Annotated in this window: 46 protein-coding genes, 3 rRNA genes and 4 riboswitches (2 of these 53 cut by a window edge); of the genes, 43 read left to right on the top strand and 6 right to left on the bottom strand. The window is 39.9% G+C overall.

Features of this window, described 5'->3' with window-relative positions:
* The 9 genes from I5435_RS20425 to I5435_RS20385 form a co-directional block, all read left to right on the top strand.
* On the top strand, window positions 1–997 hold the 3' portion of the coding sequence (locus tag I5435_RS20425; RefSeq protein ID WP_024363964.1) for a globin-coupled sensor protein. 293 nt of this gene lie to the left of the window's left edge; 997 of the gene's 1,290 nt are visible here — the last part of the coding sequence; the start codon falls outside the window, past its left edge; its stop codon occupies window positions 995–997.
* Window positions 998–1,152: 155 nt separating this feature from the next.
* A complete protein-coding gene (gene hemG, locus I5435_RS20420; protein ID WP_337982883.1) occupies window positions 1,153–2,547 on the top strand; it encodes a protoporphyrinogen oxidase in 1,395 nt (464 codons plus the stop codon).
* 119 nt (window positions 2,548–2,666) lie between these two features.
* A riboswitch (SAM riboswitch) is annotated at window positions 2,667–2,766 on the top strand.
* 89 nt (window positions 2,767–2,855) lie between these two features.
* Window positions 2,856–4,703 (top strand): bifunctional homocysteine S-methyltransferase/methylenetetrahydrofolate reductase, encoded by a 1,848-nt coding sequence (locus I5435_RS20415; RefSeq protein ID WP_024363966.1) that lies wholly within the window; start codon window positions 2,856–2,858, stop codon window positions 4,701–4,703.
* Window positions 4,696–8,127, top strand: a complete 3,432-nt coding sequence (metH, locus tag I5435_RS20410; protein ID WP_025220675.1) for a methionine synthase — start codon at window positions 4,696–4,698, stop codon at window positions 8,125–8,127. The genes I5435_RS20415 and metH overlap by 8 nt, the downstream gene beginning before the upstream one ends.
* Before the next feature lie 216 nt (window positions 8,128–8,343).
* Entirely contained in the window at window positions 8,344–8,844 is a 501-nt protein-coding gene (locus I5435_RS20405) for a GNAT family N-acetyltransferase (protein WP_025220674.1), read from the top strand.
* A gap of 170 nt (window positions 8,845–9,014) precedes the next feature.
* A complete protein-coding gene (locus tag I5435_RS20400; protein WP_024363969.1) occupies window positions 9,015–10,046 on the top strand; it encodes a Delta(5) desaturase DesA in 1,032 nt (343 codons plus the stop codon).
* Between the two features lie 147 nt (window positions 10,047–10,193).
* The gene (locus I5435_RS20395) at window positions 10,194–11,339 is read left to right on the top strand and encodes a sensor histidine kinase (protein WP_024363970.1); all 1,146 of its coding nucleotides are present in this window, start codon (window positions 10,194–10,196) and stop codon (window positions 11,337–11,339) included.
* Between the two features lie 16 nt (window positions 11,340–11,355).
* On the top strand, window positions 11,356–11,961 hold the full coding sequence (locus I5435_RS20390) for a response regulator transcription factor (protein ID WP_103978022.1): 606 nt from the start codon (window positions 11,356–11,358) through the stop codon (window positions 11,959–11,961).
* Between the two features lie 85 nt (window positions 11,962–12,046).
* Window positions 12,047–12,763 carry a 3-ketoacyl-ACP reductase gene (locus I5435_RS20385; RefSeq protein ID WP_024363972.1) on the top strand — a complete coding sequence of 239 codons (717 nt, stop codon included), beginning with the start codon at window positions 12,047–12,049 and terminating at the stop codon, window positions 12,761–12,763.
* Window positions 12,764–13,074: 311 nt separating this feature from the next.
* Here I5435_RS20385 and I5435_RS20380 read toward each other — a convergent pair whose 3' ends face one another.
* The 3 genes from I5435_RS20380 to I5435_RS20370 all read right to left on the bottom strand — a co-directional run bounded on the left by I5435_RS20380 (window position 13,075) and on the right by I5435_RS20370 (window position 15,605).
* Window positions 13,075–14,049 (bottom strand): proline dehydrogenase family protein, encoded by a 975-nt coding sequence (locus I5435_RS20380; RefSeq protein ID WP_024363973.1) that lies wholly within the window; start codon window positions 14,047–14,049, stop codon window positions 13,075–13,077.
* A gap of 75 nt (window positions 14,050–14,124) precedes the next feature.
* Window positions 14,125–14,877 (bottom strand): ABC transporter permease, encoded by a 753-nt coding sequence (locus I5435_RS20375; RefSeq protein WP_337982882.1) that lies wholly within the window; start codon window positions 14,875–14,877, stop codon window positions 14,125–14,127.
* The gene (locus I5435_RS20370) at window positions 14,874–15,605 is read right to left on the bottom strand and encodes an ABC transporter ATP-binding protein (protein ID WP_024363975.1); all 732 of its coding nucleotides are present in this window, start codon (window positions 15,603–15,605) and stop codon (window positions 14,874–14,876) included. The genes I5435_RS20375 and I5435_RS20370 overlap by 4 nt, the downstream gene beginning before the upstream one ends.
* 119 nt (window positions 15,606–15,724) lie before the next feature.
* Here I5435_RS20370 and I5435_RS20365 point away from each other — a divergent pair, with 119 nt between their 5' ends.
* Window positions 15,725–16,225, top strand: coding sequence for a methylated-DNA--[protein]-cysteine S-methyltransferase (locus I5435_RS20365; RefSeq protein WP_337982881.1), 501 nt, complete (start codon window positions 15,725–15,727; stop codon window positions 16,223–16,225).
* Between the two features lie 93 nt (window positions 16,226–16,318).
* Here I5435_RS20365 and I5435_RS20360 read toward each other — a convergent pair whose 3' ends face one another.
* On the bottom strand, window positions 16,319–17,614 hold the full coding sequence (locus tag I5435_RS20360; RefSeq protein WP_024363977.1) for an ammonium transporter: 1,296 nt from the start codon (window positions 17,612–17,614) through the stop codon (window positions 16,319–16,321).
* A 13-nt stretch (window positions 17,615–17,627) separates the two neighbouring features.
* Window positions 17,628–17,969 carry a P-II family nitrogen regulator gene (locus I5435_RS20355; RefSeq protein ID WP_024363978.1) on the bottom strand — a complete coding sequence of 114 codons (342 nt, stop codon included), beginning with the start codon at window positions 17,967–17,969 and terminating at the stop codon, window positions 17,628–17,630.
* A gap of 311 nt (window positions 17,970–18,280) precedes the next feature.
* On the opposite strand from I5435_RS20355, the gene I5435_RS20350 reads away from it, so the two are divergent.
* The 31 genes from I5435_RS20350 (at window position 18,281) to purD (ending at window position 54,827) form a co-directional block, all read left to right on the top strand.
* Complete coding sequence (locus I5435_RS20350; RefSeq protein WP_024363979.1) at window positions 18,281–19,750, top strand: nicotinate phosphoribosyltransferase; 1,470 nt, start codon at window positions 18,281–18,283, stop codon at window positions 19,748–19,750.
* A gap of 15 nt (window positions 19,751–19,765) precedes the next feature.
* Entirely contained in the window at window positions 19,766–20,590 is an 825-nt protein-coding gene (nadE, locus tag I5435_RS20345) for an NAD(+) synthase (RefSeq protein WP_337982880.1), read from the top strand.
* Between the two features lie 155 nt (window positions 20,591–20,745).
* Window positions 20,746–21,066, top strand: coding sequence for a hypothetical protein (locus I5435_RS20340; RefSeq protein ID WP_024363981.1), 321 nt, complete (start codon window positions 20,746–20,748; stop codon window positions 21,064–21,066).
* A gap of 327 nt (window positions 21,067–21,393) precedes the next feature.
* Complete coding sequence (locus tag I5435_RS20335) at window positions 21,394–22,038, top strand: nitrous oxide reductase accessory protein NosL (protein WP_024363982.1); 645 nt, start codon at window positions 21,394–21,396, stop codon at window positions 22,036–22,038.
* Window positions 22,039–22,098: 60 nt separating this feature from the next.
* Window positions 22,099–23,367 (top strand): right-handed parallel beta-helix repeat-containing protein, encoded by a 1,269-nt coding sequence (locus tag I5435_RS20330; protein ID WP_337982879.1) that lies wholly within the window; start codon window positions 22,099–22,101, stop codon window positions 23,365–23,367.
* Window positions 23,364–23,816, top strand: a complete 453-nt coding sequence (locus I5435_RS20325) for a nitrous oxide reductase accessory protein NosL (protein ID WP_337982878.1) — start codon at window positions 23,364–23,366, stop codon at window positions 23,814–23,816. The genes I5435_RS20330 and I5435_RS20325 overlap by 4 nt, the downstream gene beginning before the upstream one ends.
* On the top strand, window positions 23,816–24,625 hold the full coding sequence (locus I5435_RS20320; protein ID WP_337983883.1) for an ABC transporter permease: 810 nt from the start codon (window positions 23,816–23,818) through the stop codon (window positions 24,623–24,625). The genes I5435_RS20325 and I5435_RS20320 overlap by 1 nt, the downstream gene beginning before the upstream one ends.
* On the top strand, window positions 24,625–25,302 hold the full coding sequence (locus tag I5435_RS20315; RefSeq protein ID WP_025220668.1) for an ABC transporter ATP-binding protein: 678 nt from the start codon (window positions 24,625–24,627) through the stop codon (window positions 25,300–25,302). The genes I5435_RS20320 and I5435_RS20315 overlap by 1 nt, the downstream gene beginning before the upstream one ends.
* A gap of 218 nt (window positions 25,303–25,520) precedes the next feature.
* Window positions 25,521–26,465: an AAA family ATPase gene (locus I5435_RS20310; protein WP_108031237.1), complete on the top strand. Its 945-nt coding sequence runs from the start codon at window positions 25,521–25,523 to the stop codon at window positions 26,463–26,465.
* Complete coding sequence (locus tag I5435_RS20305) at window positions 26,462–27,643, top strand: DUF58 domain-containing protein (RefSeq protein WP_337982877.1); 1,182 nt, start codon at window positions 26,462–26,464, stop codon at window positions 27,641–27,643. The genes I5435_RS20310 and I5435_RS20305 overlap by 4 nt, the downstream gene beginning before the upstream one ends.
* The gene (locus I5435_RS20300) at window positions 27,640–29,847 is read left to right on the top strand and encodes a transglutaminase TgpA family protein (protein WP_337982876.1); all 2,208 of its coding nucleotides are present in this window, start codon (window positions 27,640–27,642) and stop codon (window positions 29,845–29,847) included. Before I5435_RS20305 ends, I5435_RS20300 begins: the two co-directional genes overlap by 4 nt.
* Before the next feature lie 35 nt (window positions 29,848–29,882).
* Window positions 29,883–29,984, top strand: a riboswitch (purine riboswitch).
* A 155-nt stretch (window positions 29,985–30,139) separates the two neighbouring features.
* Entirely contained in the window at window positions 30,140–31,693 is a 1,554-nt protein-coding gene (gene guaA / locus I5435_RS20295) for a glutamine-hydrolyzing GMP synthase (RefSeq protein ID WP_024363990.1), read from the top strand.
* A gap of 191 nt (window positions 31,694–31,884) precedes the next feature.
* Entirely contained in the window at window positions 31,885–32,553 is a 669-nt protein-coding gene (locus I5435_RS20290) for an MOSC domain-containing protein (protein ID WP_337982875.1), read from the top strand.
* A gap of 183 nt (window positions 32,554–32,736) precedes the next feature.
* The gene (locus tag I5435_RS23205) at window positions 32,737–33,402 is read left to right on the top strand and encodes a CPBP family intramembrane glutamic endopeptidase (RefSeq protein WP_370510661.1); all 666 of its coding nucleotides are present in this window, start codon (window positions 32,737–32,739) and stop codon (window positions 33,400–33,402) included.
* 157 nt (window positions 33,403–33,559) lie between these two features.
* A riboswitch (purine riboswitch) is annotated at window positions 33,560–33,661 on the top strand.
* Between the two features lie 130 nt (window positions 33,662–33,791).
* Window positions 33,792–35,096 (top strand): NCS2 family permease, encoded by a 1,305-nt coding sequence (locus I5435_RS20285; protein ID WP_337982874.1) that lies wholly within the window; start codon window positions 33,792–33,794, stop codon window positions 35,094–35,096.
* Window positions 35,097–35,506: 410 nt separating this feature from the next.
* Window positions 35,507–37,058, top strand: a 16S ribosomal RNA gene (locus tag I5435_RS20280).
* A 306-nt stretch (window positions 37,059–37,364) separates the two neighbouring features.
* A 23S ribosomal RNA gene (locus I5435_RS20275) occupies window positions 37,365–40,292 on the top strand.
* A gap of 306 nt (window positions 40,293–40,598) precedes the next feature.
* A 5S ribosomal RNA gene (gene rrf / locus I5435_RS20270) occupies window positions 40,599–40,714 on the top strand.
* Together the 16S, 23S and 5S rRNA genes form the textbook arrangement of a ribosomal RNA operon.
* 223 nt (window positions 40,715–40,937) lie before the next feature.
* Complete coding sequence (locus tag I5435_RS20265) at window positions 40,938–41,132, top strand: NETI motif-containing protein (RefSeq protein WP_024364453.1); 195 nt, start codon at window positions 40,938–40,940, stop codon at window positions 41,130–41,132.
* Between the two features lie 92 nt (window positions 41,133–41,224).
* Window positions 41,225–41,323: riboswitch (purine riboswitch) on the top strand.
* Window positions 41,324–41,535: 212 nt separating this feature from the next.
* A complete protein-coding gene (gene purE, locus I5435_RS20260; RefSeq protein WP_024364454.1) occupies window positions 41,536–42,024 on the top strand; it encodes a 5-(carboxyamino)imidazole ribonucleotide mutase in 489 nt (162 codons plus the stop codon).
* Entirely contained in the window at window positions 42,021–43,145 is a 1,125-nt protein-coding gene (gene purK / locus I5435_RS20255) for a 5-(carboxyamino)imidazole ribonucleotide synthase (protein WP_024364455.1), read from the top strand. Before purE ends, purK begins: the two co-directional genes overlap by 4 nt.
* A 13-nt stretch (window positions 43,146–43,158) precedes the next feature.
* Entirely contained in the window at window positions 43,159–44,454 is a 1,296-nt protein-coding gene (gene purB, locus I5435_RS20250; RefSeq protein WP_024364456.1) for an adenylosuccinate lyase, read from the top strand.
* A 128-nt stretch (window positions 44,455–44,582) separates the two neighbouring features.
* Window positions 44,583–45,293, top strand: coding sequence for a phosphoribosylaminoimidazolesuccinocarboxamide synthase (purC, locus tag I5435_RS20245; protein WP_024364457.1), 711 nt, complete (start codon window positions 44,583–44,585; stop codon window positions 45,291–45,293).
* A 2-nt stretch (window positions 45,294–45,295) separates the two neighbouring features.
* On the top strand, window positions 45,296–45,544 hold the full coding sequence (gene purS, locus I5435_RS20240; RefSeq protein WP_024364458.1) for a phosphoribosylformylglycinamidine synthase subunit PurS: 249 nt from the start codon (window positions 45,296–45,298) through the stop codon (window positions 45,542–45,544).
* Between the two features lie 2 nt (window positions 45,545–45,546).
* Window positions 45,547–46,230: a phosphoribosylformylglycinamidine synthase subunit PurQ gene (purQ, locus tag I5435_RS20235; RefSeq protein ID WP_025220660.1), complete on the top strand. Its 684-nt coding sequence runs from the start codon at window positions 45,547–45,549 to the stop codon at window positions 46,228–46,230.
* Window positions 46,217–48,451, top strand: a complete 2,235-nt coding sequence (purL, locus tag I5435_RS20230; protein WP_337982873.1) for a phosphoribosylformylglycinamidine synthase subunit PurL — start codon at window positions 46,217–46,219, stop codon at window positions 48,449–48,451. The genes purQ and purL overlap by 14 nt, the downstream gene beginning before the upstream one ends.
* On the top strand, window positions 48,427–49,851 hold the full coding sequence (gene purF, locus I5435_RS20225; RefSeq protein WP_024364461.1) for an amidophosphoribosyltransferase: 1,425 nt from the start codon (window positions 48,427–48,429) through the stop codon (window positions 49,849–49,851). Before purL ends, purF begins: the two co-directional genes overlap by 25 nt.
* Before the next feature lie 188 nt (window positions 49,852–50,039).
* A complete protein-coding gene (gene purM / locus I5435_RS20220) occupies window positions 50,040–51,095 on the top strand; it encodes a phosphoribosylformylglycinamidine cyclo-ligase (RefSeq protein ID WP_337982872.1) in 1,056 nt (351 codons plus the stop codon).
* Window positions 51,095–51,664 (top strand): phosphoribosylglycinamide formyltransferase, encoded by a 570-nt coding sequence (gene purN, locus I5435_RS20215; RefSeq protein WP_025220658.1) that lies wholly within the window; start codon window positions 51,095–51,097, stop codon window positions 51,662–51,664. The genes purM and purN overlap by 1 nt, the downstream gene beginning before the upstream one ends.
* 187 nt (window positions 51,665–51,851) lie before the next feature.
* Window positions 51,852–53,378, top strand: a complete 1,527-nt coding sequence (gene purH, locus I5435_RS20210) for a bifunctional phosphoribosylaminoimidazolecarboxamide formyltransferase/IMP cyclohydrolase (protein WP_337982871.1) — start codon at window positions 51,852–51,854, stop codon at window positions 53,376–53,378.
* Between the two features lie 192 nt (window positions 53,379–53,570).
* On the top strand, window positions 53,571–54,827 hold the full coding sequence (gene purD, locus I5435_RS20205) for a phosphoribosylamine--glycine ligase (RefSeq protein ID WP_025220656.1): 1,257 nt from the start codon (window positions 53,571–53,573) through the stop codon (window positions 54,825–54,827).
* Window positions 54,828–54,911: 84 nt separating this feature from the next.
* Here purD and I5435_RS20200 read toward each other — a convergent pair whose 3' ends face one another.
* Window positions 54,912–55,370 carry a YgaP-like transmembrane domain gene (locus I5435_RS20200; protein WP_337982870.1) on the bottom strand — a complete coding sequence of 153 codons (459 nt, stop codon included), beginning with the start codon at window positions 55,368–55,370 and terminating at the stop codon, window positions 54,912–54,914.
* Between the two features lie 311 nt (window positions 55,371–55,681).
* Between I5435_RS20200 and I5435_RS20195 the strand changes: the two genes are divergently transcribed.
* Together I5435_RS20195 and I5435_RS20190 are read left to right on the top strand one after the other, a co-directional pair.
* Window positions 55,682–57,403, top strand: a complete 1,722-nt coding sequence (locus I5435_RS20195) for an adenine deaminase C-terminal domain-containing protein (RefSeq protein WP_024364467.1) — start codon at window positions 55,682–55,684, stop codon at window positions 57,401–57,403.
* Between the two features lie 86 nt (window positions 57,404–57,489).
* A protein-coding gene (locus tag I5435_RS20190; RefSeq protein ID WP_024364468.1) for a DUF3048 domain-containing protein crosses the window boundary here: on the top strand, window positions 57,490–57,671 show its 5' portion. The gene runs 871 nt beyond the window's last position; 182 of the gene's 1,053 nt are visible here — the first part of the coding sequence; the start codon lies at window positions 57,490–57,492; its stop codon lies off the right edge, out of view.

The following is a 57,671-nucleotide window of genomic DNA, read 5'->3' as shown; positions in this document are numbered from 1 at the left end:
GTTTAACGGTACAATTGATGAGGAATTTTATAAAAGACGAGTAAATATCGCAAAAGTGCATGTACATATCGGACTGAGAACACAATGGTATATTTGTGCTTTCCAAGATTTAACCATGTCATTTATTGATTTAGTTGAAGAACATGTAGTGCATCCGAAAGACCAATTGAATACAATACGAGCAATTTCTAAAATTTCTAATTTCGAGCAGCAACTTGTATTAGAAGCGTTCGAAAGTACAATTGAGCAACTGAAGGAAAACGTTGAACGTGAGAAAGAAGCAGTTGAGAAAAAAATTGTGGAATCGTCAGAAGGATTAGCGACCATTTCACAAGAAACAAATGCCTCCTTCCATCTATTAAATAATCAATCACATGAAATTAAGCAATTGGCAAAAAAATCGCTTCAGGTGAGTACGTTAGCAGAAAGTCAAGCAATAGAAGGTCGCGAATGCTTACAACATCAATCTCAAAATATGTGTAATATTATTCAGTCAGTGGATGATATTACGGATAATATTAAACAATTAACGGATATGTCGAAAGAAATGGAAGCGATTATGAATGTTGTAACGAACATTGCCAACCAAACAAATCTGCTTGCTTTAAATGCAGCTATTGAAGCAGCCCGCGCTGGAGAGGCGGGGAAAGGCTTTAGTGTTGTGGCAGAGGAAGTACGTAAATTGTCTAGTCAGACGAAAGAATCTGTTACATCCGTTGCAAAATTATTAGAAAAAACGACAGAGCGAACGTCTAAACTGGCATATTCGCTTAGTAATATTCAGGCAGAGGTTGCTTCAGGTGAGGAGAACATGGCTCAAACTGAAGGACAGTTTAATAAAATTTTAGATGCAATGACAGAAGCTAAGTGTCAAAATGACCTTATGGAAAAAGAGGTTCAGGCCGTAGCTCAGGTCCTTCATGAGCTTGGGCTAGCATTTAATGAAGTAACAAATTCAGCTGACAAATTAGCAAATGTCGCACAAAACTTAAACTAGGTGAACTTTCGGTGTCAGGCACTCAAACAATTTCGAATTGTTTGAGTGCCTGACACTTTATAGTGTTGCTAAATTTGTAATGGGTTGAACGTTATTGTTTGTGAAAAAAGTTTATACTAATAAGGAGAGAAATAACGAATTAGGGGCGATACTTTATGAAAACAATAGTTGTATTAGGTGGCGGCATTACTGGTTTATGTACGATGCATTATTTACAACGCCAAGTATTGCAAAAAAACATAGATGTCAAACTAGTGCTTGTTGAGAAAAATCCCTACTTAGGTGGTAAGTTACATTCCGCTTATGAGCAAGGATTCATTATGGAAACGGGTGCTGACTCGATTGTGGCTCGTCATAAAGGGGTCATGGAGCTGGTGCAGGAGCTTAATTTCGAACGGGAGCTAGTGTACAACGAAACAGGGGTATCTTATATCTATACAAATGACGAATTACATGCGATCCCTGCTGATTCAACATTCGGTATTCCAATGAGTTTAGCGTCTCTTGAAGCGAGTACACTAGTATCAGAAGCAGGTAAACAACAGGCATTACAAGATTTAACAATGCCGAATAAAGGCTTTACTAAGGACAGCTCAATCGGTGAGTTTTTAACATATTACTTAGGGGAAGAACTTGTACAAAATCAAATTGCACCAGTATTAGCTGGGGTATATTCGGGTGACCTCCATCAACTGTCGATAGCATCTACCTTACCGTACATAATCGACTATAAAAATGAGTACGGTAGTATTATTAAAGGTTTTGAGGCAAATCGCGAACAATTTGTAAAAGCTTCCAACAAAAAGTTTATTTCGTTTAAACAGGGCTTATCATCACTTATCCATCGTCTTGAAGAAACGTTAACAAATGTAGAAATTATTAAAGGCGTAGCGACAACCAATGTAAAAAAACAGGAAGAACATTATACAATTACATTAGCAGATGGAAGCATGTTTGAGGCTGAGCACATAGTATTAGCACTGCCAAATGAAGCCGTACAAAGCTTATTACAGGACCCATCTTTGGATCGCTATTTTAAAGAATTTACTACAGCCTCTGCCATCACCATTTACTTGGGCTTTGATGTACCGGACGCAGTGTTACCGGCAGATGGGACAGGCTTTATTGTGTCACATAACTCGAATGTACAATGCAATGCCGCAACATGGACAAGCCGAAAATGGAAACATACATCTGCTAATAGCAAATTGCTCGTGCGCCTCTTTTATAAGAGCATTAACCCTGCGTATGAAACATTACGTATGATGACAGATGAAGAATTGACAGCTGTAGCATTAGAAGATGTAAAGAAAAGTTTAGGCATTGATGAAAAACCAATGGTTGTAAATGTAGCCAAGTGGATCGATCAAATGCCAAAATACGATTTGGCACATCATGAGGCGTTGAAAGGCTTAACAGCGGAGCTTGCAGAACGGTATCCCAACTTATCGATAGCAGGTTGCTCATATTTCGGCGTAGGTATTGGTGCTTGTATTCAAAATGGTAAAAAAATAGGCGAAGCGCTTGCGGAAAAACTAGTATCACGGTGAAGTTAAAGCTAAAATAATATTTTTTTCGTGAGAAATCTTCTTTGTTAAGTGAAATAGTCTTGACTCTATCGCCTGTAAACGATATGATTCTTTTAATTATTTGAAAAATTCATACTATATTCTTATCAAGAGAAGCCGAGGGACTGGCCCTATGAAGCTTCAGCAACCAACTTATGTCAGGTGCTAAATCCAGAAGACCTTATTGGTCGAAGATGAGAAGGAACAACAATTGCGATTCGTTAAAGCCTTCTTTTTGTAAAAGAAGGCTTTTTATATTTTGGATACAAGGAAAGAGAGGGCTACGATTTATGGGATTGCTAGAAAAGTTAAAAACACATGTGCTTACTGCGGATGGAGCCATTGGTACAGTATTATATGGTTACGGCTTAGAGTACTGTCATGAGGAAATGAATGTACAAAGACCGGAGTTAATTGAAAAAATTCATAGAGAATATATAGCCGCTGGTGCAGATGTCATTCAGACCAATACTTACGGTGCAAATGCGATTAAATTAGCACGTTACGGCTTAGAATCACGAGTGCAACAATTTAATGAAGCGGCAATCACGATTGCAAAACGAGCGGCAGCTGATGGCGGGCAATTTGTTTTAGGGACAATTGGTGGCATCCGTGGCATTCGTAAAAGTGATGCTACATTAGAGGAAATATTATTGACTGTTGAAGAACAAGCAAATGTGTTACTTGCAGGCAATCCTGATGGTCTTTTACTTGAAACGTATTATGATTTTGAAGAGTTAAGTGCAACGTTAAAAATGTTACGCAGCAAAACAGAGCTACCAATTATTGCACAAGTATCCATGCATGAGCCGGGTGTGTTGCAAAATGGAATGACGTTAAATCAAGCATTACATGAGTTACAAGCTCTTGGTGCAGATGTAGTAGGCGTCAATTGTCGTTTAGGTCCCCATCATACAATTCAAGCATTTGAAGGTGTGGAGCTTCCTGATAAAGCATTTATGTCAGCATATCCAAATGCGTCACTACTAGATTTAGAGGATGGGCGTGTCGTTTATGAGTCAGAAGCTGATTATTTTGGCCGAGCGGCAGTTGCATTGCGTGACCAAGGTGTTCGTTTAATCGGTGGATGTTGTGGTACGACACCTAAGCATATAGCAGCTGCGAAGAAATATTTAGAAGAGTTAACGCCGGTTGAAGCAAAGTATACGAAACCTGAAAAAGTAGAGATTGTGCGGGAAGCGGAACCTGCGACATATGAACCGCTACATGAAAAGGTGAAGCGCGAACGTTCGGTTATCGTAGAGTTAGACACTCCAAGACATCTAGAAATTGACGGTTTTATTCAAGGGGCAAAAAAATTATATGAAGCAGGTGCAGATGTCGTGATGATGGCTGATAATTCGCTTGCGTCTCCCCGCATTAGTAATGTCGCTATGGGTGCGTTATTAAAGGAGACACATGGTGTACGACCGTTGACGCATATTACGTGCCGTGACCGTAACTTAATTGGTCTACAATCCCATTTAATGGGCTTAAATGCACTTGGCATTCATGATATTTTAGCGGTTACTGGAGATCCAACAAAGGTAGGAGACTTCCCAGGTGCCACAAGTGTTTATGATGTTTCATCCATGGAGCTTATTCAATTAATTAAACAGTTGAATGAGGGGATATCATTTTCCGGTAAGCCACTTCGTAAGAAAGCAAACTTTTCTGTTGCGGCAGCATTTAACCCCAATGTTCGTGTATTAGATCGTGCAGTAGCACGCTTAGAGAAAAAGATTGAACATGGTGCGGATTATTTTATTTCTCAACCTGTTTATACAAAAGAAAAAATTGTGGAAATTTATGAAGCAACAAAGCATTTAGACGCCCCAATCTATATTGGTATTATGCCAGTAACGAGCTATAAGAGCGCCGAGTTTTTACATCATGAAGTACCAGGGATTAAATTATCAGACGATGCACTATCACGTATGAAGGCGTGTGGTGAAGATAAAGAACGTTCAACATTAGAAGGGATTGCAATTGCCAAAGAGTTAGTAGAAGTAGCGGCAGAATATTTTAATGGTATTTATTTAATTACACCGTTTTTACGTTATGATATGACGCTTGAATTAATGAAATTTATCGGACAATTGGATGAACAGAAAAAAGGAGTAAGTATAGATGGCTAAGCACTTGATTGAAGAGCAACTAGAGAAACGAATTTTAATTCTGGATGGCGCAATGGGTACAATGCTTCAAAATGAAAACTTATCAGCAGAAGATTTTGGTGGTGAGGAGCTTGATGGATGTAACGAGAATCTTGTATTAACTAGACCCGATGTGCTTGAAAAGGTTCATCGAAAATATTTAGAAGCTGGTGCGGATATCATTTGCACAAATACGTTTGGCGGTACACCTCTCGTATTAAATGAATATAATCTTGGGGCTAAGGCGGAAGAGATTAATAAACGTGCTGTGGAAATTGCACGCAAAGTAGTGGATGAATTTTCTACTTCAGAATGGCCACGTTTCGTTGCCGGAGCGATGGGCCCAACGACGAAAACGTTATCAGTCACTGGCGGTATTACCTTTGATGAACTAGAAGAAAACTTTTATGTACAGGCAAAGGCTCTAATTGAAGCAGGTTCAGATGTACTGCTACTTGAAACGAGTCAAGATATGCTCAATGTAAAAGCGGGGACACTAGGGGTGTCACGTGCGTTTAAAGAGACGGGCAAAGAATTACCGGTGATGATATCCGGCACGATTGAACCGATGGGTACAACATTAGCAGGGCAAACAATTGATGCTTTTTACATATCAATCGAACATATTAAGCCGCTTTCAGTCGGTTTAAACTGTGCAACTGGTCCAGAATTTATGACCGACCATATTCGTTCACTAGCAGAGCTTTCTACTGGCTATATTAGCTGTTATCCGAATGCAGGTTTACCGGATGAGGAAGGTTGCTATCATGAATCACCCGAATCCCTATCACAAAAATTAAAAGGTTTTGCGGAAAAAGGCTGGCTGAATATTGTCGGTGGTTGTTGTGGGACAACACCAGCCCATATTGCAGCAATTAGAGAAGTACTGAAGGATGCAAAGCCACGTCAATTACCTGAAGCTACACATGGTCATGTCGTATCGGGTATTGAACCTTTAGTGTACGATGATTCAATGCGTCCATTATTTATTGGGGAACGAACAAATGTTATTGGCTCTCGAAAATTTAAAAATTTAATTATTGATGGTAAATATGAGGAAGCGGCAGAAATTGCACGTGCGCAAGTGAAAAATGGTGCACATGTTATTGATATTTGTTTAGCGAACCCTGACCGAGATGAATTGGCGGATATGCGTGGATTTATGCAGGAAGTTGTGAAAAAAGTTAAGGTTCCACTGGTTATCGACTCCACAGATGAAAAAGTAATTGAGGAAGCATTGAAATTTTCTCAAGGGAAAGCCATCATTAACTCTATTAACCTAGAGGATGGAGAGGAACGTTTTGACGCCGTAATGCCATTAGTGAAAAAATATGGTGCTTCTTTAGTTGTCGGTACGATTGATGAGCAGGGGATGGCAGTAGATCGTCATCGTAAATTAGAAATTGCTGAGCGTTCTTATCAATTATTAACGGAGAAATGGGGCTTGGCTCCTGAAGATATTATTTTTGACCCGTTAATGTTCCCGGTAGGTACTGGAGATGAACAATATATTGGATCAGCACTTGAAACAATTGAGGGCATTCGTCTTATCAAAGAAAAAATGCCACGTACGTTAACGGTACTCGGTGTCAGTAATATTTCTTTCGGCTTACCACCAGTTGGCCGTGAAGTTCTGAACGCTGTTTATTTATATCACTGTACACAGGCGGGCTTGGATTACGCGATTGTAAATACAGAGAAATTAGAGCGTTATGCATCGATTCCTGAAGCGGAAATTAAGCTAGCAAATGATTTATTGTTTAATACAAATGATGAAACATTAGCGGTTTTCACTGATTTTTATCGTGATAAAAAGAAAGAGAAAACAGAAGCGGATATTCCGAAAACGGTGGAAGGGCGCTTAGCTTACTATATTTTAGAAGGAACAAAAGAGGGGCTTATTGAAGACTTAGATGCCGCTCGTGAAATTTTTGAGGCGCCGCTTGATATTATTAATGGGCCGCTGATGGAAGGGATGGCTGAGGTTGGCCGTTTATTCAACGATAATCAGCTTATCGTAGCAGAAGTATTACAATCAGCGGGTGTTATGAAGGCTGCTGTAGCACATCTTGAGCAATTTATGGAAAAAAATGAGGACAGTTCTGGTAAAGGTAAAATGGTGCTCGCTACTGTAAAAGGTGATGTGCATGATATCGGTAAAAACCTAGTAGATATTATTTTAAGTAATAATGGCTACAAAGTCGTTGATTTAGGTATTAAAGTAACGCCAGCTCAGTTAATTGAAGCGATTCGTAAAGAGAAGCCTGATTTCATCGGACTATCTGGCTTACTCGTTAAATCTGCTCAGCAGATGGTGATCACTGCGCAAGACTTTAAGGCTGCTGGTATTGATGTGCCGATACTAGTAGGAGGGGCGGCGTTGTCTCGACGCTTTACTGAAACGAAAATTGCTAATGAATATGAAGGACCTGTCATTTACTCAAAAGATGCGATGCAAGGGCTAGAGCAAGTGAATCTGTTAATGGGTAGTGAGACGCGAGAAAACTTTTTAGCTGAAATAGCAGAGTCCCGCCAAAAACGATTAGAAGCAGATGAAAAACGTGCAGCACGACCTGCTAAAGAAATTACAGTGAAGCCTGTACGTACTGTGAAAGATGCACCGGTGTTCCTGCCAGCGGATGTTCGCCGTCATGTGAAAAAGGAGTACTCGGTGTCGCATCTATATCCATATGTAAATATGCGAACATTACTAGGGCATCACTTAGGGCTAAAAGGACAAGTTCAACAATTACTAGATGCAGGGGATACGCGAGCAACAGAATTAAAAGCATTGGTGGATGATTATTTACAAAGTGATATATTGAAACCTTCAGGCTTGTATCAATTCTTCCCAGCACAAGCTGATGGAGATGATGTCATCGTTTATGATCCTGCCGATAGTAAAACGGAAATTGAACGCTTTACATTCCCTCGCCAACAGGTGGAGCCATTTATGTGTTTAGCAGATTTCTTGAAAACAGTAGAAAGTGGAGAAATGGACTATATTGCATTGATGGTTGTCACAGCTGGTCAAGGTGTAATGGCGACAGCTCGTCAATTAAAAGAAGAAGGGAAGTTCCTTGAAAGTCATGCCCTTCAATCAACTGCTCTTGAGCTTGCTGAGGGCTTTGCGGAACGTATGCACCAAGAAATTCGTGATCAATGGGGCTTCCCAGACAATACAGATTTCACGATGCGAGACCGTTTTGCTGCGAAATATCAAGGGCAACGTTTCTCATTTGGCTATCCTGCATGCCCAAACTTGGAGGACCAAGAAAAATTATTTGGTTTGCTCAAGCCAGAAGATATAGGGGTTCATTTGACAGAAGGCTTTATGATGGAGCCAGAAGCTTCCGTATCAGCAATAGTTTTCGCGCATCCAGATGCGAGATATTTTAACGTGTAATTTTGCTAAAAATGCTTTATCTTTATGAAGAACACTTTAACGGTCAACGATTAAAGTACATGTGAGCGACGGATATTACTGATTGTGAACGGATGTTATCCAAACCTGTTCACAATCTGTGTTTCCTTTGTGGCTTGTCGAATGAACTATTGTGCAATACATACCCTGCTGTTATCGGTGGGGTTCTATTTCTTTTTAGGTGAGGACGTGAACTGGATGATTCGATTTATGGAAGAAAAAGATTTACCTGAGGTTTTAGCTATTTATAACGATGTTATTTTAACAAGTAAAGCTGTATATAGGTATGAAATACAATCGTTAGATGAGAAAAAGCAATGGTTTCTTGAGCACCAAGCAGCGGGTAACCCGTTGTTAGTTTTTGAGGAAGATGGAGTAGTGGCGGGTTTTGCAAATTACAGTCAGTTCCGCCCTTATCCAGGTTATAAGCATACGATGGAGCATTCGGTATACGTACACAAGGACCATTATCAGAAAGGCATTGCCAGTAAGTTAATGCATCAATTGATTGATATCGCAGAGAAACAGGGTGTGAAGACTTTAGTTGCCGGTATCGATGGCGAAAATATTGGCAGTATTAAGGCGCACGAGAAGCTAGGCTTTGAATATGCAGGAACAATAAAAAATGCGGGATACAAATTTGGAGAATGGTTGGATTTAGTATTTTATCAACTACATTTAACGGGACCTAAAAAGTAAAAAGGCAGCGCTAACGTGTTGAAATAACCTTAGCGGAGAGCGGAATTTTAAAGCGATGGCTTTTGAGTATGACAAATGTCATATGCTTTTTATGATGTTTGCGTCTGTTGCTCGCTATACTCTTGTTTTATGATGATATCATAAGCAAAAGGAAACGAGGGAAAAAAGGAATGGCAACAGATAAAGAAAAAACGAAAAAGTTGCGCCAAGATGTAGCACCATTTGCGAAATCAGACACAGGTAAAAGTGTTTTTCAAATGGTTAACACAATAGCGCCGTTGATCGTCCTATGGATTGCTGGTTATATGTTGGTTGATATTTCGCCATGGTTAACTGCAGGTTTAAGTGTTATTGCTGCTGGTTTTGTCGTAAGAACATTTATTATTTTCCATGATTGTACCCACGGTTCATTTTTCAAAAGCAAAAAGGCAAACGACTGGGTTGGCTTATTAACTGGGGTATTAACATCGTTCCCTTATGAAAAATGGAAACGTGAGCATACAATTCACCATGCAACAAGCTCGAACTTAGATAAGCGCGGTATTGGTGATATTGATATGATGACAGTAGAAGAATATTTACAATCTTCTAAAGGTCAACGATTATGGTATCGTTTTTATCGTAATCCACTTGTAATGTTCGGCTTAGGTCCTTTATATATGGTATTAGTTTTAAATCGTTTTAACCGAAAAGATGCGAAGCAAAAAGAGCGTATGAATACGCATTTAACAAATATTATTATTGCCGGCATTTGTGCAGGGCTCATTTACACTATGGGTTGGCAAGCATTTTTATTAGTGCAGGGTGTTACTTTATTTATCGCAGGTGCATTAGGAATTTGGTTATTCTATATCCAACATACGTACGAAGATTCTTATTTCGAGCATGACACTGATTGGGATTATGTGAAAGCAGCGGTAGAAGGTAGTTCATACTACAAATTACCGAAATTATTACAATGGATAACAGGTAATATCGGCTTCCACCATGTACACCATTTAGCTCCGCGTGTACCAAACTATAATCTTGAAAAAGCGCATAAAGAAACGCCACCATTACACACGGCTACTACAATTACGTTACGTACAAGCTTAGAATCGTTACGCTATAAATTATACGATGAAGAACTTGGCAAATTTGTCTCTTTTAAAGAAGTCAATGAAATCATAAAACGAAAAACGAAAGGCAGTATCGCTGCTTAGTCGTAAACAGCCATCTCTTCTTAGGAGGTGGCTGTTTTACATAGTAAGGATAGGCTCGTAGGCAAGCCACTGTATGGCAATGGACGGGCGCAAATATGCTTTTCTTGATATAATATAGGGAAAAGTAGGAAAGAGCGTGAGATTATGATGAGGAAACGGCATAGTATCATTCCGAATAGTCCTATGCTCAGCGTTTATTTATGGATTATTTTTTGTTTTCTCCCGTTTTTCTTTATATTTAGAAAATCATCGTATATTGAAATATCAATAGGCATTACTTTTTTAATGCTCTATTTTATTTTTTACCGATTTTCTGTGAACGCTAAAAACGGGCTTGTTTATATGTGGATTAGCTTTGAGATGGTCATTAATATTACGTTGACTATTTTGTTCGGCTATGTGTATTTATCAATTTTTACAGCCTTTTTCATTGGAAATATCCGTAGACCGGTTGGCTTTTACATAATGTATGGCCTCCATATTGGTTTTACTGTGATATCTACAGGATTTGGTTTCTTTGTTGAGCTACATTTATTTTTATCACAGCTTCCATTTGTTGTTTTAACGATTTTGGCAGTGGTGCTTCTACCGTTAACAATTTATTCGAAAAACAAGCGTGAAAATTTAGAAGGGCAATTAGAAACTGCAAATGAACGTATTGCCGAATTAATTGTTTTTGAGGAACGGCAACGTATAGCAAGAGATTTACATGATACGCTCGGTCAAAAATTATCCATGATTGGCTTAAAAAGCGATTTAGCATCTAGACTTATTGCACGGGATCCTCAGCAAGCATTAATCGAGATAAAAGATATTCGTCAAACAGCTAGTATTGCTTTAAAAGAGGTTCGAGAATTAGTATCGGATATGCGGACAAATAAATTTGAAGATGAGCTTATGCGTATATCTCAAATTTTAAAAGCGGCAGAAATGGAATTTGTTTTTGAGGGGGATGTGGACTCCTTACGTGTCCCACCACTTGTAGAGAATGTGTTGTCTATGTGTTTGAAGGAAGCCGTAACAAATATTGTGAAACATAGCGGCGCAACCAAATGTGAAATAGCCTTCCACCAAAACTTTAAAGAAGTACATTTGATTGTTCGTGATAATGGACAAGGCATTACGAAAAAACAGGCATTGAAAACAGGTAACGGCTTAAAAGGGATGCGCGAACGATTAGAGTTTATTAATGGCACATTTAAAATAGAAAGTGAAAATGGCACTACTTTAACGGTATCGATTCCAGTGACCATTACACATCAAAAGGTTGCAGAAAATCTGAAGAACCTATAGAAAAGAGGGTTATGACATGATACGAATTGTAATCGCTGAAGATCAGGGGATGCTGTTAGGCGCACTTCGTTCCTTACTTAGTATGGAGGAAGATATGGAAGTTGTCGGTTTAGCCAAAAATGGTGAGGAAGCATTGGCGCTTGTAGCAGAGCACCAGCCGGATATTTGTATTATGGATATTGAAATGCCGGTGAAAACTGGGCTTGATGCGGCTGAAGAATTACATGGTTCTGACTGTAAAGTTATTATATTAACAACCTTTGCAAGACCTGGCTACTTTGAACGAGCAAGAAAAGCAGGTGTACGAGGTTACTTACTAAAGGACAGTCCTATCGAAGAATTGGTTAGTGCCATTCGAACAATTGTCGATGGCAAACGCATTTACGCACCCGAGCTGGTTGACTTTGTCTATGAGGATGATAGTGAGAATCCATTAACTGAGCGCGAAAGTCAAGTGTTGACACTTGTGGCAGAAGGTAAAACGACGAAGGAAATTGCGGCTGAGTTATTTTTATCGGCAGGAACAGTACGTAACTATATTTCCACCATTTTAGAGAAGCTTCATGTGGGCAATCGGATTGAAGCGATTGCACGCTTTAAGGAAAAAGGATGGAATAAATAAGTCTTCTGAATGTACTTTTCAAGGATGAATAGGTATGCTAAACAACAGAGATTTTTCTATCACTACTTATAAGGGAGCAAGATATATGCAAACGATTACTGGTAAAACAGCTTTAATAACTGGTGCGGGTCGTGGTATTGGCCGTGCAACAGCCATCGCCTTTGCGAAAGAGGGCATTAATGTTGGGCTTGTGGGACGCACATTAGAAAATTTACAACAGGTTGCTGACTTATTAAAGGCGTATGATGTCAAGGTGGCATTAGCTACAGCGGATGTAGCTAATTTGCAATCAATCACAACAGCAGTAGAAAGCATTCGTGCTGAGTTAGGGCCAATCGATATTTTAGTAAATAATGCGGGTATTTCAAAATTCGGTAAGTTTTTAGAGCTTTCACCTGAAGATTGGACGAATATTGTAGATGTAAATGTCAAAGGTGTATATTACACAACACGTGCCGTCCTACCTGAAATGATTGAGCGTTCTTCCGGAGATATTATTAATATTTCATCTACCGCTGGTCAAAAGGGTGCTCCTATTACGAGTGCGTATAGTGCTTCGAAAGCGGCTGTTATTGGTATGAGTGAATCGCTGATGTTAGAAGTTCGCAAACATAACATTCGTGTTGTGACATTAACGCCAAGCACGGTTGCAACGGATATGGCAGTGGAATTACAATTAACTGATGGTAACCCAGAAAAGGTTATGCAAGCGGAAGATTTAGCAGACTTAATGGTCGCTCAATTAAAATTACATCCACGTGTTGTGCTAAAACATGCAGGTCTTTGGTCAACAAATCCTTAAAAACTAGTTGCCCAACAAATAAAAATAACAGTTACCAAAAATGGTGACAAGATTAAAGGCATCAAGATTTCACTCTTGATGCCTCTTTGTTATTTTTATAGTTAGGAAATGTTATTTGATTGTTAAATGCATTTATTAGTTGATTGGAGCGGAGGGCGGGCGACTCCTGCGGGACAGCACAAAACGTAAGACGCGGGCAACCTGCGCGATAGCAAGGGTTGCGGCTTACGGTGTACCCGCGGAAAGCGTCCGCCCGTAGCGGAAATCAACGGCAATAGTTAGCGCTACAAGTTTTTCTACAAGATTTTTTATTACTTTTTACGCTTTGTTAAACGTCCAAGTACGAATGCACCAGCTGCTACTGCAAGAACGGTATTCGTTTTTTTCGTAAATACTTGTTTCGTAACAAGGTTAAGGTTTTGCGGACGTTCCGCTAAACGACGCATAAAGTAACCGTACCAATCTTCGCCGAATGGTACATAGACACAGAAGTTATAGCCTTCTTTCGCAAGCTCTTTTTGCATATCTGTGCGGAAGCCGTACAGCATTTGGAATTCAAATTTTTCGAGTGGAATATTATTGTCTGCAACAAAGCGTTTAACATGTGCAATCACGTTATGGTCATGTGTTGCAATCGATGTAAATTTGCCATGTAATAAATGATATTCAATTAATTCGATAAAGTTTAAATCGATATCTAACTTATCTTGGAAGGCTACATCAGCAGGCTCTTTATATGCACCCTTTACGATACGTAAGCGGTAGTTTTTAAATTTTTCAATATCGTCTTTTGCACGATAAAAGTATGATTGGATAACCGTTCCAACATTGTTAAATGTTTTTGATAGCTCTTCCACCATATCAAATGATGTTTGTAGACGACCGTAATTTTCCATATCAAAGTTAACAAAAATATCATAAGCTGCTGCTTTTTCTACAATCTCATATAGATTGTCATAGCAAAAATCAACATCAATGTCTAAACCTAATTGAGATGGCTTTAACGAAATATGCGCATCCACACCATTTTCATGAATGGCTTCAATGACAGCGAGGATTTGTTCCTTAGCTTTTGTCGCTTCTTCTTCATTCGCAACAAATTCCCCTAGATTATCAACCGTGCAAGAGATATTATGTGCGTTTAAATCTTTGATGCTTGCAATTGTTTCTTCTATATTAGTACCAGCTACCACACTTTGGGCACCTAACTTTAAGCCGTATTTTTTAGCAGCACTATTTAATAGTTGGTTTTCAGATAATTGGATGAAAAAATCGCGTAATAACATGGGTCATTCTCCTCACTGCATTTTTCTTACTAGTATAACATATTTATAGTAATTGTCATGATATCACGAAAACAATTATTCAACTTCCAACAATTGTAACCTTTCGTTAAAAAGCGCAGGATAGCTAAAAAAACCTATCATTATGCTCGATAATGTTGCGGTTGTTAAAAGGGCAAAAATAATTAACAATTGAAATTGTACGGCTTGTATAGGGTCTGCACCGCCAATAATTTGACCACTCATCATACCTGGTAATTGAACAAGCCCAATCGTTTTTTGACTTTCGATGGTAGGGATCATGCTCGCTTTAATCGCATTGATTAGTTGGCGATGAATGGCTTGCTTTGGTGTACCTCCTAGCGATAAGATAAGTTCAATTTCATTTTCGTGACTTGTAATTTCCGCAGTAAAGCGATTTAAAAATAAAATAGATAGTACCATGGAGTTGCCAATTAGCATTCCGCTAATAGGAATTATATACTGTGCAGTTGTAGGAACAATGTTGAAGCCGAGTAAAACTCCTTGTGTGACAATTTCCACCATTACAAGCGTAAACACTATTTTCCACGTAATACCCTTAATACCTTTTCCCTTTTTTCGGGCATTTAAAGTGGCAGCCACAATCATCAATGCCACCATTAGAAAAATATATATAATACTCCCTTCATCAAAGACAAAATTTAAAATATAGCCGACTGCAAGCAATTGAATAATTGAGCGAATCGTTGCAATAATTGTGTCTTTTTCAAGCCCTAGCTTAAATGTCTTTGATAGTACTAGCGGGATTAAAACAAAAATCAATGTTAGCGAAAGTGAAGTATAAGTCATGCGTTTACCCCCTGTATAAATTCAGCGACTCTTGGGTTAGTAGGGGCTTTCAATAACGAGCTTTCACCTGTTTCAATCAGCTCTCCATCCATCATGACCCATGTGTAATGGCCGATCGTGAGCGCTTGCTGTAAATTGTGGGTAATCCAGATAATCGTAACATTATAGTTTTTATTTAATGATATGATAAGTGCTTCAATATCCTGTACAGATTGACGGTCCAATGCGGAAGTAATCTCATCTAACAATAATATAGAAGATTGATTAATGAGAGTACGTGCAATGGATACCTTTTGACGTTGTCCACCAGATAATTCATTAGTAGCGCGGTGTAAAAAGCTGGCATCGAGCCCGACATCTAGTAAATATTGAATGGCATCTTGTTGTGTGAGCTTTTTTCCTTGTAAAGCGAGTGGAAGAGCCAAATTGTCAAATACAGTTCCAGCAATCATAGGTGCTGCTTGAAGAGCAATTCCGACATGTTTTCTTAATGTAGTTGGTTCATAGGTAGTGATTGTTTGATTGTCAATGAATATAAGCCCGTCAGTTGGTGATAATAGTCCGTTACACATTTTTAATAAGGTCGTTTTACCAGCGCCAGATGGGCCAACGAGCGTTGTAATTTTGCCTTTAGGAAATGAACCGGTAATGGACTTTAAAATAGCCTTATCCTTTACTAAAAAGCTCACTTGTTGAAGATGGATAGCGGGCTCGTATATCGTAGTCATGTAGTTGAAACTCCTTTATGCTTATAGGTAAAATAACTGTAGCATGAAATATTTGTTAACTACAGTTATTTTACCTTTTTGCAGTATACTTCTAATCATCATGTGTAAGGAGAATTTTAATGACTATTTTATATGTAGATACACTAACATTCGCGCAAGGCGAGATGTATATGATTGCGGCGAATGAAGGGCTTGTCTATCTTGGCACACCCAATACCGCATTTGATGAGGTGGAAAAGTGGGCTCAAAAGCACTTTAAAGGCTACAGTTTTGAAGAAAACAGTGAAAAGCTTAAGCCTTATGTTAAGCAATTCACAGCCTATTTTAATCGTGAGCTGACTGAATTTAATTTACCAATTCATGTGAAAGGAACAGCATTTCAACTAGCTGTCTGGGATGCACTCAAAGAACTTCCTTATGGAACAACCACAACATATGCTGCTATTGCAGAGCGAATAGGCAATCCAAAGGCTGTGAGGGCTGTTGGAAGTGCAATCGGTGCGAACCCGATATTAGCGATTATTCCGTGCCACCGTGTAATTGGGAAGAACGGTAAGCTAACAGGCTTTCGCAGTGGGTTAACGATGAAACAGTTCTTACTTGATTTAGAGAGAGAATAAATATAACAAAAAAGAAACTGCTAGAGATCCGCGCAAATTGATACGGATAGCTAACAGTTTCTAGTGCCTTATAATGGATAACGTATCTAATTTTTAGACATGTTTTTCGGTAACGTTTGTTTGTGTTTTGCCGATATGAGTTAAACGTTGAGCAAATGTTTCACCTTGTATAGCGGAGCTTTTAAAAATCTCTTGGTATTCATAAGCAGGTGTACCATGTTCGATCACATCTAGACCTGTAATCTCTTCTTCTGCTGATACACGTAAAGGGACAAATGCTTTAATGATGTATAAGCCTGCTGTGACAGTAACGCTAACCCAAGCAATTGTAGCAATCACACCTATAGCCTGAATACCTAGTAAGCTAATGCCACCACCGTAGAACAGACCTTGACCACCAACATCAAATAGCCCAACTGCAAGTGTACCCCAAATACCACAAATACCGTGGACAGCAATTGCACCAACAGGATCATCTACTTTTAACTTCCATTCAATAAAACGGACACCTTCTACTAATAATGGTGCTGCGATTAAACCAATAATAAGTGAACCAACAATGCTGACGTTTGCGGCACCAGCTGTAATGCCTACTAGACCTGCTAATGCACCGTTGAGAGTTAGTGAGCCATCAATATGACCGTAGCGGAATTTAGTATAGAATGCAGTGGCAACAACGCCAGCTGCTGCTGCGAAAAATGTATTAGCAATTACTTTTGGAACAAGTGCAGGGTCTGCTGCTAACGTAGAGGCACCATTAAAGCCGAACCAACCGAACCAAAGTAAGAACACACCTAATGCGCCGATAGGAATACTATGACCAGTAATAACGTTAACACGTCCGTTTTCGTATTTACCTAGACGTGGTCCAACCATTATGGCTGCTATAAACGCAGCGACTGCACCAGTTAAATGGACAACAGTAGAACCAGCAAAATCGATAAAGCCGAGGTCAGTTAACCAACCTTGACCGCTCCACACCCAATGACCTACTACAGGATAAACAAGTATTGTCATTAGTATGATAACACCGATATAAGCAAAAATATTTGTACGTTCTGCTACTGCACCCGATAAGATAGTCGCACCTGTGGCAGCAAACATTGTTTGGAAAATAAAGAAGGAGAGGTCATCTACACCGTTTAAAGCGAAACCACTTGTTCCGAAGAAGCCTCCTGCTGTGTCGCCGAACATAATGGCATATCCACATAGGAAATAAACAATCCCACCAAGCGAAATGGTTAAGAAATTTTTCATAATAATGTTAACTGCATTTTTAGAACGAGTAAAACCTGCCTCGACCATTGCAAAACCTGCGTGCATAAAGAATACTAAAATTGTCCCAAGCATAATCCAAACTAAATTTACAGATAATAGTACGTCATCCATAACTATCTCCCCCTTATTCTACAGCAATTGATCCGACTTCTTTAGTACGGATACGAATTGCCTGTTCTACTGGATAAATGAAAATTTTTCCGTCGCCAACTTTACCAGTTGCAGCATCGCGTAATAAAACTTCCACAATAGCATCAACTTTTTCATCATCGATGATCATTTCTAATTTCAATTTTGGTAAAAACTCAATTTCATAGGCATTGCCTCGAAACAAACCTGTATGACCTAATTGACGACCGCAGCCAGCGATTTCAGAAATACTTAAACCTGCAATGCCTACTTTTGCAAGTCCGTCTCGTACAGCCCCAAAAACTTCCGGACGAATAATGGCCTCTATTTTTTTCACTCACAACAGCTCCTTGCGTAAATTTAATTTACATATTATAGCGAGTAGATAAATGGCGCAATGTTTTTTTTGATTAGCATGTTAGGTTATATTACATGATATATTTCGTCTTTCGTAGTAGTTTACTAAAAAGCTATTTATAAAAGGAATGTAAGCGTTACTAAAATTTGTGTCAGAAATGTGAACAGTTCAAAATTTTCTGACTATATATGTTAGGAAACATAACATGGAAACAGAAAAGTGTAAAACGCAAGATTTTGGGTATATAGTGTATACTAGGACTAATTATGAAAGTGGAAGAAGGGATTCCTATGAGATCGAACTATGCTGACGATAGCTTAGCGCTACACACGGACTTGTATCAAATTAATATGGCAGAGTCTTATTGGGCTGATGGCATACATAATAGAAAAGCGATTTTTGAATTATATTTTAGAAAATTACCATTTGGAAATGGCTTTGCCGTATTTGCTGGACTGGAACGCATGCTTGAGTATTTGCGAGATTTTCGCTTTAGTGAGTCAGATATCGCGTATTTACGTGAAGAGGTTGGATATAAAGAAGACTTCATTGACTATTTAAAAAATATTCGCTTTACAGGCGATATGTATTCAATGGTGGAAGGGGAGCTCGTTTTTGCCAATGAGCCAATTGTACGTATTGAGGCACCTTTAGTTGAAGCACAACTAATCGAGACGGCTCTATTGAATATTGTCAATTATCAAACACTAATTGCCACTAAAGCAAGTCGTATTAAGCAAATCGTTAAAGATGAAATGGCAATGGAGTTTGGTACACGTCGAGCGCAAGAAATGGATGCGGCTATTTGGGGAACTCGTGCAGCCTTTATAGGAGGGTTTGCTTCAACTAGTAATGTGCGTGCAGGAAAACTATTTAACATTCCGGTAGCTGGTACTCATGCTCATGCACTTGTACAGGCTTATAAAAATGATTATGATGCATTCCACGCCTATGCGAAACGTCATCGCAACTGCGTATTTTTAGTGGACACCTATAACACGCTGAAATCTGGAGTGCCGAATGCGATAAAAGTGGCAAAAGAACTTGGCGATAAAATTAATTTCATTGGTATTCGTTTAGATAGTGGGGATATTGCTTTCTTGTCAAAAGAAGCACGTCGTATGTTAGATGAAGCAGGCTTCCATGATGCCAAAATTGTTGTCTCCAATGATTTAGATGAATATACAATTTTAAACTTGAAAGCTCAAGGTGCCCGCGTAGATATGTGGGGAATTGGTACAAAATTAATTACAGCTTACGATCAGCCAGCATTAGGGGCTGTCTATAAAATGGTCGCTATAGAAAATGATGAAGGTCAGCTAGAGGATACGATTAAAATTTCTGCTAATGCTGAAAAAGTTTCAACTCCTGGCTTAAAAAGTGTTTATCGTATTATTGACCGTAAAAACGGTAAAGCAGAGGGTGATTACATTACGATGTATGACGAAGACCCTCAATCTGAAGAGCGAATAAAGATGTTCCACCCTGTGCATACATTCGTATCAAAATTTGTCACGAATTTTGAGGCGAAAAACTTGCATCAGCATGTGATTAATAAAGGGGACGTAATTTATGACAATCCAACGTTAGAAGAGATGCGTAATTATGCAGCTGACAATTTAGAACTGCTGTGGGATGAATATAAACGTGCCATGAATCCAGAGGAATATCCAGTCGATTTAAGCCAAAAATGCTGGGATAATAAAATGCGAAATATTGAAGAAGTACGAGAAATGGTCGATCGAATTGTAAAAGACTAAGGAGTGGAAGATGTTATGGCATTACAACAGCAAATTATTACCGAATTAAAAGTTTTGCCAACAATTGATGCACAGGAAGAAATTCGTAAATCCATTGATTTTTTGAAGGAATATGCACAAAAATATAGCTTTGTTAAAGGGTTTGTACTTGGTATATCAGGTGGTCAAGACTCTACTTTAACCGGTAAATTAGCTCAACTAGCAGTTAATGAGTTAAATGAGGAAGCAGGCGAGCAGAAGTATTCATTTTGGGCAGTGCGTTTACCATATGGTATTCAAAAGGATGAACAAGACTGTCAGGACGCTATTGATTTTATTAAGCCTACGACTACCTACATGGTCAATATTAAGGAAGCGGTTGATGCAAGTGTTCGTGCTCTAGCTGATGCTGGAGTTGTGCTTAGTGATTTTGTAAAAGGGAATGAAAAAGCACGGGAGCGCATGAAAGTACAATTTTCTATCGCTGCTATGAATAGTGCTGTTGTGTTAGGAACAGACCACGCTGCGGAGGCAATTACAGGTTTCTTTACAAAATATGGTGACGGCGGAGCCGATTTAATGCCTATTTTTCGTCTGAATAAGCGTCAGGGGAAACAATTATTATCAGCGCTCGATTGTCCAGCGCATCTGTATTTAAAGGTTCCGACTGCTGACTTGGAAGAACATCGTCCATCATTGCCAGATGAAGTGGCGCTTGGAGTAACTTATGAGCAAATTGATGATTATTTAGAAGGGAAGCAAATTCCTGACGATGCTCGTGAACGATTAGAGCAACATTATTTACGCTCTCAACATAAACGCCATATGCCAATTACAATTTTTGATGATTTTTGGAAGTAATGCTTATGAGAATAGAGTTGTTCAAAAGTGATAGATACTTTTTGAATAATTCTATTCTTTTTTTATATATTTGGTTCTGTTTGCTTAATTTTTTGCATATAATGTCGATATAAATACCTATAAAGTAAGTAAAATGAAAAGGAGGGTAACTAATTATGAGGACTTCTAGAGTAAATGCGACGACAGGTAGCACTTTTCGTAATGAACAACAGTATTTACATGCTGGTGATATTAGTCATAACTTTAGCCACCATACACAGCAACAATTTAAAAAAAGTTTGCAAAAAAATAAAGAGAAAAAGCAATCAAGTAATAAGAGGCCGATGCAGCAACAACGCCATAATCAACTAGAATCTATTTTTGCAGAAAGCGGAGGCTCTGTTCAAATTCACAATGAACTAAATGAAACAGCTGGAAAATTGAGCCGTCTAAGTAAGCTAAAGAAGCGCCACAATAGTTACCGTACCTCTATATAGCAAAATCAAGTTCGAGAATATAGTTGTTGATTGTGGCGACTCTACTAAAGAACGCACAACCAATCGCTAGTAAAAGTGAGAGAATCAAAGACCCGCCCGTAGCGGACAACAACGGCAAGTGTTAGATTGATTGCAGTCAATCTAACACTTTTTCTCTTTTGTCCTCGCTTTTTTAATCGTTTTAGTTTGTACGAGAATACTTTGACTTCAAGACGTTCGCAAAGTAGTCATATAGATTTTTCCGAATCTTCACAGAGGTTTTCATCTTATTTCACATCTTATCTGTAAAATACTAGGTAGTAACAGAAAAGAATTGGGGGAGCAATAGTGAAAAAATTATGGTTACCAGTACTAGCTACGTTACTAATATTGACAGCGTGTGGTACTGAAAAGGCAGAAGTGAAGGAAGAAAAAGCGAATTCAGAAGTTGCATCGAAAGAGTCTGAAGTGAAAGATGAATCAGTGCAAGTTGCTTCTTTAGTAGATTCACGATTACAAGAACCACAAGAAGATACAGTTTGCGAAATGTGTAATATGAAGGTTTATATGAAAGACCATGAAATGGGTGTATTTTCTGCTCAAGCGATTAAAGCAGATGGTACAATTGCGTTTTATGATGACATTGGCTGTTTAGTCAATGCAGAGGTTGCGAATAACGAGAAAAATGATAAGTTTGTACGTGATTATAATACAAAAGATTGGGCGAAGGTCGAAGATGTCACAATCGTTAAAACAGATTTAAAATCACCAATGAACTGGGGATATATCTATTTCATTAACAAAGCTGATGCAGATAAGTATTTAGCTGAAAATCCAAAAGCGCATGTAGAAGAATTACAAAAAATTAAAGACGATGCATTAGAGCGCCGTAAAAAGAAAATGCAAGAAAACGCTGAAAAGGAAGCTAATGGAGAATCAGATAAAATGAATATGGAAGAGATGAATCATGAAAGTGATGACCATAATCATTAATACAGAAGGGCTAGGGGAATTTCCTCTAGTCTTTTCTTACTGAACTTGGAGGTACTAAAGGTGAAAAAAATAGGATGTGTCTTATTGTTTTTGCTATGTATAAGTTCGACTGCCTATGCAAAATTTGATATACAGGAGGCAATCGACAGAGCGGAACCTGGTGCCGTCATCAACATTCCAGCAGGTTATTATAAAGGAAATTTGATCGTGACAAAAAACATTACATTGCGTGGAGAAAACGGCACAGAGATTGCAGCCGTTGGGGAAAAACCAGCAATTCGTATTGAAGGTGCAGACGCAGTAATGATTGACAATATGACGCTATCGGGAAAAAAGGGAATTGTTGCTAGTGAGGTGGAAGGTCTTGCGCTACGACAATTGAAAATTAACGACGTGCATAGTGCTGTGCATATTCAACACGGCGAAAATGTACACATCCAACATGTTGAAATAGTTGGCACACAGGCGCATTATTCAAAAAAAGGTAATGGTATTGCTATTTATCAAAGCGAGAAGATAGTGGTTGAAGATAGTAATATTAAACATGTGCAAGATGGTATTTACGTAGAAGAGGTTGACGGCATTGTTGTGCAACGCAATACGGTAGAGAATAGCCGTTATGGTACGCATTTTATGTATACTGAAAATGCCAAGGCTCTAAACAATACGTATGCGAGCAATGTAACAGGATTGATGGTGATGATGACTAGCGGTATTACGATTAAGGACAATGTAGTCATCCATCATAACGATATGAATGGCAGCGGAGCATTGCTATATGATGTGCAGCGTGCAGACCTTGCTTTTAATACGATGAAGAACAATCGAACGGCCATTGCATTACAAAAAAGTGCAGAGGTTCAAATTATGCATAATAATTTTCAAATGAATCAAACGGCTATTGAAGGGACAAAGGTAGATGACCAAACAGTTGTATACAATAATCAGTTTACTGGCAATATATTAACAGCTCGCTCCGATCAACAAGGCATTCAATTATCGAGTAATTATTATGATGATTATGTTGGAACGGATTTAAAAAATGACGGTACTGGCGATGTTCCATATGTCGCTGTATCTAGCTTTGGACAATGGATGGTCCGACAGCCAGTGTATCAATATTTTGTAGAGTCACCAAGCGTTGTTTTACTAACTTCCCTCGATCAGCAAATCAATAAAAGCGCGAGGACGGTGCTTGTTGATGAAACGCCGAAACTGATGAAAGACCAAAGTGTAAAAAAAGTAGATATGGATATAGCACAGTTTTTGCTAGGTCTATTTTTTATTTTAAGTAGTGTATGGCTATGGAAAAGAGGTTTGATGGAATGAAAAAGTGGATACTAATAATTTGCGTTAGTTGTTTACTGGCTGTAGGGTGTAGTGAAAAAACGTTTAAACCACGTGACATTGTCAATGAAACCGATGTTTGTAAAGTTTGTAACATGTCAATTGTGCATAACGAGTATGCCGGACAAATTGCCTTGAAAAATGGTGACTATGAAATGTTTGATGATATTGGATGTTTAATTGAGTATATTGCGGCAAATGGAGACGAAGAGGTTGGCGCTGCATTCATTAAGGATGCAAAAGAGAACAAATGGATTGATGTTTCGAAGGCGACGTTTGTCTACAACAAAGATTATTGGACGCCGATGAATTATGGTGTACTTGCTTTCGAAACACAAGAAGCTGCGCAATCTTGGATGGCTATTGAAGGTAAGGGACAAGTGCTTACTTATGAGGATTTAAGCGATTTTAATTGGGGGATTCATCAGTGATGTACAGCATGCTCATCAAACTTGAATTGAAACAAATGTTGCGCAGTCGGTGGATGCAATTAGTTGGCTTACTCTTCACTTTTGTTTTTACATCGATTATTGTTATCCAGCAAATGGCACTGCCTGATGTAGAAGGTTTTACTCGTCAAACAGCTTCTTTTTTAAATGTCCTTTTGTTTTTATTGCCTCTATTTATTTTGACAATTGGCAGTATGAGCATTGCTGGTGATATAGAAACAGGGTGGTTTTCTTTATTAAAAACCTATCCGATGACGCGTAAACAATATATTTTTGGAAAGTATTTAGCTACTGTTATTGCCTTTTTATTAATCGTGATGGTAGCGTTTGGTGTTGTTTTAGCACTTGGCGGATTACTTGGTGGCGTACGTTTGCCGTTTATTTTTATAAATCTGACATTATTATGCATTGCTATTTTTACTTCCTTAGCGTTAGCTATTGGGGCGGTAGCGAAAACGAGATTATTTGCGCTATCTCTGTCGTTAGTTTTATGGTCATTTTTCTTATTGCTTCTGTCGTATGCCTTAATGGCAATTGGCACAGTAGTTGCAGGGCATATTTTACAAAAGCTAACGATTATTGTTATGCATATTAATCCTGTAGAATGGTTGCGCTTTGGTTACTTTATATTTACAAAACAGGCCAGCGTACTTGGTCCATCTTTTTATAATGTGACAGCATTTTATGCATCACCATTGGGCTATGTGGTATATGGATTGGTAACATGTTTGTGGGTAGCTTTACCGCTTGCCTTTACTGCAAGGAGACTAAAGAAGGGGGAGAAGCGGTAGTGTTACTAGAGGCGAATCATCTATCAAATGTCTATAAAAATAATAGGGGACTTAAAGACGTATCCTTTACTGTGCAGAAAGGGCGTATTTTAGCGTTAGCAGGTGGCAATGGAGCGGGGAAAAGTACGCTTATTCGCCTGTTAACTGGACAGGAGAAACCGATGTCAGGGGAGCTAAAATGGCAGGAGAGTCAAGCGATTCGTTATATGCCAGATGATGTAGATTTCCCCTCAATGTTAACGGCAGCAGAAGTATTGCAATTACTGTCCTCTTTGAAAAGAATAGCTAAAAAAGAGCAAGAGCAAGTATTGAAACGCGTTGGCTTGTGGGACGTTAGAAAGCAAAGGGTTCAACAGTTTTCGAAGGGAATGCGGCAACGGTTAAATCTTGCACAAAGTTTACTAGGTGCGGGGTCGCTCCTGATTTTAGATGAACCAACGAATGGACTTGACCCATTTTGGATTGCAGAGTTGAAAAAAATGATGCTTGAACAAAAGGAAATGGGCAATACAGTGATATTTTCTACACATTTACTAGGATTTGTAGAGGAAGTAGCAGACGATGTGTTAGTGTTACATGAAGGAAATATATTACTTTCAGGAGACTTAAATGCAATATTGAGGAATGAAAATGTTTCAACATTAGAGAGTTTATGGTTAAAAAAATTAAATCTGTAACATTTATGTAAATGAAACGTTATACTATTAGGTAGGTTTGTTTGATAAGAAACATCAAACAAACCTCTTTTTATAGAGGCAATAACATGTTTGTTAATTTATCATTTTAACTGGATAATGGCACATTAATTGTGTTACGAAACAGTTTTCGATATGCTTGAACTAAATTATCGTGCAATTCAAATAATTGGTTACGAAAATGGGAGGTTTTTTGTTTTATGAATTTACAAATCCAAATGGTATTAGAAAATATAGAGAAAGTAATGATAGGAAAGAGAGAGGTAGCGGAACTTAGCATTGTAGCCTTACTTGCAAGGGGGCACGTATTACTTGAGGATGTGCCAGGAGTTGGTAAGACTATGATGGTACGTGCGCTTGCTAAATCTTTCGATGCCCAATTCAAACGAATTCAATTTACTCCCGATTTACTGCCCTCCGACGTTGTAGGCGTTTCCATCTATAACCCAAAAACAATGGAATTTGAATTTCGTCCAGGACCGATTATGGGCGATGTAGTTTTGGCTGATGAAATTAATAGAACGTCACCGAAAACACAATCGGCCTTACTTGAAGCGATGGAGGAAGCATCTGTTACAATTGATGGTAATACACTTATGATTAATCAGCCATTTTTCGTTATGGCGACGCAAAATCCTATCGAACACGAGGGTACCTATCCATTACCAGAGGCACAGCTTGATCGCTTTTTACTAAAAATAAAAATGGGTTATCCAACGAGAGGGCAAGAAGTAGAAATACTGCGTCGTGCTGAAAATGGCAAGTCTATTGAAAAAATTGAAGCTGTGCTTTCGGTGGCACAATTAATTGAATTACAGCAACTTGTGCAAGGCGTTTATGTGGAAGACTCCGTTAAAAACTATATGGTTGAACTGGCTTCTCAAACAAGAGAGAATAACTACGTGTATTTAGGGGTTAGTCCTCGTGCGACAATTGCTTTGATGAAGGCGTCTCAGGCATATGCATTTATGAAAGGGCGAAGCTATGTAATACCGGACGATGTTCAATATTTAGCGCCCTATGTCTTTAGCCACAGATTAGTGCTCAAGCCAGATGCGCGTTATGATGATGTAACAGCAGAAGAGATTATTGAACGTATTATTGCGAAAACGCCTGTGCCGACGAAGAGGTTAGCAGAGCAATGAAGAAATGGCGAGCCCTTTTTGAAAAAAGTAAACATTTTCTATTAGTGAGCTTTCTGATACTTATTACGTTTTGTTATGCTATGTTTCAAGGTGGATTTGTCAGCTGGTTTGTCTTTTTTACGGTAAGTCCATTTTTGTTGTACGCTTTTATCTTCCAACTTGTGAGGGAGGAAATATACAGTGTAGAGCGTAAAATTGACCCTTCTCATATAGAAAGCGGACAATCAGTTCAAGTGACAATAAGTGTAGAAAGAAAAACGCGTTTTCCATTTGCGTATATGCTGATGGAAGAACTTGTTGGTAGCGAGATGCTAGTGCAGTCAAAGGTGCAAGAGAAAGACGCCATAAAATTTGTAGGTTTTAAAAAAACGTTTACGTGGCGTTACACACTTGAAAGCTTGTCACGTGGTGAGCATCGTTATTTAGGTGCGCAAATCATCTTCCATGATTTTTTCGGATGGGCAAAGAAGCGCATTTTGGTAGAAAAAGAACAAATCGTTCTAGTTTATCCGAGAGTGCATGATATGAAATATGCTACATTGCAAACAAAATTAGATGTTGGGTCCATGATGACCCCTTATTCAATTGTGAAGGACACATCAATGGCTATAGGTTTACGCGAATATGTACCAGGTGACCGCTTTTCGTGGATTCATTGGAAGTCATTTGCAAAAACACAAACACTTCAGTCAAAGGAATTTGAAGATCGTCAATCACAGGAATTGATGTTAATGCTCGATGTAGGTCCTTCTCCGTTATTTGAAGAGAAGGTGGAATTGGTCGCTTCAATGCTTAATGCGATTGTACGAGGGCGTGGGGATATTTCCTTTGTTTCAACAGGTGTAAAAACAAAAGTGTTTTCTTCTATCCAAGGTGAAAAGCAACTAGATCGAGTGATGCATCATTTAGCTTGTGTCAAACCTGTTGAAAATGCAAAATATCAATTGCGTGATAACCAAGTCCTTCAGCGTGTGGCAACGCTTCTATATGTTACGAGCGATATATCAGATGAATTACTACATACTTTAGGTAATACGGTGAAAAGTTGTATTTGTTTTGTAGTATCTCAAGAGACACAGGCACGTTCTGATGTAACAAAGCGTTATAAACATATTCAAGTTGTACATGTAAACCCAACAGATTATTACCACTTGTTCACGGAGGTGATGAAGCCGTGAAAAAATCACTAGAAAATTTTATTGAGCTAGCTTTCGCGTACGTCATTATTTTCTTTATATTACGTGAGTGGCTAACACCAGTTATGCAATTAACAAATACAGGTTTAAGTCAGTTGTTTCTAGTTTTTATCGGCTTAGCACTAGTGCTTTCTTTATTTAAAGTTCGACCGTTATTGTCCGGACTTATAAAGTTAGGTTATATTACATGGTTTGTGATATTTGTTTATAGCGAGAATCCGTTTTTTTCAGGACACACCATTCCGTTTTTAGTGAATGAAGTGACGTGGAACATGGTGAACATTTTTTCAGGGAATTTTGGACAAGTATCAGATGCATTTAGAACAGTATTGTTTTTAGCGTTGATTTGGATGTTAATTTATTTAATTCACCACTGGATTACAGTGCATCATAATATTTTCTACTTCTTCGTATTAACCGTATTTTTCATCGCGACACTTGATACGTTTAGCGAATATAATGGAAAGCTCGCTATTATTAAAGTAATTGTGCTTGGTCTAATTATGACGGGTGTACTTTTTATTAAACGTTTAAGACTTCAGCTCGATGCACCGAGTGATATGCTTAGAAAGTGGAAAATTGTTTTACCAATGCTTATTTCGGTGGCACTTGTCAGTATGGTGGCATTCTATTTACCAAAAGCAGGACCGACATGGGCTGATCCAGTACCGTTTATCAAAAGCGTTACAGGGCAAGATGGTGTAGGAGATGGACAAAGAACAGTTGGCTATAGTGATGATGACAGTAAGTTAGGTGGGCCGTATAAAGGAGATAATACATTAATTTTTACGGCAACCTCACGTGATCGCCATTATTGGCGTATCGATACTAAAGATACGTATACATCGAAAGGCTGGGTGTTATCAGGTGAATATATGGGGGAAGCTGTTTTTGAAAACGATACCCCAATTTATACATCCTTGCAGGTTGGGCCACGAGAAAATGAACGGCAAATTCAAATGGATATGGCTGTCCCTATGCCATTTTTAATTCAAACATATGGCATGTTATCCGTTTCGGCAGAGGACCCTACCTTGTATATCCAAGATGGACAAACTGAAAAAATAGTAACAAAACAACCGAGTGGTGAATTGGTGACGACGGATAATGGTAGTAATAAATTACTGTCAAATTATACGATCACTTATAGTGAGCCAAACTATAGTTTGCAACAGCTTCAAATGTCTGAACCAGCTATGTTAGAAACATTAGATTCTTCTTATAATCGTTTTTTACAATTACCTGACACACTTCCGCAGCGTGTACAAGATTTAACGCTCGATATAACGCGTGATAAAGCCTCTGTATACGAAAAAATAAAGGCAGTGGAAGGCTATTTTTCAAAGGGAAACTATAGATACGATAAAAAAGCAGCAGCTATTCCTGCTGAAAAACAAGATTATGTAGATCAATTTTTATTCGATACAAAAGTAGGTTACTGTGATAACTTTTCTACATCTATGGTTGTTATGCTTCGTTCTATCGGCATTCCCGCTCGCTGGGTGAAAGGTTTTGCACCAGGTGATGCAGGGGCGTTATCAAATGGTCTGCGTGAATATAAAGTGACGAATGACAATGCCCACTCTTGGGTAGAGGCATATGTTCCAGGTACAGGGTGGATAGAGTTTGAACCGACAATTGGCTTTTCTGGTACAGTGAATATTGATTATGATTTACAGCAAAATCAACCTCAGCAAGAAGAAGTACTACAACCAGAAGAAAAACCAGCGCAACAGCAAAAGAAAGAGCAACCAACAGAGCAAACAGCTAACAATTCAGCTTTTAGCTTAGACCGTGTATGGGCTTGGGTGAAATCGTTAAAATATGTTTGGTTCACGCTAATGGCTTTACTCATTATTATTGGTGCGGCTTTATTTGTACAACGAAAAACATGGATTCCTAAAATGCAGGTGCGTGTCTATCGCAAAAAAGAAGCGGATTGGTCAAGTTTTGATGCTTCCTATCAAGCATTAACGAAACAGTTAGGGCGCATTGGTTTAAAACGAAAACATGACGAAACATTGCGAGCGTTTGCTGAGCGGGTAGATGCATCGTTAGAGACAGAAGAGATGCAAAAGTTAACGGCCGTATACGAGCAACATATTTATGGCAAGAATGCACAAGATGTTGACTTCGTTAAACTGCGGGAAAGTTGGGAATATTTAATCAATCGCACAATCGGTTGATTTTAATGGGTACAAAGAGTAAAATGAAAAAAATTATATATGATTAGGATGGCTTTCATATAAGTTCGAAAATAGGGTTCGGATGTTTCTACGAAATCACCGTAAATGATTTCTCTATGAAGGTGAATGTTTTGGCTAGGTGAGAAGTTTTATACATCACTTTTCTTTGTTACGCATTCCCCTTTATATATCAAGAGCTTATGGACGCGTAGGAAGTTTTTTTTACTTTCATACGCGTTTTTCTTTGAACATATGAAAACGTCCTTTAAAAATAGAAGAAGAGGTGGAAATATTGTCAGCAAGCCCTTTATTAAAAGAGCAAGAAAAAATCGTCGTTCTAGACTTCGGTAGCCAATTTAACCAATTAATTACGCGTCGTATCCGTGAATTTGGTGTTTTCAGTGAATTACACCCACATACGATTACAGCAGATGAAATTAAAGACATGAATGCAGCAGGTATTATCTTTTCAGGTGGTCCTAACTCTGTTTATGATGACAATGCATTCCATGTAGATCCAGCTATTTTCGAATTAGGTTTACCAATCCTAGGTATTTGCTATGGTATGCAATTAATGGCGCATACGCAAGGCGGTAAAGTAGAAGGCGCTGAAACACGTGAATACGGTAAAGCGGAAGTTCAAGTAACGGCTGCTAATAAATTATTCGGTGATTTACCAACAGAACAAATCGTCTGGATGAGTCATGGCGACCACGTAACAGAAGTTCCTGCTGGCTTTGAAATCATTGCAACAAGTGCATCTTGTCCAATCGCTGCTATGGCAAACGCAGAACGTAAACTATATGCAGTACAATTCCACCCAGAAGTTCGTCACTCTGTATATGGTAATGATTTACTACGTCAATTCGTATTCGATATTTGTGGCGCTAAAGGCGATTGGTCAATGGCAAACTTTATCGAAATCGAAATTGCTAAAATTCGTGAAATCGTTGGCGATAAAAAAGTATTATGTGCACTTTCAGGTGGGGTAGACTCTTCTGTTGTTGCAGTACTTATTCATAAAGCAATCGGTGACCAATTGACTTGTATGTTCGTAGACCACAACCTAAACCGTAAAGGTGAAGTTGAACAGGTCATGAAAACTTTCACAGAAGATTTCGATATGAACCTAATTAAAATCGATGCACGTCAACGCTTCATGGACAAACTTGCGGGTGTATCTGATCCAGAGAAAAAACGTAAAATTATCGGTAACGAATTTATTTACGTATTCGATGAAGAAGCTTCAAAATTAGAAGGTATGGATTTCCTTGCACAAGGAACGTTATACACAGACATTATTGAATCTGGTACGTCGACTGCGCAAACAATCAAATCTCACCATAATGTAGGCGGTCTTCCAGAAGACATGCAGTTCAAATTAATTGAACCATTAAAAACATTATTCAAAGACGAAGTTCGTGCACTTGGCTTAGAACTTGGTCTAGATGAAAAAATTGTTTGGCGTCAACCATTCCCAGGTCCTGGTTTAGGTATTCGTGTACTTGGTGAAGTAACAGAAGAAAAACTTGAAATTGTTCGTGAATCTGATTTCATCTTACGTGAAGAAATCGCAAAAGCTGGTCTTGATCGTGACATTTGGCAATACTTCACGGTATTACCTGATATTCGTTCAGTAGGTGTAATGGGCGATGCTCGTACGTATGACTACGCAATCGGTATCCGTGCTGTAACGTCTATCGACGGCATGACTTCTGACTGGGCACGTATCCCTTGGGACGTGCTAGAAAAAATCTCTGTACGTTTAGTAAACGAAGTAAAACACGTAAACCGCGTGCTGTATGATATTACATCGAAGCCACCAGCAACGATTGAGTGGGAATAATCACTAATAGCAAGAGTCCTAAATGCCCTGATAACACAGGGGTTTAGGGCTTTTTTTGTTGCGTGGGAATGACGGGTGTAACATGAAGATAGACCATAAACCATTGTAGAAGGGGGAAATTGCTGGAAAAGTGTTGGATGTAGTAAACTAAGTTTATGAAATACGTTGGCTTTTAATTGAGGGGGATGAAAATGGAGAAAAGTATTGCGACGATTCACACATTAGCTGTCGGTATGCCGAAAGAATTGAACTATAGCAACGGGCGATCAATGATAACAGGAATTGAAAAACAAGAAGTACAAGAAGTTTATTTGGGAAAGAGTGGATTTGAGGGAGATGATGTAGCAGATAAAAAACATCATGGTGGGCCTGATCGTGCTGTTTGTTTATATCCTGCAGAGCATTACATACAATGGGAGCAAGAACTAGGTAAAAAATTGCCGACTGCAACATTCGGTGAGAATTTAACGGTAACGAACATGTTGGAAGCGGATGTTTGTATAGGAGATACTTATAAAATTGGAGATGCTGTTATTCAAATTACGCAAGGGCGTATTCCGTGTAGCACGATTGATAGATATGCAAAGGCAGATGTATTGCTCAAACGTTTAATTGAAACGGGGTATACGGGCTACCTTGCACGTGTGCTAATCGAGGGAACAATCAGTGCAAATTCAACGATTGAATTGATTGAAAGACATCCTGCGGGTATATCTGTTTTATATTGCAACGAAGTCTATTATAAAAACAATGATGTAGGTGCGATGAAGAAAATTCAAGAGGTGGATGCGTTAGCGTTAGATTGGCAACAAAAGTTAGAAAAAAAGATTCAGTCATTACAGAGTCGAGTAGGGAAGTAAAGCACAAAAGTATAAGAACCCCCTTTAGCTTTTAGGCTATAGGGGGTTCTTATTTATGTAAGGAATTTCAATGGATTAGCTTACGATCAAATGAATTGCATCCTAAATAACATGTTATTACAATAAAATCGTCTAAAACGATAATTGTTTGTGTCGTAATGAGTAGTGAAAAAATTGAAAGGAATGGAGATAATGTTACGAAAATATAAGTATAGCGTGATTTTATTTAGTTACATATCACTGGTGCTTGTATTGCCAAAGCTTTTTAATTCGCCCGCTAATCAGACTGAATTAAATACTTTCTTATTACTATTTTGTCTTGCGCATGGAATGGTTTGTATCATAGCCTTTATAGCATTACGTAGCCTAGTAATTCTTGGTTTGAAAGATATTCGAAACAAACCTTTAAAATTTATTCAATTGTTTATTGTTGGATTGTTGTTACTATATCTAGGTGTAATGTTTATAGATCCGCTAGTTGATTCTTTTGCTAACTCGTCAAATCAATCTAGCGTCAATCATGTTTTGCAGATAGCACAAGGTATAATGCTATTTGTCTTTTTGTTTCCAGTCGTTTTGCTAGGACCGGTGAATGAGGAGATAATATTTAGGGAAATCATTCTGAAAAAGTTAAAGACAAAGATAGGGGTTTATTTCTCGATTGGAATTTCAAGTTTCTTATTTGGTCTTTTACATGTACATAGTTTTTCGGAAATTGTTCAAGTGATACCTTACTTTTACTCTGGGCTCGTCTTTGGCGTCATTTATTACAAATCGAATTTTAATATCGTGTATTCAATAACCCTCCATATCTTTAACAATTGTATTGCGATGCTTTTTACACTTTAAAAAGAACTCATAGAAAAAGAGTTCTTTTTCTTTATTTTTCTATGTTTTTTCCAAAAACTGAACATTAATTCCGTATTTTATACGAACTTTCGTATTTTTTTTATAAGAAATGTTCGGAAATGGGGTTGAAATCTAAAAAACGAAATGATATATTACGATTGTAAATTAAATAAGTCGTCGTATAATGTCGGGGATAAGGCCCGTGAGTTTCTACCAAGTTACCGTAAATAACTTGACTACGATTTTAGTTTTATACGAATGTATAGTAACTAATTTATTTCACACATTATGAGTGCTGAAATGTATCGTAGACATGCGACTAGTAGAGTAGTCAGCGTGTCTTTTTTGTTTTCGGTATTGAAGACGACAATACGGAGGATCTTTAAAAAATGAAAAAATATTTCATGTTCGATGAATTAGGTACTAATTATCGCCGCGAAATAATTGGTGGTATTACAACATTCCTTGCCATGGCTTACATTTTAGCAGTTAACCCAGGTATTCTGGAAAATGCAGGGATGGATAAAGGTGCTGTATTCGTAGCAACAGCATTAGCAGCAGCAGTCGGTTCTTTGATTATGGGTATTTTCGCTAAATTCCCAATCTCATTAGCCCCAGGTATGGGATTGAATGCATTCTTTGCTTTCACTGTAGTAGGAGCATATGGTATTCCTTGGCAAACTGGGTTAACAGGTGTATTTTTCTCAGGGATTATTTTTATTATCCTTTCACTTACAGGTATTCGTGAAACAGTTATTAATGCAATTCCAGCACAACTTAAATATGCAGTATCAGCTGGTATTGGTTTATTTATCACATTCGTAGGGTTACAAGGAGCGGGTATCGTTGTAGATAGTCCAGCAACTTTAGTAACATTAGGTGCATTTACAGGTTCAACTCTTTTAGCAGTGTTCGGTATTATTATTTCTGTCATCCTTATTTTAAAATTCCGCAGCGTCGGTATTTTCTTAGGAATGGTTATTACAGCAGTCGTTGGTATGATGACAGGTGTCATTGCACCACCTGTATCGGTTGTATCAGCAATTCCAAGTGTAGATTCAACATTTATGGTTGCACTTAAACCGATTTTTAATGACTTTGGTTCTTTATTAAATGTTAAATTTTTAGTCGTAGTACTAACATTTTTATTCGTTGACTTTTTCGATACAGCAGGTACATTAATGGCTGTTGCTACTCAAGCTGGCCTAGTAAAAGACGATAAATTACCACGCGCAAGCCGTGCGCTTATGGCGGATGCATTAGCTACAACAATTGGTTCTTTATTTGGTACTTCAACAACTACTGCATATGTAGAATCAACTTCAGGTGTAGCAGCAGGTGCTCGTTCAGGTTTTGCCGCAGTTGTTACAGCAGTGCTATTCTTAATCGCGCTATTCTTCTCGCCGTTACTTGCTGTTGTTACTTCGGCGGTAACAGCACCAGCACTTGTTATCGTAGGTGTGTTAATGGTTTCATCATTGCGTTTAATTGAATGGGATAAATTCGAAATTGCAGTTCCAGCGTTCTTCACAGTATTAATGATGCCGCTTGGTTATTCAATTGCAACAGGGATTGCAATTGGTTTCGTATTCTATCCTGTAACAATGCTTTTAGCAGGTCGTAAAAAAGAAATTCACCCAATGATGTACGGATTGTTCTTTGTCTTCCTTGCATACTTTATCTGGGTTCGATAATGTAAAGACGAAAAAGCTCCTCTTTGTGAAAACGAAGAGGAGCTTTTTATTTGAAATTGTTTGAGTGCCTGACACTTAATATACTATAGAAGAAACTACTAGTTATTATTGACTGAATAGTTTTATTTCAATTAAACACTTGCAAACTATGTTACGAGATGTTATATTTAAACACGTTGTTACGAAACATGTGAACAACACACTGCAAGAAAATAATAGTTGACATCATATTGAATGTATGTTAAATTATAAAAAGTTACTTACTAGTAACTAACAAAATGAACCTTGAAAACTGAACAAGCAAAACGTAATCAATATAGTTTTTACTAGCTAACTTTGTTAGTGAACGAAACAAAATTTTGGACATCAAAATTGATGCCAGCAAAACAATTTGAGCTAATCAAATTTCTTTTATGGAGAGTTTGATCCTGGCTCAGGACGAACGCTGGCGGCGTGCCTAATACATGCAAGTCGAGCGAACAGAAAAGGAGCTTGCTCCTTTGACGTTAGCGGCGGACGGGTGAGTAACACGTGGGCAACCTACCCTATAGTTTGGGATAACTCCGGGAAACCGGGGCTAATACCGAATAATCTATTGTCCCTCATGGGACAATACTGAAAGACGGTCTTGGCTGTCGCTATAGGATGGGCCCGCGGCGCATTAGCTAGTTGGTGAGGTAACGGCTCACCAAGGCAACGATGCGTAGCCGACCTGAGAGGGTGATCGGCCACACTGGGACTGAGACACGGCCCAGACTCCTACGGGAGGCAGCAGTAGGGAATCTTCCACAATGGGCGAAAGCCTGATGGAGCAACGCCGCGTGAGTGAAGAAGGATTTCGGTTCGTAAAACTCTGTTGTAAGGGAAGAACAAGTACAGTAGTAACTGGCTGTACCTTGACGGTACCTTATTAGAAAGCCACGGCTAACTACGTGCCAGCAGCCGCGGTAATACGTAGGTGGCAAGCGTTGTCCGGAATTATTGGGCGTAAAGCGCGCGCAGGTGGTTTCTTAAGTCTGATGTGAAAGCCCACGGCTCAACCGTGGAGGGTCATTGGAAACTGGGAGACTTGAGTGCAGAAGAGGATAGTGGAATTCCAAGTGTAGCGGTGAAATGCGTAGAGATTTGGAGGAACACCAGTGGCGAAGGCGACTATCTGGTCTGTAACTGACACTGAGGCGCGAAAGCGTGGGGAGCAAACAGGATTAGATACCCTGGTAGTCCACGCCGTAAACGATGAGTGCTAAGTGTTAGGGGGTTTCCGCCCCTTAGTGCTGCAGCTAACGCATTAAGCACTCCGCCTGGGGAGTACGGTCGCAAGACTGAAACTCAAAGGAATTGACGGGGGCCCGCACAAGCGGTGGAGCATGTGGTTTAATTCGAAGCAACGCGAAGAACCTTACCAGGTCTTGACATCCCGTTGACCACTGTAGAGATATGGTTTTCCCTTCGGGGACAACGGTGACAGGTGGTGCATGGTTGTCGTCAGCTCGTGTCGTGAGATGTTGGGTTAAGTCCCGCAACGAGCGCAACCCTTGATCTTAGTTGCCATCATTTAGTTGGGCACTCTAAGGTGACTGCCGGTGACAAACCGGAGGAAGGTGGGGATGACGTCAAATCATCATGCCCCTTATGACCTGGGCTACACACGTGCTACAATGGACGATACAAACGGTTGCCAACTCGCGAGAGGGAGCTAATCCGATAAAGTCGTTCTCAGTTCGGATTGTAGGCTGCAACTCGCCTACATGAAGCCGGAATCGCTAGTAATCGCGGATCAGCATGCCGCGGTGAATACGTTCCCGGGCCTTGTACACACCGCCCGTCACACCACGAGAGTTTGTAACACCCGAAGTCGGTGAGGTAACCTTTTGGAGCCAGCCGCCGAAGGTGGGATAGATGATTGGGGTGAAGTCGTAACAAGGTAGCCGTATCGGAAGGTGCGGCTGGATCACCTCCTTTCTAAGGATATTTTCGGAATACAAACCTTGGGTTTGTAAGATTACGTTTTGCGTTCAGTTTTGAAGGTTCATTCTTCTGAATGAAACACTTCAAAATTTGTTCTTTGAAAACTGGATAAAACGACATTGAAATTGTAACAAACACATTTATTTTTTTAAGTTTTTTATAGGCTTAATAACTAAATAGGGTTTTAAGACACAAGCAGTTCTAGGAAGCGAACGAGTGAATGAAGGAGCGTACTTACGTACGTGACTGATTGAACGAGAGAAGCTGACAACGAAATGCGCAGTGGATTGGAAGCCGATAGGTTAAGTTATTAAGGGCGCACGGCGAATGCCTTGGCACTAGGAGCCGAAGAAGGACGGCACTAACACCGATATGCTTCGGGGAGCTGTAAGTGAGCTTTGATCCGGAGATTTCCGAATGGGGGAACCCACTACGTTTAATCGCGTAGTATCTTGACGTGAATACATAGCGTCTTGAAGGCAGACCCAGGGAACTGAAACATCTAAGTACCTGGAGGAAGAGAAAGAAAAATCGATTCCCTGAGTAGCGGCGAGCGAAACGGGAAGAGCCCAAACCAAGAGGCTTGCCTCTTGGGGTTGTAGGACACTCTATACGGAGTTACAAAGGAATGAGTTAGATGAAGCGACTTGGAAAGGTCCGCCAGAGCAGGTAAAAGCCCTGTAGTCGAAAGTTCGTTCCCTCCAGAGTGGATCCTGAGTACGGCGGAACACGTGAAATTCCGTCGGAATCCGGGAGGACCATCTCCCAAGGCTAAATACTACCTAGTGACCGATAGTGAACCAGTACCGTGAGGGAAAGGTGAAAAGCACCCCGGAAGGGGAGTGAAAGAGATCCTGAAACCGTGTGCCTACAAGTAGTTAGAGCCCGTTAATGGGTGATAGCGTGCCTTTTGTAGAATGAACCGGCGAGTTACGATTACGTGCGAGGTTAAGCTTTAGAAGGCGGAGCCGCAGCGAAAGCGAGTCTGAATAGGGCGAATTAGTACGTGGTCGTAGACCCGAAACCAGGTGATCTACCCATGTCCAGGGTGAAGGTGAGGTAACACTTACTGGAGGCCCGAACCCACGCACGTTGAAAAGTGCGGGGATGAGGTGTGGGTAGCGGAGAAATTCCAATCGAACTTGGAGATAGCTGGTTCTCTCCGAAATAGCTTTAGGGCTAGCCTCGTGATGAGAATACTGGAGGTAGAGCACTGTTTGGACTAGGGGGCCATCCCGGTTTACCGAATTCAGACAAACTCCGAATGCCAGATATTTATACACGGGAGTCAGACTGCGAGTGATAAGATCCGTAGTCAAAAGGGAAACAGCCCAGACCACCAGCTAAGGTCCCAAAGTAATCGTTAAGTGGAAAAGGATGTGGCGTTGCACAGACAACCAGGATGTTGGCTTAGAAGCAGCCATCATTTAAAGAGTGCGTAATAGCTCACTGGTCGAGTGACGCTGCGCCGAAAATGTATCGGGGCTAAACGATTCACCGAAGCTGTGGATTGACATCTACGATGTCAGTGGTAGGAGAGCGTTCTAAGTGCGTTGAAGTCAGACCGGAAGGACTGGTGGAGCGCTTAGAAGTGAGAATGCCGGTATGAGTAGCGAAAGACGGGTGAGAATCCCGTCCACCGTATGACTAAGGTTTCCTGAGGAAGGCTCGTCCGCTCAGGGTTAGTCGGGACCTAAGCCGAGGCCGATAGGCGTAGGCGATGGACAACAGGTTGATATTCCTGTACCACCTCCTCACCGTTTGAGAAATGGGGGGACGCAGTAGGATAGGGTAAGCGCGCCGTTGGTTGTGCGCGTCCAAGCAGTAAGGCGTGTGTGTAGGCAAATCCGCACACTGTAACGTTGAGCTGTGATGGCGAGTCCGTATGGACGAAGTTCCTGATTTCACACTGCCAAGAAAAGCCTCTATCGAGGTGAGAGGTGCCCGTACCGCAAACCGACACAGGTAGTCGAGGAGAGAATCCTAAGGTGTGCGAGAGAACTCTCGTTAAGGAACTCGGCAAAATGACCCCGTAACTTCGGGAGAAGGGGTGCTCTTGAGCGTGCAAGCGCATGAGAGCCGCAGTGAATAGGCCCAGGCGACTGTTTAGCAAAAACACAGGTCTCTGCAAAACCGTAAGGTGACGTATAGGGGCTGACGCCTGCCCGGTGCTGGAAGGTTAAGAGGAGTGGTTAGCGCAAGCGAAGCTGCGAATTGAAGCCCCAGTAAACGGCGGCCGTAACTATAACGGTCCTAAGGTAGCGAAATTCCTTGTCGGGTAAGTTCCGACCCGCACGAAAGGCGTAACGATCTGGGCACTGTCTCAACGAGAGACTCGGTGAAATTATAGTACCTGTGAAGATGCAGGTTACCCGCGACAGGACGGAAAGACCCCGTGGAGCTTTACTGTAGCCTGATATTGAATTTTGGTACAACTTGTACAGGATAGGTAGGAGCCAGAGATCTCGGAGCGCCAGCTTCGAAGGAGGCGTCGGTGGGATACTACCCTGGTTGTATTGAAATTCTAACCCATGCCCCTTAGCGGGGCAGGAGACAGTGTCAGGCGGACAGTTTGACTGGGGCGGTCGCCTCCTAAAAGGTAACGGAGGCGCCCAAAGGTTCCCTCAGAATGGTTGGAAATCATTCGTAGAGTGTAAAGGCACAAGGGAGCTTGACTGCGAGACCTACAAGTCGAGCAGGGTCGAAAGACGGGCTTAGTGATCCGGTGGTTCCGCATGGAAGGGCCATCGCTCAACGGATAAAAGCTACCCCGGGGATAACAGGCTTATCTCCCCCAAGAGTCCACATCGACGGGGAGGTTTGGCACCTCGATGTCGGCTCATCGCATCCTGGGGCTGTAGTCGGTCCCAAGGGTTGGGCTGTTCGCCCATTAAAGCGGTACGCGAGCTGGGTTCAGAACGTCGTGAGACAGTTCGGTCCCTATCCGTCGTGGGCGTAGGAAATTTGAGAGGAGCTGTCCTTAGTACGAGAGGACCGGGATGGACACACCGCTGGTGTACCAGTTGTCTTGCCAAAGGCATCGCTGGGTAGCTATGTGTGGACGGGATAAGTGCTGAAAGCATCTAAGCATGAAGCCCCCCTCAAGATGAGATTTCCCATTACGCAAGTAAGTAAGATCCCTCAAAGACGATGAGGTAGATAGGTTCGAGGTGGAAGTGTGGTGACACATGGAGCTGACGAATACTAATCGATCGAGGACTTAACCAAAAAGTTTGAAACATTCAATGCACCGTTTATCCAGTTTTGAAAGAACAACCTTTCATAAAAGGGTTTCAAGATACGAGTAGTTCGCGGAAGCGATTGAGAGAAGGAAGGAGCGTACGTCTGTACGTGACTGACTGAACGAATGAAGCTGACAAAGAAATACGATGTATATTGAAAGCCGTGAGAGCTTCAAGACACAAGTAGAACAAGGAAGCAAACGAGTGATTGAAGGAGCGTACCTTTGTACGTGACTGATTGAACTAGAGAAGCTGACGCAGTAATACGCCGTGTATTGGAGGTCGAATATAGTCTAGTGATGATGGCAAAGAGGTCACACCCGTTCCCATACCGAACACGGAAGTTAAGCTCTTTAGCGCCGATGGTAGTTGGGGGCTTCCCCCTGTGAGAGTAGGACGTCGCTAGGCAAGTTTAAAAGCCAAGGATATATTCCTTGGCTTTTTTTATTTTTTGCATAATGTTTTGTGTAAAGGTACCGGTTATGCGATTGAGAAGCTTGAAATAGGGATATAAAACGCTACTATGATTATGAATTGTTACAATTTCGTGCATTCTTGAAGTGCCATATCGGGTATAATGGATTACAAGTAAGGAAGAATAATCATGACATGGATTGGAAGGAAGAACAGTTTGGGCAAAAAGCAAATTTGGTATGAAGTAGAAGAAAATGAAACAATCGAACAATGTTTAGAGAGAATGCGTCAAGATGGATATATGGCGATGGGACGGAAGGAAGAGCCTATTTTTCATCTAGTAAATGGCGAACCAACGTATTTACGTCAAAAAATACAATTTAAAGCGATGTTATGTCAAGATTCTGACTAAATATGACTTAAAACCGAACGATATTTAGTGATGAAAATAAAATGTTCGCATTTTTGCATTGACGATAGTGTTTTCACTTGTTAAAATGTGATAAGGAAAACAATTAAATCCCTCATATATGCTAGAGAATTGGCTCTAGTGTCTCTACCCGGCACCGTAAATGCTGGACTATGCGGGAAAGCAACTTTTGGCATGTTACGGGAAGGTGTGTGTACAGATGTCTAAATCTGCATATTCTTTTCATAATAAGTCCTCAAGTAAGCTGCTTTCACGTGTATGGTAGAGAGTAGCTTATTTGAGGATTTTCTTTGTTCAAAAAGTAAAGAAATGCAGTGACTATTGAATAATAGAGGCTTGCACAATAATCGATCATTTTTCTATCGTTTAAAAGGAGCGACAATTCATGAATCCGAAAATCGGTGTCATTATGGGTAGTTCAAGTGACTGGGAAACTATGAAACATGCGTGTGATATTTTAGATGAATTACAAGTACCGTACGAGAAAAAAGTAGTATCAGCACATCGTACGCCTGATTTAATGTTTGAGTACGCTGAAGCAGCACGTGGGCGAGGTATTCAAGTGATTATTGCAGGTGCTGGAGGTGCAGCACATTTACCAGGTATGGTAGCAGCTAAAACAACATTACCTGTTATTGGCGTGCCAGTACAATCTCGTGCACTTAATGGTCTTGATTCACTGTTATCAATTGTACAAATGCCAGGTGGTGTACCTGTAGCAACTGTGGCAATCGGAAAAGCAGGTGCAACAAATGCAGGCTTGCTTGCAGCGCAAATTTTGTCGACAACAGACATAGAGCTTGCTAATAAACTAGATGCTAGACGCGAGGCGACGAAGCAACAAGTATTGGAAAGCACAGGTGACTTAGTGTGACGAAAATTATTTATCCAGGACAAACGATAGGTATTATCGGAGGAGGACAGCTTGGCCGTATGATGGCACTTGCTGCAAAGGAAGCAGGATTTAAAATAGCTGTTCTTGAGCCGACAATGGATTCACCATGTGGACAGGTTGCAGATATCCGAATTGTGGCACCTTATGATGATGAAGCTGCATTAGAGGAACTTGCAGAAGTCAGTGACGTTATTACGTATGAGTTTGAAAATATCGATTACGATGGTTTAAAACGATTAACTCAAATGGCTTACGTACCACAAGGAGCTGAATTAGTACGCATTACACAAAACCGCGTGACTGAGAAGGAAGCAATTGTGAAAGCTGGCTGTCCAGTAGCTCCTTATATAGTAGCTAATACATACGAGGAATTGGTCGCGAGTATTGACAAGATCAGTTATCCGTGTATCGTAAAAACTGCAAGAGGTGGCTATGATGGCAAAGGGCAGCAGCTTCTAAATTCAGCAGCGGATTTACCATTAGCAGAAGGGCTTTTCGCTCATTCACAATGTATTGCTGAAGGGTTTGTACCTTTTGTGAAAGAAGTATCAGTTATTGTACAGCGAAACGGTGACGGAGAATTATATTGTCAGCCTGTTGGTGAAAATATTCATGTTCATCATATTTTACACGAAACAATTGTACCTGCTCGTATCGAAAAGATGACAGCACAGTCTGCTGAGCAAGAGGCTATAAAAATAGCTGATTACTTAAATTTAGTAGGGACACTGGCGGTAGAAATGTTCGTTTTAGAAAACGGCGAAATTATTATTAATGAACTAGCACCGAGACCACATAATTCTGGTCACTATTCAATAGAGGCATGTAATATATCACAATTCCATCAGCATATCCGTGCTATTTGTGGTTGGCCATTGCGCAAACCGCAACTTTGGGCACCATCAATAATGGTGAATGTATTAGGGCAGCATGTTATGCCACTTAGTAACTCAATTGCAAAATATCCTGAATGGTCATTGCATCTTTATGGGAAAGCTGAAGCTAAGGTGAACCGTAAGATGGGCCACGTAACGATTATGACAAAAGATTTAGAAGCAACATTACAACAAATCGAAAGTTCTGGCATTTGGTCAGAATAGAAGGAGATACGCAATGATTGAACGTTACACAAGACCCGAGATGGGCGCAATTTGGACAGAACAAAATAAATACCAAGCTTGGTTAGAGGTTGAAATTTTAGCATGTGAAGCTTGGGCGGAGATTGGCGATATTCCAAAAGAAGATGTAGCTAAAATTCGTGAAAATGCTTCATTTGATGTAAATCGTATTTTAGAAATTGAGAAAGAAACGCGTCATGACGTAGTGGCATTTACACGTGCTGTATCTGAAACACTTGGCGAAGAGCGTAAATGGGTGCACTACGGTTTAACTTCAACAGACGTGGTTGACACAGCCCTTTCTTATTTGATTAAACAAGCGAATGATATTTTACGAAAAGATATTGTGAATTTTATTGATATTATTGCAGCAAAAGCGAAAGAGCATAAACATACGGTGATGATGGGTCGTACACATGGTGTACATGCTGAACCAACAACGTTCGGTTTAAAATTAGGCTTATGGTATGAAGAAATGAAACGTAACTTAGAACGCTTTGAAGCAGCTGCTCAAGTGATTGAAACAGGTAAAATGTCTGGTGCAGTTGGCACATATGCAAATATCGATCCACGCGTTGAACAATACGTATGTGACAAATTAGGGCTCGCAGCATCACCTATTTCTACACAAACATTACAGCGTGACCGCCATGCACAATATTTAGGCGCTCTTGCATTAATTGCAACATCAATTGAAAAATTCGCAACTGAAATTCGTGGATTGCAAAAATCAGAAACTCGAGAAGTAGAGGAAGCCTTTGCAAAAGGACAAAAAGGTTCATCTGCTATGCCGCATAAACGCAATCCAATCGGCTCTGAAAACATGGTTGGTATGTCACGTTTAATGCGTGGTTACATGGTAACAGCTTACGAAAACGTAGCACTATGGCATGAGCGTGATATTTCACATTCATCTGCGGAACGAGTTATTTTACCGGATGCAACGATTACACTGAACTATATGTTAAATCGCTTCGGTAACATCGTGAAAAATTTAACAGTATTCCCTGAAAACATGAAACGTAATATGGGTCGTACATTTGGACTGATTTACTCACAAAGAATTTTATTAGCACTAATCGATAAAGGGTTAGTACGTGAGGAAGCGTATGATACAGTTCAACCATTAGCGATGCAGGCGTGGGACGAGCAAGTACAATTCCGTACGTTAGTTGATGCAAGTGAAAAAATCACTTCTTATTTAACGAAGGAAGAGTTAGATCATTGCTTTGATTACAACTACCACTTACAGCATGTAGATATGATTTTTGAACGTCTTGGACTTAACTAACAGTATTGAATCGATAGACAGTTAGTGCCACGACGGATGTTACGGGTTTTGAATCATACTTCAAGATTCAAAATCCATAACATCAATACGTCGAGGCGTATTTCATAATAATCTGGGGGAATGACGAAATGACGAAAGACCAACTTTTGTATGAAGGTAAAGCAAAAAAATTATATGCAACAGAAGATCCTACAATACTTTTAGTTGAATATAAGGATAGTGCAACAGCATTTAACGGTGAGAAAAAAGAGGAAATTGACGGGAAAGGCGTTTTAAATAATCGCATTACCTCATTAATTTTCGAAAAATTAAAAGCTAACGGAATTGCGTCACATTTCGTAAAACAATTGTCTGCTACAGAACAACTAGTGAAAAAGGTTGAAATCATTCCAATTGAAGTTGTTGTTCGTAACATAGCTGCAGGTAGCTTAGCAAAACGCCTTGGTTTAGAAGAAGGCACACCATTAAAACGCTCAATCGTAGAATTCTATTACAAGGATGATGCATTAGGCGATCCATTTATCACAACGGAGCATATTGATGTACTTGACCTTGCAACACCAGAAGAAGTAACAGCGATGTATGACGGTGCATTAGCTGTGAACAAAGTACTCCAACCAATTTTTGCTGATGTGGATGTCACGCTAATTGACTTTAAACTTGAATTTGGCCGTGATACGAACGGAGATGTATTATTGGCAGATGAAATCTCACCAGATACATGCAGACTTTGGGATACAAAAACAAAGCAAAAGTTGGACAAAGATGTCTTTCGTCGAGACCTTGGTAATTTAACTGAAGTATACACTATTATTCTTTCTAGACTCGGAGGCAAATAACAATGAAAAAAGTTAAAATTTACGTAACATTACGTGAGAGTATTCTAGATCCACAAGGTTCAGCAGTACAAGGTTCTTTAGCGAAAATGGGCTACGGTGAAGTAGAAGATTTACGTATCGGTAAATATCTTGAACTAACTGTCGGAGATTCTGCGCGCGATATTGATACTCTAGTAAAAGAAATGTGTGAAAAAGTTTTAACAAATGTAGTAATTGAGGACTACCGTTACGAAGTCGAGGAGGCTAACTAATCATGAAATTCGCAGTACTCGTATTCCCTGGGTCAAACTGTGACATCGATATGTATCATGCGATTAAAGACGAACTAGGTGAAGAAGTAGAATATGTATGGCACGCAGAAACAGATTTAAGTGGCTTTGACGGTATTCTAGTACCAGGCGGCTTCTCTTATGGTGACTATTTACGTTGTGGCGCTATGGCAAACCAATCCAATATTATGGCAGAAGTAAAAAAAGCAGCAGATGCGGGTAAGCCAGTCTTGGGTGTTTGTAACGGGTTCCAAATTCTAACAGAAGCAGGCTTATTACCAGGTGCTTTACTACGTAATAAAAACCTAAAATTCATGTGTCGTACAATACAGCTTAAAGTTGAAAACAACAATACATTATTCACAAATCAATATGAGCAAGGTCAAGTAATCAATATTCCAATCGCACACGGTGAAGGTAACTATTATTGTGACGAGGAAACATTACAAAAACTAAAAGATAACAATCAAATTGTGTTCACATACTCAGGAGAAAATCCAAACGGTTCTTTAGAAGATATCGCAGGGATTATTAACGAGCGCGGAAATGTATTAGGAATGATGCCTCACCCAGAACGAGCTGTCGATGCACTTGTGGGCGGAGCCGATGGTCTAGCAGTATTCAAATCAATTGTGAAGCAGTGGAGGGAAAATCATGTCAACAACTAAGTTTGAGCCAACAGCACAGCAAATTAAAGATGAAAAGCTATACGCTGGAATGGGGATGTCAGACGAAGAATTTGCAATGGTAGAAGGTATTCTAGGTCGCCTACCAAACTGGACAGAGACAGGTCTTTTCTCAGTAATGTGGTCTGAACACTGCTCATATAAAAATTCAAAACCAGTATTACGTAAATTCCCAACAAAAGGGCCACAAGTATTACAAGGTCCTGGTGAAGGTGCAGGGATTGTAGATATTGGTGATGAGCAAGCCGTTGTATTTAAAATGGAATCACATAACCACCCTTCGGCAATCGAGCCGTATCAAGGTGCAGCAACAGGTGTTGGCGGTATTATTCGCGATGTATTCTCAATGGGTGCACGTCCAATTGCGATGCTAAACTCATTACGCTTCGGAGAGTTAAAATCAGCACGTGGTAAATATTTATTCGAAGAAGTAGTTGCAGGTATTGCTGGCTATGGTAACTGTATCGGGATTCCAACTGTTGGTGGCGAAATTCAATTCGACCCTTGCTACGAAGGTAATCCATTAGTAAACGCAATGTGCGTTGGGCTAATTGATCACAAGGATATTCAACGTGGTATTGCTGCGGGTGTAGGAAATACAGTGATGTACGTAGGAGCAAAAACAGGTCGTGATGGTATCCATGGAGCGACGTTTGCCTCTGAAGAATTAACAGAGGAATCAGAAAATCAACGTCCAGCTGTGCAAGTAGGGGACCCATTTATGGAAAAACTACTACTTGAAGCTTGTTTAGAAGTTGTAAAATCTGATGCGCTAGTTGGTATTCAAGATATGGGTGCTGCGGGTCTTACTTCATCTTCAGCAGAGATGGCTTCTAAAGCTGGATCTGGTGTAGAAATGAACCTAGATTTAGTACCACAACGTGAAACAGGTATGACTGCATATGAGATGATGTTATCTGAATCTCAAGAACGTATGTTATTAGTTGTGAAAAAAGGTCGCGAAGATGAAATTAAAGCGATTTTCGATAAATATGATTTAGATGCAGTAGCAATTGGAGTTGTAACAGATGATAAAATGTTGCGTTTACTGCACAAAGGTGAAGTTGTGGCAAATGTACCAGCAGATGCATTAGCAGAAGATGCGCCAGTTTATCATAAGCCATCTGCTGAGCCTGCATACTACGCACAGTTCCAAGCAATGGACAATGCAGAACCAGTTGTAACAGATTATAAAGAAACGTTAAACGCATTGTTAAAAGCACCTACGATTGCTTCAAAAGAATGGGTTTACGATCAATACGATTATCAAGTTCGTACATCAACAGTTGTAGCACCTGGTTCAGATGCTGCAGTTATCCGTGTACGTGGCACAAATAAAGGTCTTGCGATGACTACAGATTGTAACTCTCGCTACATTTACCTTGATCCTGAAGTGGGCGGCGCGATTGCAGTAGCAGAAGCAGCGCGTAATATTGTCGCAACGGGTGGTACACCACTTGCTATTACAGACTGCTTAAACTTTGGTAATCCAGAGAAACCAGAAATTTTCTGGCAAATTGAAAAATCTGCCGATGGTATTTCAGCAGCATGTACTGCACTCAATGCACCAGTAATCGGTGGTAACGTTTCTTTATACAATGAACGTTCCGGTGAAGCCGTTTATCCAACACCAACAATCGGTATGGTAGGTCTAATCGAAGACTTAGCACATGTAACAACGCAAGATGTGAAATCAGCTGGCGATGTAGTATTTGTTATCGGTGAAACGAATACTGAATTTGGTGGTTCAGAACTTCAAAAATTATTAAATAACGGTGTCATCTCAGGAAAAGCACCTGCTATTAACCTAGAAGTAGAAGCAGCTCGTCAACAAGCATTGTTGAAAGCAATTAAAGCTGGACTTGTACAATCTGCACATGACGTAGCAGAGGGTGGTCTTGCTGTAGCACTTGCAGAAACGACATTTGGTGCACAAGGCTTAGGCATTGATGTGACACTAACAGGCTCTGCAACAACGGCTTTATTCAGTGAAACACAATCCCGTTTCGTTGTAACAGTCAAAGAAGAAAATGCAGCTGCATTTGTAGAAACTGTAAAAGATGCACAAAAAATCGGTGTCGTAACAAACGATGCGCTTGTTAAAATCAACGGTGACAACGGTGTGCTTGTAGAAGGTACAGTGGAGGAATTCCGTTCTAATTGGAAAGGAGCAATCCCATGCTTGCTGAACTCAGAGGCTTAAACGAAGAATGTGGGGTGTTTGGTATTTGGGGTAACCCAAATCCAGCACACCTTAGTTATTACGGGCTTCATGCTCTTCAACACCGTGGACAAGAAGGTGCTGGTATCGTCGTTTCTGACGGTCTACACCTGCGCGCGGTGAAAGGCGAAGGATTAGTAAATGATGTTTTCAACGAAGAGAAATTAAAAGCAGTGGACGGAAAAGCGGCAATTGCCCATGTTCGTTATACGACTGCTGGCGGTGGCGGAATCGAAAATGTACAGCCATTACTATTTCATTCATCAACAGGTAGCCTTTCAATTGCTCATAACGGTAACTTAGTCAATGCGACACACTTAAAACAGTATTTAGAGCGTCAAGGTAGTATTTTCCACTCTAGCTCAGATACAGAAGTGTTAGCGCATCTTATTAAGAAAAGCTCGCATTCACCATTCCGAGCAAAGGTGAAAAATGCCCTTTCGTTATTAAAGGGAGCGTATTCATTCTTAATTATGACCAAAGATGAAATGCTTGTTGCACGTGATCCACATGGTCTACGTCCTCTATCTCTTGGAAAACTAGGAGACGGTTGGGTTGTTGCTTCTGAAACTTGTGCTTTTGATTTAATAGGAGCAGAGTTTATACGTTCAGTGGAACCAGGTGAATTATTAATAATAAACGATGAAGGTGTAAAATCAGATCGTTTTGCAGATATGGAAAATCGCGCAATGTGTGCGATGGAGTATGTATACTTAGCACGTCCTGATTCCGATATTGATGGCATTAATGTGCATATGGCACGTAAACGTATGGGGAAACAACTCGCACGTGAATGCGCACATATTGAAGCGGATGTCGTAACTGGTGTACCTGACTCAAGTATTTCAGCAGCAATTGGCTTTGCTGAAGAAAGCGGTATTCCATATGAGCTAGGGTTAATAAAAAACCGCTATGTTGGTCGTACATTTATTCAACCGACCCAAGAATTGCGAGAACGTGGTGTAAAAATGAAGCTGTCACCTGTTGTGCAAGTTGTCAAAGGGAAACGCGTTGTAATGGTGGATGATTCAATTGTTCGTGGTACAACATCACGCCGTATTGTCAAAATGCTAAAGGATGCAGGTGCAGCAGAGGTGCATGTTGTGATTTCTTCTCCACCAATGACGGATCCTTGTTATTACGGTATTGATACTTCAACACATGAAGAGTTGATTGCTTCGAGCCATAGTGTGGATGAAATAAGAGACGCAATTGGTGCTGATTCACTAACATTCCTTTCAGTTGAAGGCATGGTCGAAACGATTGCACGTCCATTTGAGGATGAAAATAAAGGTCTTTGCTTAGCATGTTTTACAAGCAAATACCCAACAGAAATTTTCCCGGATACAATCTTACCACACGAAAAAGAACTGTTACGCTAAGTGTATGTTAATCAATAAAGCCTTGTTGGAGTACCCACATTCAAACGATGTTGGGTATCCTCTAAAGGTGAAAATGACATTGAGTTAGGATGGATATTCCCAGCATGATGTTGAACATAATTTTGTACGACTCTCTATATGTAAAAGTTAGGGTTTTGTGCTGAATTAATTTAAAGGAGGATCTCTGCATGTCAAAAGCATATGAACAAGCAGGTGTAAATATTGAAGCGGGCTACGAAGCTGTTAAACGAATGAAGTCTCACGTTGAACGTACGAATCGACTAGGCGTGATGGGTACATTTGGAGGCTTTGGTGGTATGTTTGACTTGTCAGAACTAAATCTTAAAGAACCTGTTTTAATTTCAGGGACAGATGGTGTTGGGACAAAATTAAAATTAGCTTTCATGGTAGACAAGCACGATACAATTGGCGTGGACTGTGTTGCTATGTGTGTAAACGATATTGTAGCGCAAGGTGCAGAACCACTTTACTTTTTAGATTACGTGGCACTTGGTAAAGCAGAACCAGCGAAAATTGAACAAATCGTCAAAGGTGTTGCAGATGGCTGTGTGCAATCTGGTGCTGCTTTAATCGGTGGTGAGACTGCGGAAATGCCAGGTCTTTATGAAGAAGATGAGTATGATTTAGCAGGATTTGCTGTAGGCGCTTGTGAAAAATCAGCAATCGTAACAGGTGAAAAAATTATTGAAGGTGATGTGCTTATTGGATTAGCGTCAAGCGGCGTCCATTCGAACGGCTATTCATTAGTGCGTAAAATCGTGTTTGCTGACAACGGCTATGCAGTGGATGCAGTTGTTGAAGGCTTCGAAGACTTAGGCCCAATTGGTGAAGCACTGTTAGTCCCAACTAAATTATATGCAAAACCAGTTCTTGCAACATTAAAAGCGGCTGATGTGCATGGTTGTGCACATGTAACGGGTGGCGGTTTCTATGAGAACTTACCACGTATGATGCCAGAAGGCTTAGCAACAGAAATTGACCTAGGTTCTTGGCCGGTTCTTCGTATTTTCGAATTTTTAAAAGAAAAAGGTCAGCTTGAAGATAAAGATTTGTATAATGTCTTCAATATGGGCATTGGTTTCGTATTGGCTGTACCAGCAGCAGAAGCAGATAAAGTTATTGCTACAGCAGAAGCGAATGGTGAAAAAGCATACAAAATCGGTCGCGTTGTGAAAGGCGAGGGCGTTGTATTTAACGGCTCACATGATGGGAGCTTAGTGTAATGACTGCACCAGTAAAAATTGCCGTCTTTGCTTCAGGAAGCGGCAGTAATTTCCAAGCGATTCAAGAAGCGATTGAACGTGGCGAACTACATGCTAAAGTGGAGCTTGTTGTGACAGATAAGCCTGCTGCATTTGTTGTGACGCGTGCAGAAAAATTTGGTATCCCCGTCCTAGCTTTAAATCCAAAAGAATTTGCATCGAAAGCAGACTACGAAACTGCGATTATTGAAGCCTTACGTGAATGTGGTGTGCAGTGGATTGTACTTGCAGGGTATATGCGTTTAATTAGCGAAGTATTATTGGCGGCATATCCACAGCGTATTGTGAATATCCACCCTTCACTGTTACCATCCTTCCCAGGCAAAGATGCGATTGGACAAGCAATTGCACATGGTGTGAAAGTGACGGGTGTTACGGTGCATTTTGTAGATGAAGGCATGGATACAGGGCCTATTATTGCACAAGCTGCAGTTGCTGTTATCGAAGGTGATCGTGAGGCAACTGAAATGGCCATTCATCAGCAAGAGCATGTGTTATATACAAAAGCATTACAACAATTATTAAAGTAATGGATTGGTAGGTAGTTAGGTTTGGCTCATTGTAACAGGAAACGCTAATTACTCCTGTAAGATTCGCTCAAATCATGATGAACTCCGCTCAAGTAGAACGAGTCGTTCAATAAGCACCTAACGCCGCTAAATCAAGATGGATAGATAATTCGTGGCTTTACACGAGACAAATTAGGAGGATTTCGTTGTGACAAAACGTGCATTAATCAGTGTTTCCAATAAAGATGGTATTTTAGAATTTGCCAAAGAATTAGTGGCATTAGGTTATGAAATTTTATCAACTGGTGGTACAAAAAAAATGTTACAGGACAATAATGTCGCAGTAACAGCAGTGGATGAAGTAACAAAATTCCCAGAAATTTTAGATGGGCGTGTAAAAACTTTAAATCCAATGATCCACGGTGGACTATTAGGGAAATTCGATGATGCTTCTCATCAAGCGCAAATGAATGAGCATGGAATTGAACCAATTGAAATTGTTTGTGTTAATCTTTATCCGTTTGTTGAAACAATTTCAAAGCCTAATGTAACATGGGATGATGCCATCGAAAATATCGATATTGGTGGTCCAACAATGCTACGTTCAGCAGCTAAAAATCATCAATATGTAACAGTTATTGTAGATAGCAATGACTATGCAACTGTATTAGAAGAATTGAAAGCAACTGGTGCTACAACGATTGAAACACGTCGTAAGCTAGCAGCAAAGGTTTTCCGTCACACAGCAGCGTATGATTCTTATATTTCAAATCACTTAACAGAGGAAGCGTTCCCTGAAAGCTTAACGCTTACTTACGAATTAAAGCAAAACTTACGTTATGGTGAAAATCCTCATCAAAAAGCCGCGTTTTATCAAAAACGTCTTGGTTCGGATTTCTCATTAGCTTATGCTACGCAATTACACGGAAAAGAATTATCATACAATAACATTCAAGATGGTAATGCCGCACTTCAAATCGTGAAAGAATTTGAAATGCCTGCAGCAGTTGCTGTGAAGCATATGAATCCATGTGGTGTTGGTACAGGTGTAACGCTAGAAGAAGCTTTTGACAAAGCATATGCAGCCGATCCTACATCTATTTTCGGTGGAATTATTGCATTGAACATGGAAGTAGATGCGGCAACGGCAGAAAAGTTAAGCCATATTTTCTTAGAGATTATTATTGCGCCATCTTTCACGCAAGAAGCATTAGATATTCTTACACAAAAGAAAAATATTCGCTTATTAACAATTCCATTTGAGCAAGCTAAAAAAGATCAATTTAACGTTGTCTCTGTTGAAGGTGGCTTACTTGTACAAGAGCCAGACAGCTATGGCTTTGTTGATGCAGACATTAAAGTAGTGACAGATAGAGAGCCTACTGACAAAGAATGGGAAGCATTACAACTTGGCTGGGCTGTAGTTAAACATGTGAAATCAAATGCAATCGTTGTAACAGATTCTCAAATGACATTAGGTGTTGGTGCTGGTCAAATGAACCGTGTAGGTGCTGCGAAAATCGCTTTCGAACAAGCTGGTGATAAAGCAAAAGGTGCTGCTTTAGCATCTGACGCATTCTTCCCTATGAGTGATACAGTAGAAGCAGCTCATGCGGCAGGAATTACAGCCATTATTCAACCAGGTGGCTCTATTAAAGACCAAGATTCGATTGATAAAGCAAATGAGTACGGCATTGCAATGGTGTTTACAGGCGTACGTCACTTCAAGCATTAATCATCGCTATATAAAAATATACAAATAATAAAGGGTTTGTCCTAATAAGGAAAATAGTATACTGGGAGCGTTTCTAGTATACTATTTTTTCTATAAAAGCATATAAATGCTCTAACTCACATGAGGTTCGAAGGATTTACTTAGAGCAGCTTATTAGACACTCTTACTCTTAAAGAGGAGGATTCACTAATTATGAACGTATTAGTTATAGGAAGTGGCGGTCGTGAGCATGCAATTGCCAAACAATTTAGCATTTCTCCGTCCGTAAAAAAAGTATTCGTAGCGCCAGGTAATGATGGGATGCGAGAAGATGTAGAAGTTGTTGCGATTGACACAATGGATTTTGCAGGACTTGCACAATTTGCTAAAGAAAACGAAGTAGATTTAACATTTGTTGGTCCAGAGCAACCACTTGCAGAAGGGATTGTCGATTTCTTTACGCAACGTGGTTTACGCGTATTTGGTCCAACGAAGGCAGCAGCGCAAATTGAAAGCAGTAAATCATATGCCAAAGATATTATGAATAAATATCATATTCCTACCGCTGCACATGCAACATTTACAGAATCAGAAAAAGCGATTGACTATATTAAAGCCCAAGGTGCACCAATTGTTATTAAGGCAGATGGCTTAGCGGCTGGTAAAGGTGTAGTAGTAGCTATGACAGAAGAAGAAGCGATTGATGCCGTACAGGATATGATCGGGAATCAGCGTTTTGGTGAGTCTTCATCTCGTGTAGTGATTGAAGAATTCCTTGATGGTGAAGAATTCTCCTTTATGTCTTTTGTACATAAAGGACAAATTTATCCAATGGTGATTGCACAAGACCATAAACGGGCTTATGACGGCGATAAAGGACCAAACACAGGTGGCATGGGTGCATATTCTCCTGTTCCACAAATATCGCAGGATGTAGTGGATGTCGCCTATAAAACAGTAGTTGAGCCAACTGTTAAAGGAATGGAAGCAGATGGGGTATCATTTACGGGTATTTTGTATGCGGGTCTAATTTTAACAAAAACGGGTCCTAAAGTAATCGAATTCAATGCGCGCTTTGGTGATCCAGAAACGCAGGTCGTCCTTCCACGCATGCAATCCGATTTCGGTGCCTTTATGAACGCATTAATGGAGGAAAAACCATTTGATTTGCAATGGTCAAATGAAGCGATGTTAGGCGTTGTTATTGCTGCTGAAGGATATCCTGGTGATGTGGAGAAAGGAAATGCGTTACCGAACTTAGAAACACTTTCAGCTTCACATGCAGTCTACCATGCAGGTACGAAGTTTGTAGATGGAAAATATGTAGGGAATGGTGGGCGTGTTTTACTTGTCGCCGCAAAAGCATCTACCTTACAAGAAGCACAAGAAAAAGTTTATGCTGGCATTGCCACAGTTGAATGGAACAACTTCTTCTATCGCAAAGATATTGGCTGGCGTACATTTAAATAACATTTACAAATATTTTTCATAGACTTTTCATTTCTCTAAAAAGTAAGGAGCCGTCTCAAATTTGTATTGAGACGGCTTCTTTGACTAAGAAGGATTTTGTGCTTTTGTTGTAGAATTTTTACTGTCCGAGGAATGTTGGTTTGAAGTGCTGGTGTCAGATGAGTTAGAAGCACTTGAATTAGAAGCACTTGCAGTTATATCTGACGAATTACCAGTAATCGCAGAGGAGAAATCCTTCATTAGCTTACCAATCTGTTCAGAGGACATTGGATTTTGTTCAGAAGACATAGAATTTTGCCCACTGAACATACTTTGCATAGAGGTGTTCATGGCAGTTTCCACATTTGTGTTTAACATTGCCTTTGCAGGACAATATTTAAAAATACCCTCAGCCATTTTCATTGCCCCTAATGCGATCATCAGTCGACTTTTCAAACAGTTAGGATTTCTTGAAACTTTAGCGATACCAAATGCCGTCATACTTGTGCCAAGGGCAAAACGGCAAAAGGCATTTTTATCACTAAGATTTGCTTGTTGCATCATATCATTTCCTCCTTTAGTCATAGTGGAAAAAATAAAGCGGGGTGCACTTTGCTTTATGAAAGTGCTGTGTTACGATTGAAACAAGATGATTGCATAAAGCATTATTTTGCTTCATGTTGCAGATAATCTGAAATGAAGATGTACATGGCTCGGTTTTTGAAAGGCGTCAACTTGTGAGTCCTATTCAAAATGCGAACGCCAATACATCCATATGCACAATGAATGCAAAAGCGTTTATGCAGTAGTAGTATGTGAATTCAAATAGGAATTACACAATGAAATTTTACGCAAATTAGGAAGGAGCGATTTACATGGATCCAGTATGGAAAATTACGGAATTGCGTCAGCATTTAGCTGTTATAGATGGCAAAAAATCGCCTAATATTGTCTTAAAAAATGCACGTTATTTACATAGCATGCTGAAACAATGGGTGATAGGGAATATTTGGATTGCAGGAGACCGTATCGTGTATGCGGGAGAAAAAATGCCTCCAGTAATAGATGGAACAGAAATAGTAGATTGTTCGGATAAAACGATTGTACCTGGCTACATTGAACCACATGTTCATCCGTTCCAGTTGTATCATCCTCAATCCTTTGCTGATTTTTGTGGGCAACTTGGGACTACAGCTTTTATATCGGATAATTTAAGCTTCGTCTTATCTTTAGAAAACAAGAAAGCGTTTTCAATATTAGATGACTTAAAGAAATTACCGTTTTCGTTTTATTGGTGGACGCGCTTTGATTCACAAACAGAAATGGAGCAAGAGGAAGAAATTTTTTCAAACACTTCGATTTTAGAATGGTTAGAACGTGACGATGTATTGTTAGGTGGGGAGCTAACGGGCTGGCCTCGTTTACTGCATGGTGATGATTTAATGCTTTATCGCATGCAAATGGCGAAAGGATATGGTAAAAAGATTGAAGGTCATTTTCCAGGTGCATCAGAGCGCACTTTAGCGCGGATGAAATTACTTGGTGCAGATGGAGACCACGAAGCCATGACGGTGGAAGAAGTAGAACGTCGTATTATGCAAGGATTTGCCGTAACGCTTCGTCATTCTTCAATTCGTCCAGATTTACCAAATCTATTGAAAGGAATCGTAGAAAAACAACTACCGATATTCGACCATTTAATGATGACAACGGATGGCTCAACACCATCATTCCATCAGGATGGTGTGATGGATAAATGTATTCAAGTCGCATTAGATGCAGGGGTTTCACCAATCGATGCTTACCAAATGGCATCCTATAATGTTGCGCGTTATTACAATATGTCGAACTTACATGGCTTTATTGCGACGGGACGCTTTGCCTCACTAAATATTCTACAAGATGAATATCATCCAATACCGGAAAGTGTACTATCAAAAGGTGTTTGGTTAAAGCGTGATGGAGAACGGGTGCATCGTTTTGCTGACATAGATTATTCAGCAATTCCTTCTTTTGATTTGGACTTTTCGCTAACCTCTCATGATTTCCAATTTTCAATGCCATTTGGAATTGAATTAGTAAATGACGTTATAACGAAACCTTATAATTCATTGATTACACGAGAAGGGCAGCTTGCAAACCATGATGAAAGTTATTTAATGCTGATTAATCGAAGTGGTAACTGGCATGTTAATACGATGATTAAAGGTTTTGCCACAAACGTTCAAGGTTTTGCCTCCTCCTATTCAAATACTGGGGATATTTTGCTTATCGGCAAAAATAAAGACGATATGCAAAAGGCATTTGAAGAGATGAAGGCAATGCGTGGGGGCATTGTGCTTGTAGAAAAGGGAGAGGTCGTAGCATCTGTTCCGTTAACTATCGGTGGTATTCTGTATCAAGGGAATATGGAGGAACTGACAGTGAAGGAGCTTGATTTAAAACAAGCATTGGCAGAACGTGGCTATCGTTTAGGAGATGCCATTTATACTTTGCTATTTTTACAATCTACGCATTTGCCGTATATTCGAATAACACCAAAAGGGATTTTTGATGTCCTGAAGAATAAATTATTATTACCAGCAGTAATGCGGTAGTTAAAGTAGTACAATTTATATAGCGCCAGAGCACCAGCAAATAGACATTACATCAGAGCGGCATTGACTAAAGGAGAGTAATGCAAGTGTTAAAATCAAAAAAACTACTAGTTGGCTTAGCATTAAGCGCCTTGTTCATCGGTGGATGTTCAAAAGATGCATCTGAATCAGATGAGGAAGCAACGAAAGTAGATGACAAGCCAGCTATTGAAGAGCCTGCAAAGCAAGAGACATTTGTGGCACCGTTAACAGGAGAGAGTGTTGAAGA

The organism is Lysinibacillus sp. C5.1, assembly GCF_016350185.1.
Classification (GTDB): Bacteria; Bacillota; Bacilli; order Bacillales_A; family Planococcaceae; genus Lysinibacillus; species Lysinibacillus sphaericus.
This window is presented reverse-complemented; position numbering and strand designations above follow the sequence as displayed.

Excerpts from the sequence above, each read along its gene's own strand:
- I5435_RS20320 (WP_337983883.1), top strand. The coding sequence starts at position 23,816 with ATGTACAGCATGCTCATCAAACTTGAATTGAAACAAATGTTGCGCAGT.
- I5435_RS20305 (WP_337982877.1), top strand. The coding sequence starts at position 26,462 with ATGAAGAAATGGCGAGCCCTTTTTGAAAAAAGTAAACATTTTCTATTA.
- purF (WP_024364461.1), top strand. The coding sequence starts at position 48,427 with ATGCTTGCTGAACTCAGAGGCTTAAACGAAGAATGTGGGGTGTTTGGT.
- purD (WP_025220656.1), top strand. The coding sequence starts at position 53,571 with ATGAACGTATTAGTTATAGGAAGTGGCGGTCGTGAGCATGCAATTGCC.
- I5435_RS20380 (WP_024363973.1), bottom strand. The coding sequence starts at position 14,049 with ATGTTATTACGCGATTTTTTCATCCAATTATCTGAAAACCAACTATTA.
- nadE (WP_337982880.1), top strand. The coding sequence starts at position 19,766 with ATGGCATTACAACAGCAAATTATTACCGAATTAAAAGTTTTGCCAACA.
- purQ (WP_025220660.1), top strand. The coding sequence starts at position 45,547 with ATGAAATTCGCAGTACTCGTATTCCCTGGGTCAAACTGTGACATCGAT.
- I5435_RS23205 (WP_370510661.1), top strand. The coding sequence starts at position 32,737 with ATGGAGATAATGTTACGAAAATATAAGTATAGCGTGATTTTATTTAGT.
- I5435_RS20390 (WP_103978022.1), top strand. The coding sequence starts at position 11,356 with ATGATACGAATTGTAATCGCTGAAGATCAGGGGATGCTGTTAGGCGCA.
- I5435_RS20370 (WP_024363975.1), bottom strand. The coding sequence starts at position 15,605 with ATGACTACGATATACGAGCCCGCTATCCATCTTCAACAAGTGAGCTTT.
- purM (WP_337982872.1), top strand. The coding sequence starts at position 50,040 with ATGTCAAAAGCATATGAACAAGCAGGTGTAAATATTGAAGCGGGCTAC.
- I5435_RS20310 (WP_108031237.1), top strand. The coding sequence starts at position 25,521 with ATGAATTTACAAATCCAAATGGTATTAGAAAATATAGAGAAAGTAATG.
- I5435_RS20365 (WP_337982881.1), top strand. The coding sequence starts at position 15,725 with ATGACTATTTTATATGTAGATACACTAACATTCGCGCAAGGCGAGATG.
- I5435_RS20375 (WP_337982882.1), bottom strand. The coding sequence starts at position 14,877 with ATGACTTATACTTCACTTTCGCTAACATTGATTTTTGTTTTAATCCCG.
- I5435_RS20395 (WP_024363970.1), top strand. The coding sequence starts at position 10,194 with ATGAGGAAACGGCATAGTATCATTCCGAATAGTCCTATGCTCAGCGTT.
- I5435_RS20285 (WP_337982874.1), top strand. The coding sequence starts at position 33,792 with ATGAAAAAATATTTCATGTTCGATGAATTAGGTACTAATTATCGCCGC.
- I5435_RS20400 (WP_024363969.1), top strand. The coding sequence starts at position 9,015 with ATGGCAACAGATAAAGAAAAAACGAAAAAGTTGCGCCAAGATGTAGCA.
- I5435_RS20360 (WP_024363977.1), bottom strand. The coding sequence starts at position 17,614 with ATGGATGACGTACTATTATCTGTAAATTTAGTTTGGATTATGCTTGGG.
- purC (WP_024364457.1), top strand. The coding sequence starts at position 44,583 with ATGACGAAAGACCAACTTTTGTATGAAGGTAAAGCAAAAAAATTATAT.
- I5435_RS20405 (WP_025220674.1), top strand. The coding sequence starts at position 8,344 with ATGATTCGATTTATGGAAGAAAAAGATTTACCTGAGGTTTTAGCTATT.
- I5435_RS20350 (WP_024363979.1), top strand. The coding sequence starts at position 18,281 with ATGAGATCGAACTATGCTGACGATAGCTTAGCGCTACACACGGACTTG.
- purB (WP_024364456.1), top strand. The coding sequence starts at position 43,159 with ATGATTGAACGTTACACAAGACCCGAGATGGGCGCAATTTGGACAGAA.
- I5435_RS20415 (WP_024363966.1), top strand. The coding sequence starts at position 2,856 with ATGGGATTGCTAGAAAAGTTAAAAACACATGTGCTTACTGCGGATGGA.
- I5435_RS20200 (WP_337982870.1), bottom strand. The coding sequence starts at position 55,370 with ATGATGCAACAAGCAAATCTTAGTGATAAAAATGCCTTTTGCCGTTTT.
- I5435_RS20290 (WP_337982875.1), top strand. The coding sequence starts at position 31,885 with ATGGAGAAAAGTATTGCGACGATTCACACATTAGCTGTCGGTATGCCG.
- purE (WP_024364454.1), top strand. The coding sequence starts at position 41,536 with ATGAATCCGAAAATCGGTGTCATTATGGGTAGTTCAAGTGACTGGGAA.
- purS (WP_024364458.1), top strand. The coding sequence starts at position 45,296 with ATGAAAAAAGTTAAAATTTACGTAACATTACGTGAGAGTATTCTAGAT.
- I5435_RS20385 (WP_024363972.1), top strand. The coding sequence starts at position 12,047 with ATGCAAACGATTACTGGTAAAACAGCTTTAATAACTGGTGCGGGTCGT.
- I5435_RS20340 (WP_024363981.1), top strand. The coding sequence starts at position 20,746 with ATGAGGACTTCTAGAGTAAATGCGACGACAGGTAGCACTTTTCGTAAT.
- purN (WP_025220658.1), top strand. The coding sequence starts at position 51,095 with ATGACTGCACCAGTAAAAATTGCCGTCTTTGCTTCAGGAAGCGGCAGT.
- metH (WP_025220675.1), top strand. The coding sequence starts at position 4,696 with ATGGCTAAGCACTTGATTGAAGAGCAACTAGAGAAACGAATTTTAATT.
- I5435_RS20195 (WP_024364467.1), top strand. The coding sequence starts at position 55,682 with ATGGATCCAGTATGGAAAATTACGGAATTGCGTCAGCATTTAGCTGTT.
- purL (WP_337982873.1), top strand. The coding sequence starts at position 46,217 with ATGTCAACAACTAAGTTTGAGCCAACAGCACAGCAAATTAAAGATGAA.
- hemG (WP_337982883.1), top strand. The coding sequence starts at position 1,153 with ATGAAAACAATAGTTGTATTAGGTGGCGGCATTACTGGTTTATGTACG.
- I5435_RS20325 (WP_337982878.1), top strand. The coding sequence starts at position 23,364 with ATGAAAAAGTGGATACTAATAATTTGCGTTAGTTGTTTACTGGCTGTA.